Below are 57,671 nucleotides of genomic sequence, written 5' to 3' on the forward strand. Positions count from 1 at the left end.
ACTTCGTAGATATTCAGCTTCATGTCTGATGAGATGGGCTGCCCATCGGAAGCGGGATTACAATCCACACTGGGTCCATTGACCCGCGGAGCCGATGCGCTGTCGCCGTCGCCGAATTTTACCATCAATTCGCACTTGTCGGTAAGAACATTGAGTTTCGTGTAGGTGGTTACTCTGATACGATATTTATAACCGCTAATATGAGTATAGGTAATTTCACCTGCCCGGTTATGCGTTGCCAGCAGAAGAGGACTGCAGACAACCATAATCATTAATAAAATACTTAACCGCATTGACTTAAGGAGAATAACCGTTTTGATGAACAACTCCATTTTCTTTCCAAATAACAAACCTGAAACCGGCGCTCAAGTTTAAGGAGGGGACGTGTGGAAAAACTGACGTAAATATACCACATCCGTTGCTCACCGGCAAACCGGCGGGTTCGACTATCTTTGCAGTGTGAAAAAGGACATACGTAAGCTCGAAGACCAGGAAATACTTGACTGGGTAACTACCCATAAGCTACCCGCCTTCCGGGCACGGCAGATTACAGAATGGCTTTGGCAGCGCGCAGCCCGCGATTTTGATTCTATGTCGAACATTCCCAAGGAATTAAGGGAAACATTAAAAGCAGAATTCATCATTAGGCCGGTGGTACTTGCAGAACAGCAGGTTTCCTCGGACCGCACCATCAAGAGTGCATTCCGGCTTTACGACGATAATGTTGTAGAAGGGGTGCTGATTCCCACCACAGAACGAATGACAGCCTGCATTAGTTCGCAGGCCGGTTGTTCTCTCTCCTGCTTATTTTGTGCAACGGGCAGGCTCGAACGGATACGTAACCTGGATGCCGGAGAGATCTTTGATCAGGTAGTGATCATCCGTGATCAGGCCTTAAAAGAATTCGGCATTCCTCTCAGTAACATCGTATACATGGGTATGGGCGAACCACTTCTTAACTACACTGAGGTCGTGCGCAGTATTAGTAAAATCACCTCTCCGGATGGACTGGGCATGAGTCCGCAGCGTATCACAGTTTCCACAGCCGGAATTGCAAAGATGATCCGGCGGCTGGGCGATGATGGTGTGAAATTTAATCTGGCACTCTCACTGCATGCAGCCAACGACAATAAACGCAATCGTATCATGCCTGTAAATGAACAGAATTCTCTGGATGTACTGGCGGAGGCATTAAATTACTTTTACGAAAAAACGGGTACACGCGTCACCTACGAATACATCATTTTCAAAGATTTCAACGATTCTGTTTCAGATGCTGAGGAATTGGCCGCTTATTGCAGGAAGGTTCCTTCCAAAGTGAACATTATTGAATACAATCCGATTGATGGCGGCACTTTACAGCAAACTACTCCGGAGCGCCTGCGAAAATTTGTCTCTGTACTCGAAAATCGGGGGATCATTGCCAATGTGCGCCGAAGCAGGGGAAAAGACATTGATGCCGCCTGCGGTCAGCTGGCGAATAAAAATAAAGCGGTATAAAACAAAAAGTCCCCCACGCATGTGGAGGACTTTTCCCAATCATTCCAACTAACTATCAATGATGGTCATCCATCCTGCCGCCATCGTACTCACCAGGTTCCAGCGGAACAGTTTGCGGAATAAAATCTGTTGATTTCCCCGGTTTGCTGTAATCATAAGCCCAGCGATGAACCTCGGGCAGTTCGCCCTGCCAGTTTCCGTGTACATGACCTACTCCGTTGGTCCACTCCAGGGTATTAGCATCCCAGGGATTTTCTGTAGCTCGCTCACCCCTGAACATGCTGTAAAAGAAATTGTACAGGAAAATCACTTGTGCCAAAGCGCCAACCAGCGCAAAAATAGTTACGAGCACGTTAATATCCACCAGGTTATCGAACATTGGAAATTCGGAGTTGGTATAATAACGGCGGGGTACACCTGCCAGTCCAAGGAAGTGCATTGGAAAGAATACACCATAAGCACAAACAAAGGTGAGCCAGAAGTGGAGGTAACCAAGTTTCTTATTCATCATGCGCAGGAACATTTTCGGGTACCAGTGATAGACACCTGCAAACATTCCCAGAATAGCCGAAAGTCCCATCACAATATGGAAGTGCGCCACCACAAAATAAGTATCATGAACAGGTATATCCAATGCCGAATCTGCCAGAATGATACCTGTGACTCCTCCCGATACGAATGTAGAGACCAATCCGATGCAAAAGAGCATGGCCGGAGTAAACCGGATGTTCCCCTTCCAAAGCGTTGTAATGTAATTAAACGCCTTCACAGCGGAGGGGATAGCGATCAGGAGTGTTGTAAATACAAACACAGATCCAAGAAATGGATTCATTCCGGTGACATACATATGGTGGCCCCAGACAATGAATGAGAGAAAGCCGATGGCCAGCATGGAACCCACCATTGCCCGGTAGCCGAAGATAGGTTTACGTGCGTTAGTGGAAATAATTTCCGAGGCAATACCCAGGGCGGGTAACAGAACAATATACACCTCGGGGTGGCCAAGGAACCAGAAAAGGTGTTGAAAGAGGATGGGGCTTCCGCCAACATGATCCAGCGCCTGACCGCCAATGTAGATATCCGAAAGATAGAAACTGGTTCCCAGTGTACGGTCGAACATCAGCAGCAGAACACAGCCAACCAGCACCGGGAACGATAGTACGCCCAAAACAGCCGTGATAAGAAATGCCCACATGGTAAGGGGCATCCGTCCCATGGTCATTCCCTTTGTGCGAAGATTCATGATAGTAATAATGTAATTCAATCCTCCCAGCAGAGCCGAAACGACGAAGAGGGTCATAGAAAGCAACCACAGGGTCATTCCCAATCCTGACCCGGAAATTGCCTGAGGCAGGGCAGAAAGCGGCGGATAAATGGTCCATCCGCCGGAAGCAGGTCCTGACTCCACGAACAGAGAGACCAGCATAATTACGGAAGAAACAAAGAAAAACCAGTAGGAAAGCATATTCAGAAATCCGGAAGCCATATCCCTGGCACCAATCTGATATGGAATGAGAAGATTTGAAAACGTTCCGGACAATCCTCCTGTAAGAACGAAGAACACCATAATAGTTCCGTGAATGGTCACTAGGGCGAGATACATATCGGGCGTCATGATTCCATCGGGTGCCCATTTATCTCCCAGCATCCAGTTTACGAAGGCAAATTTTTCGCCGGGCCAGGCCAGCTGCAGGCGAAAAAGTGTAGACATGAGCATTGCGACCACTCCCATGATCACCGCCGTAATAAGGAACTGGCGGGAGATCACTTTGTGATCCATGCTGAATACATATTTAGTTACCCACGTCTCCTCATGGTGATCATGATGATCATGCGCGTGATCATGAAGATGGGCCTGTGCGTGTTCGCCTGACATAGTTCTTTGCTTTGGGTTCAGGATTGATTAGATAAAATCAGGGGTTCTTCTTTGCTGTATCCGGGGAAACAACCGGCAGAGAATCCGCCGGAGCCGGGGTGTTAATTACGGGAACTGGAGCATTGTCTGTTTTGAAAATAACCTTGCTCTTTTTCTCTTCGTACCATTTGCGGAATGCATCCTCCTCCTCCACCACAATGTCCAACTTCATGTTATAATGAGCTGTTCCGCAGATTTTGTTGCAAAGCAGAATATACTGAAACTCCGGATTACCGGTAATCACCCTCATGCTGTCGGTGGTAATGGTGGGAAGAAAATGTACCTGTGTCTGAAGACCGGGTACTGTATTCATTTGCTGACGAAAATGAGGGAAGTATGCTGAGTGTATAACATCCTTTGAACGGAGAGAGAAGAGCACCCGCTTTCCTTTTGGAACGTGGATCTCATTGTACACGATAAAGTCATCTTCAGATGCAGGGTCTGAAGCGTCAATACCGATAGCATTTTTGGTTGAAATCAGGCGGAAATTACTCTTCCCGAGCTTATTGTCGTCACCGGAATAGCGCGCGGTCCATTTAAACTGTTCTGATACCAGTTCAATCAGCACATAGTCCTCTCCGGCTGCCACAGGATCACGTTGGAGTTTGTTCCATGTGCGGAGGCCGAGTACAATGATGATGGCCATTACAATTCCCGGTACCAGCGTCCAGAGTAATTCCAGTTTGTGATTCTCGGGATAGAACAAAGCCACGCGACCCGGCACCGAACGGTACTTCCATGCAAAATAAAAAAGAAGGAAGTTTACCAATACGAATACAATCGTGATGATTAGAAAATTAAAGTTCATCAGCCAGTCAAGTTCCTGCCCTTCTTCGGAGGCTGCCACCGGAAGCAGGAGATCCTTGTAGCTGTAAAACTGCCAAATGCAGAATCCGAAAAAGGCAAGCATAAAGAGCAGAAACATATTGCCGTTCGTGCTGTTGTCCCGATCCGTAACAATCCATGCCGGAGGTCCGCCGCGCAGTTCTGCAGAGAGTTCGAAAATCCGGACAATGCGTGCCAGCACGAGAATCAGGATTGCGCAAGCAAAAAGAATCAGATAACCGGTCATATTATTTCTTTTTTCGAGTAGACCCGCCCAGGCAGGCCAATCTAGGTTAGTAAGATTTATGATCTTCGCTATACTTTGGCATGTCGAATATCATATTTTGCTCAAATATATTTAAATTCTCTCAGGGTCCGCAAAGAATGAGGAAAAAGCCGATAACGAGTTACAATTATGTAACTATCTGATATTCAATAAAAAGGAATGTGCCCTTAAATAAAAGGGTATCCGGTCCGACACAGAATGCCACTATTCTCCCCTTTTGAGGCGCGAGGAGAGCCGGTTAATGTTAAGGCACTGCCGCAGAACGAGGGCAGCGATGGCGGCAATAATTACGATGAGATATATCATTTGGTGAAGGTGAAGGTTCCGTTAATGATCAGGCGTGATGATGAATACTTTCGTCGAGGTAAGGATCGTGCCTGGCGAGCAGAGGAGCCTTGGTAAGAAAATGATGCAGGCGGTTAAGCGTGAATCCGAGGAAGATAAGGAACATACCCAGTTCTATACCTCCCAGATGCCAATGACTGGCAACGGTGGGCGGCATAACAACCACAAACACATCCAGCCAGTGAAAGAAAAAGATGGTGTAGCAAACGATGGTCAGGATTCCGCTATGACGTTTAGCATCACGTGACATCATCAGCAGCATCGGCAGTGCGAAGTTGACGAAGAAAAGAGTCCATTGTATTCCCAGGTAGCCGTTGGTCTGGAAGCGGCTGGTGTAGTACGTTACTTCTTCGGGGATATTAGCATACCAGATGAGCATATACTGACAGAAGAACAGATAGCTCCATAGGAAAGAAACGGCGAACACCCACTTACCCAGATCATGAATATGACTGTCGTTCACATATTCTAGGTATCCATGACGCTTGAGGTGAAGCACCAGCATGAGAATGGTGATCATAGAGGAGATCCAGATTCCGGAGAAGGTATACCAACCCCACATGGTGGAAAACCAGTGAACATCCAATGACATGGTCCAATCCCAGGAGGCCACTGAAGAAGTAAAGCCAAAGAATACGAGGAAGAATGCGCCCCAGGTTATATTTTTAAAGTGATTAGCCGTTCCTCCCTGCAGATCTTCATTGATGGAGTTGGCTACCATTTTTCTCTGGCAGAGGATCCAGATGAGGAAGAACACAACGAATCGTGCCCAGAAAAACACCGGATTAAGGTAGGCTGCTTTATCCGCGATTTTCGCATCAAAATGAGGGCTGGCAGGATCATAAACATCCGGATCCATCCAGTGGTACAAATGGTGAAGGTGAAATTGTCCGGCCAGAAGAACCACCAGCATGAAAATAGCGCCAATGGGCAGGAATTTTGAAACAGCTTCCGTTACCCGTTTAAACACGGAGGCGTAATGCGATTCCGTTGCGTATTTGAGTGCCATAAAAAAAGTGGCTCCCAGTCCGATACCCATAAAGAAAAACGAATTGACTAGCAGATTGGCCCACAAACGGGTGGAGAAATCTGCCGCATGGCCTGCATGCTCTCCTCCTGCGTGTTCTTCTCCGTGACCGCCCATGAAATGCATGACCAGTCCAACAGCAAAAAGAATGATACCCGCTAACATCACAGCGAGAGTAATTTTCTTCGTTTTTGCCGGTACGGTGTAATTCAGCTTAAGTTCCATAACTGCCAGATATTTATAAACGTATGATACTCGAATTATTTTTCTTTCTTCTTTTCCAATGTAGCTCCGCAACGCTGCTGATAAACAGAATCTGCTGACATAGTATTAAAATCAATTCCCTGAAGCGTCTGCACATAACGGATGATCTTCCAGCGCTCTTCCATATTCAGTTGAGCGGCATGAGATCCCATCATATTCTTACCGTGGTGAATAGAGTGCATCATTTTCCCTTCCGATAGATTCTTCAGCGGTCCGGAATAAGAAGGCGGCGGTGAAGGGTATTTCCCGATGTTCACCATGTGGCCGTCGCCCTGTCCGGTAGCGCCATGACAGTGCTGACAAAATTTATCATAAAGCACTTTCCCTGTGCCAATATTTTCCGGAGTTGGATCCACCGGATTCTTAAGCCATCTTCCGGCCAGTTCATACCCCTGGTTATTGTTCTTGTAGGGGTAAGGTTTGAATCCCAGGGCAATGGTGCCTTCTACCGGTTGCCTGTTCGTCATACTGTCAGCAAAGACAGGTGATGAAGAATTGGTTTCATACGACGTAGAGCGATACATGTCCGGCATGAATTCAATTCCCGGGGAATCCGGGTTCTTTTTACCACAGGCGCCCAGCAATAATGCCGGTGCAACGAGGTAGAGGATATACTTGCTTTTTCTCATATTTATAATATCAGGAAACAGTCACTTCTTCAGCTCCGTCGGCCTTCATTTTTGAAACAATCCCGGGTACTTCGGCATCATCTGCGAGCACCTGAATACAGAATTTATCATCCGTAGTGCGGGGATCCGGATTCGTAGGGGTTACACCCGGCAACAACCAGCTGCGAAGAAAATAGGTCAGTGCCATTCCGTGAGCGGCGCAGAGTACGGTACACTCAAACGTGATGGGAATGAAAGCCGGGATATTCTGGAAATAGAACCAGTTGGGCTTACCACCGATGATATTGGGCCAGTCGCCCACCATCATGTACCACATCATCAGGGTTCCGAGCAACATGCCTGTGATCCCGTACAGAAAAGCGCAGGTAGCCAAACGGGTCTTTTTCACTCCCAAAACGGCTTCAATACCGTGAATCGGGAAGGGAGAGAAAACCTCCTTTACCTGAATATTGGAAGATCGAAGGGTACGTGCCGACTTCAACACATGGTCGTCGTCGCCGTAGATCGCATTAATAATTCTTTTATCCATAGTTCGTACTTATCGCTGGTTAATGATGTGAGTGGGAATGATCGGACGAGCTTACCAGCCGTGACTGCTGGCTGGAGCCTTTCAAAATGGTTTTCAACTCTGCCTGTGCGATAACGGGGAAGAACCGTGCAAACAACAGGAAGAATGTGAAGAACATACCGATGGTTCCCACAAAGATGCCCACATCCACAAAAGTGGGGCTGTACATATTCCAGGTGGAAGGAAGGAACGTACGGCAAAGGGTGGGAACAATGATTACGAATCGCTCGAACCACATTCCAATGTTCACAACAATCGAAAGTATCATGGTAGCATACAAACTTGTACGGATCTTTTTGAACCAGAAGAGCTGCGGTGAGATCACGTTACAGGTCATCATACACCAATAGGCGATTGCGTAGGGTCCGGTAGCCCGGTTGAGGAAGCAATACTGCTCGTACTCAACCCCGCTGTACCATGACATAAATAATTCGGAGAGGTAAGCAACTCCAACGATTGAACCGGTAACAATGATTACAATGTTCATGTATTCAATGTGCTTCATGGTAATGTAATGCTCCAGCTTGAATATTTTCCTCATCATTAGCAGCAGGGTAAGTACCATTGCAAAACCGGAAAAAACGGCGCCGGAAACGAAATAGGGAGGGAAGATAGTGGTATGCCATCCCGGAAGAATGGACGTAGCAAAGTCCATGGATACAATAGAGTGAACCGAGAACACCAGCGGTGTGGAAAGACCGGCCAGTACCAGCGAAACTTCTTCAAAACGATTCCAGTCCATCACTCTTCCACTCCATCCGAAACTGAGGATCTTATAGAACTTTTTCCAACCCGGTGACTGCATGCGGTCGCGGATCATGGCAAAATCGGGAATAAGACCAATGTACCAGAACACCAGCGAAACGGAGAAGTAAGTGGATACCGCGAATACGTCCCATAGCAGCGGAGAGTTGAAATTGGGCCAGGAAGAACCGAACTGGTTCGGAAAGGGAAAGAGCCAGTAGTCAAGCCAGGGACGACCGGTATGCAGCAATACGAAAATTGCGGCACAGCAAACAGCAAAGATGGTCATCGCTTCGGCGGAACGGTTGATCGCCATCCGCCATTTCTGACGGAACAAAAGCAATACCGCGGAGATCAGCGTTCCGGCATGACCGATACCGATCCACCAAACGAAGTTGGTGATATCCCAGGCCCAGTCAACTCCGTTGTTGGATCCCCAGGTTCCAATCCCGACCCCAATGGTATAGGCCAAACAGCCTATTCCCCAGAGGAACATGACGGCGGCGATGGAAAACACCACATACCATGATCTGGGAATCGTTCCCTCAATGGGTTTGATGATCTCGTCACTGATCCTTTTATAGGTAACATTATCACCAAGGATCAGGGGCGTTCGGATGGCAGATTCTTTTTGCATAGTATTAGCTCAAAAAATTATATCAAATCTTAACTTCTCCTTCGTCGTTTCTTACTTTGGTAAGATAGAAAACGGTGGGCTGCACACCAACGTCGTCCAACACTTTATAGGTGCGCTCATCCGCATGTAGCTTGGCAACCGCCGACTCAGGGTTATTGAGGTCGCCGAATGTGATGGCATCGGTGGGACAGCTCTGCGAGCAGGCAGTCTGGATTTCTCCGTCGATCACCGGTCGGCCATTTGCTTTGGCGTTGAGTTTACCTTCCTGGATTCGCTGAACACACATAGAACATTTCTCCATTACTCCGCGTGTACGAACCACAACATCGGGGTTGAGTACCATTCTTCCCAGCTCATTTCCTCCGTTCTCACCGAAGGTCGGGTTGATTTCGCGGAAGCGCTCCAGTCCGGTATAATTGTACCAGTTAAACCGTCGTACTTTATACGGACAGTTGTTCGCACAATACCTGGTACCAACACAGCGGTTGTAAGTCATCATATTGAGGCCTTCCATACTGTGCGAAGTAGCCAGCACCGGGCACACTGTTTCGCAGGGAGCATTGTCGCAATGCTGACACATCATGGGTTGGAACACCACCTTTGGATTTTCCATATGCGGATATTCCATCTGCAGATACATATCAATTTTCCCAAGGCCCTCTTCTTTCGCTTTTGGCTTGCTCATGGGTGAACTGAAATACCGGTCGATCCGCATCCAGTGCAGGTCACGGGCATTTGAAACCTGATCCTTTCCGACCACGGGGATATTATTTTCAGCATGACAGGAGATCACACAGGATCCGCAACCTGTACAGGCATTCAGATCAATAGCCATAGACCAGAAACTGCCGGGGCGATGGTGTTCCTGCCACAGGGTCACCTCATCCGGTGACTTTTTCTCATGGCCTCCATCCTTAGTGATGACAGGAATAACCGTAGGAGCATTCCAGGATTCCTTGGGCTGTCCGGCATACGTCTGGAGATCGGTTTCATTTACGATTTTTCTTCCCATCATAGTATGCTGCTGCTGCGTACAGGCATAATGGTAGCTGCCTGTTGATTCGCTAACAGTGGCACCTGCGCCGGTGTATTGCACCGTTCCGTTCACCATCTGCACCATGGGATAGGCATTCTTTCCGTCCACGTGTTTGTGGATCACGGCGTCGTCTTTTCCATATCCGAGGGCAATACCAATTGTTCCACGCGCCTGACCAGGTTGAGGAAATACAGGAATTCCGGTCAGGTTCACACCGGCGAAGCTTACACTCACCAGATCGCCTTTCATATCCTGACGTTCAAGGGTACTGTATTTTCCCTCCATGTCGAGGGGATTCATTGTAACATAATTCGCCCAGGTAACTTTAGAAACAGGATCAGGGAATTCAAGCAACCAGGGGTTGCCGGAAGTAGATCCACCATCGCCGATGGCGGTTTTCTCATACAGCACTACTTCAAAGTCGCCGCCTTTTACTGCGGCTAAAGCGGCCGCAGCGGCACCAAGATCAGCCCCACTGGGAGCGGGCGCATCCTTTTTGTCTTCCTTCTTATCCTCCTTTTTCACCTCCTCAGAGACCGGCGCCGGCATCACAGGCGCGTTCATATTGACTGTTGTGGTATCACCTCCGGAAACTGCAGTTACTGATGTTTCGGTTTCTGCCGGCACATCCTCTTCACCTCCTGCTTTTTTAACTTCCGTATACGCAACGCCATCGTGCAGAGAATCATTCCAGAACCTCGTGAAGTCTGCTCCGTATTTAGACTGACAAGGGAAAACCACGTACATCCAGTACTTTTTCAGATAGGCGAGATACGTTCCCTCTATACCGCTCCATTTCATGAGTGATTCCTGTGCCTGCCTTGTGCGGAAGAGCGGGCTGATCGCAGGCTGTCCAAGGCTGAAGTGCAGATCTTTGGGCTTTGCATCATTCCAGGATTCAAGGTAGTGATGATCCGGTGCTACATAATTACATGACTTTGCTGTGGCATCTGCAAGACCCGACAATGAAACTCTGAAATCTGCTTTTGCAAGAGCGGCGGCAAAGCCCAATCCGTTACCGGTATTATAAACCGGGTTGCAATTGTAGAGAATGACAACTCCTACTTTTCCGGCATTCATCTCTTCCACCAGCGCACTAAGCTTTTCATCATCTCCCTGGCGGTAGTAGCTGGAGATTTCAGTATTTATAGTAGTTCCGTATGATCCGAGGTGTTTATTGATTTCATTCACCATTACCTGGGCATTCACATCGTTGAGACCACAAACCACGAGGGCTTTCCCTTTATTGGCGTTAAGCCACTCCGCTGTTTTTTTAATCGCGGCCTCATCCGCCTTAGCATTCCCTACGCTTAAGCCTCCGCCTGTAAGCGCATTGTATAACTGCACAATGGCATTCCCCATTTGGGAAGGCTTGAGAGGAAACCGGTAATCCGCATTGGATCCGGTAACCGATAGTGTGGTTTCAAAATGAACGTGTCTGGACATCTCTTTATTCTCCTTGCTCACTTTCCGGTTACGGGAATATTGCTTGGAGAATTCCACAGGTGATATCCAGTTCGCAAGGAAATCTGCGCCGAAGGAAACAATCACCTTGGCCTTCGAGAAATCATAAGAAGGAATATTCTTGCTACCATGCGTCATCTCATGCGCTTTTGCCATGGCATAAGAAGATACCGCATCGTACATCACATGCCTGGTAGTAGGAAACTTCCGCGCATAGCTGCGAATAAGAGAATGGGTAGTCGGACTCAGAATCGTAGAGGACACAATGGCAATGGTCTTACCTGCGCTTCCTGCTTTTTTCAATGCATCGGTCACCGCATTATCAAGGGCATCCCAGCTGACATCTGTCAATGCGCCTCCATTGACCTGCTTCGGGCTTTTCAGTCTGTTGGAATCATACAATGAGAGAACCGATCCCTGCACGCGGGCATTCACTCCTCCCTGAGTAATCTTACTGCGCTTGTTACCTTCCACTTTGATCGGACGGCCTTCGCGCGTTTTCACAATCACGCTGCAGTAGTCGTACCCGTCAGCGTAAGTGGAAGAGTACCAGTTGGCCACCCCCGGTGTAATTTCCTCCGGGTTCACCACATACGGGATGGTTTTCATCACGGGAGCCTCACAGGAGGCAAGGGCAGCTGCGCCGATTCCGAAACCGAGGAATTTGAGAAAGTCCCTGCGGTTGGTAGAGGTGAGATCCGCAGTTGATTCCTGACCAAAAAGATCGGCCGGCAACTGTTCTGCGAACTCATGCTCTTTTTTCTCAGTGAACTCAGGAGTGTCCTTCAGTTCATCAAGGCTCTTCCAGTATTTTATGTTATTACCCATAATCAGTGCTATATGATTCTAAAAAAAGTTTCGATCAGTAGTGACATTTTGCACATTCCAGTCCGCCCATTTTGTCCACCGTGATAGGTTGTCCCTTGTACAACTCTGTCAGGTTCTTGTGGAGACTTTCGTAATAAGGGTTGTCCGCAAGTCCGGGGATGGCAGTAGTGCGGTGACAATCCACACACCATGCCATCGTGAGGGGCTGAACCTGTTTGGCAACATCCATTTTAGTGAGGTCTCCATGACAGGTTTTACATTCCTGTTTACCTGCCACTACGTGCTGTTTGTGTGAAAAGAATACAAAGTCAGGAAGAGCGTGCACCCGATTCCATTTGATAGGGGCGGCCGGCTTGTCGTAGGACATGGTTTGTGGATTCCAACCGGTGGCGGCATAGATCTTGGCGATTTCGTCCGTACCTGTTCGTGTTCCTGTGCTCACCGCTTTGTGGCAATTCATACAAACACCGGCAGAGGGCACACCGGCCACTTTAGATTTACTCACGCCGCTATGACAGTACTCACAGTTGATCTGGTTTTGTCCGGCATGCACTGCATGAGAGAATGCAATCGGCTGGGAAGGCTTGTATCCGGTAAAGACGCCGATATCCTTCATAGCATACCATCCCCAGTGTGATCCCATAAATAAAAGCACCAGTATGATCAGAGCCACATTGCGCTTATTCTGTTCCAGCCATTCCTTTACAGTGTACTCTTTTTCCGGTTGCAGTCCTTTGCGGATATTCACCGCATTTTGAAGATTGCGCCGGACTGCGCTCAGGACGGTTGCGAGAACCAGCAGACCCAAAATCACCAGCAGAAGTGTTAGTACGGAAGGCCCGTCGTCCACAGGATCCGGGGCAACAGCCCACTGATCACCACCCGCTCCGGCTGCACCACCGCCATCTACAACAGGGTTTTTAAGAAAAGTGATCACCGCATCGATTTCCTCATTGGAGAGGATGCTTTCGAAGGCCGTCATCGCGGACTTGTTGTTTTCATTGAAAACCTTTACCGCATACGCATCCCCTGCAGACACCATTGCTGATGAATTCTTGATCCAGTTCTTCAGCCAGTCGCCCTGCGGGATACGATCCATCACTCCCTTCATTCCGGGACCGGCCAGTTTCTGATCGGTGAGCGAGTGACATGAGGCGCAATTCTGCTTGAAGATCTTCGCCCCGTCTGCTGCTGCCAGCCGCAGGGAGGAAAATAAGATCAAAAAAAGAAGGCAGTGAATCGCGTTAATTCGGTGTGTTCCGGGAAAAATCCGAGTAACCATATGATTGATTTGGAGTTAAATCTGAATGAATTCCAACGCGCGACAAATTTATGAGAAAGCTAATTCCAGTGTCTTTTTTTGGAAAAAAATTGTCACCAAATTGTCAATTTAAAATAATTCTAAATAAGATCATAGATTACTGATATTCAAACATTTTCAAACCTACAAGGAGAGAGAATATCCGGGGCAGTTCCCACAGCAAGGATTGGAATGTTACCTGCCACCAAAGACCTGGCGGCGGGTATGGTTTTTGGTTAAACCACCTGAATGCCGTAAAACGGTGTCAATCCGGTATCATAAAACAGAAAAATCATCGTTTTCATTGAAAAAACGACGATATTTTGATCAAAATGAAATAAAAACGATCATTTTTTGCGAATTTTCGTCCCGAATTGAAAATTTCACTTCTTGTCCGGTTGATATATATTTCTAATAATCAATAACATACATTTTCTGTAAAAACTTTATCTTCGTCACGTGATCCGATTTTCAGTTCTGCTCGTCATCGCCGTGTGTTTCGGTTTCAGGGAGGCTTCCTACTCCGACACCCGAACTACGGAGCAAAAGATCCGGAAACTTTCCGAGAAATATGTTGAATCGCAGAATGGCAAGATAAAGGGGTACCGCGTGCAAATCCACTTTGGAGCGGAAAAGGCCAAGGCCATGCAAATCAAATCCAGATTTCTTTCCAGGTATCCCGAAGTGCGCGCCTATGATCCATTCGATGCGCCGTACTTCAAGATCAGGGTTGGCGATTTTCGTACCAAACTGGAAGCCTACAAATTCATGAAAGAGCTGATCGGAGAATTTCCTGGATCCTTTATTGTTGCGGATGACATTGAATTGCCGCCCCTCTGATTATTTTTTTCTGTAAAACTTCAGCCAGCCGTTCGCCAGAACAGTACACAGGATGAGTAGTGCGCCGAAGTAGAACTGCATACTCATCTGTTCGCTTTTCCCAAAAATAAAATAGGCTAGAATAATGGCATACACACTTTCCAGGTTCACCGTAAGGTTGACCGTGTAAGGGCTCACTTCTTTCATTACCTCCACGGAAGCGATGAACGTAAAAGCAGTGCAGATCAGACTCAGAACGAGCAGCCATCCGAGATCCACCGGATTCATTGCAAAGGTTTCTGAATGGATGTCTCCCGTGAAAAAACCATACATCAGCAACGAAGCCAGTCCGCCGGTCATTTCAACCAGTGTCAGCACTCCGGGGTCGTTGCCTTTTCGCACCATCCTTCCATTAAGAACAGAAAAAAGGGAAGAACCCAGGGCAGCCAGCACGCCCATCAACACACCGAGTGCGTATCCGCTTTCTGCCTGAGTTATCATGGCGATGGCACCAATCACTACCGCTCCGAAAACGATCTCCCACCGATCAATCTTTCTTCTGTAAAACAGCGGTTCAATGAAGGCGGTGAACAACGCCCCGCAGGAGAAGGCCGCCATGGTAACCGACACATTAGAAACCTTTATTGCGCCGTAAAAGAAGATCCAATGCGAAGAAACCAGAATTCCTATGCCCAGCATCTGAAGCAGTGAATTAAGGGAAACACGGGTTCCGCCTTTCCGGATCAAAAGATAGACTGCCACGGCGGGTGCGGACAACATCAATCGCCAGGTGACCAGTTTATATTCATCGAAAGAGATCAGTTTTCCCAGGATGGGTGTGAATCCCCAGAGAATCACAATAAAGTGTAATAACAGATAATATCGCTGCGTCCGGGGACCTGCCATAAAGCGACAAAGTTGGTAGTTATTTCCGTAATTTGCATTCCCGATGAAAAAACCCAGCTTTGACGATATCTATATGGACCTGGCGGAGAACCTGGCGCGGCGCTCCCATTGTGTAAAGGCGCAGGTGGGTGCAGTACTGACCAAGGATACGCGCATTGTGTCACTGGGATACAATGGACCACCTGCAGGCACACATAATTGTGACGAGGAGTGGCCGGAAACCGGTTGCCCGCGCGACAGCAAGGGAAGCTGTTCCCTGGCACTGCATGCAGAACAGAATGCCATTCTGTACGCTGCGAAGAATAATGTTTCACTGGAGGGTGCCACGCTGTACATTACCCTGTCTCCGTGCATCGCCTGCGCAAGAGTGATCTTTTCAACCGGAATCAAGAAAGTATTTTACCGCGATTCCTACGCCGAGTACAAGAAAATTCCATCCGACGAAGGTGTGGATTTTCTGATCAAGTTCGGAGTGGAGGTGCACCGTTACCGCGCAAAAACCGAACCCGCCATCTGATATGAAACCGCGGCAGAATAAACTATTTCTGGTCTTACTGCCCGTACTCTTCGGAGTGCTGGTAAGCGTTGGGATTCTTATTGGAATGCAGCTGGCTAAAACAGGAGAAGGTGACAGCAGTCTGTTCCAGCATTATGTAGATCCTTCCGACAAGGTGAATCAGGTGCTTAAATACGTGGAACGCGAGTATGTAGATTCCGTTAACAAGGATGAGCTGGTGGAGCAAACCATCGAAGAGATGCTTCACAATCTTGATCCTCACAGCCATTATATCCCCGCCAGTGAATTTGAAGAGGTTGCCCAGCAGATGGAAGGTAATTTTGAAGGGATAGGAATTGAATTCAATGTAGTAAGAGATACCATCCGGGTGGTGTCGGTGATTGCGGGCGGACCTTCGCAGAAGGTAGGACTTCAGGCCGGGGATCAGATTCTGAAGGTGAACGGAGAGAATGTAGCGGGGGTCAAGATTAAGAACAAGGATATTACCGGGAAGCTGCGCGGAAAGAAAGGCACCAAAGTCAACATCACGGTGAAGCGGTTCAATCGGGCTAAACTGCTGGAATTCTCCATCACACGCGATGAAATTCCGCTGTACAGTATTGACGTTTCCTATATGGTTAAGAAAGACATTGGCTATATCAAGCTAAACCGTTTTGCAGAAACCTCCTATGAAGAGTTCATGCAGGCGGCGGAAAAGCTTCTTGGACAGGGAATGAAGAAACTCATTTTTGATCTGCGCGATAACGGCGGCGGCCTGCTGGACGTTGCCATCCGCATATGCGATGAATTTCTTGCCGACAAACAGGTAATTGTTTATACGATGGGGCGGAACCGGAAAAAAGATTTCAAATACGCCACCAACGAAGGAAAGCTTACAGAAACGGAGGTGGTGATTCTCATTGATGAAAATTCTGCCTCTGCCTCCGAGATTGTGGCAGGGGCCATCCAGGATAATGACCGCGGAATTATTGTAGGCAGAAGAAGTTTCGGGAAGGGATTGGTTCAGCGGCAAACAGAACTTTCGGACGGCTCCGCTTTACGTTTGACCACCGCACGTTATTATACACCCACCGGACGCTGTATTCAAAAACCATATGACGATGATTATGATGCCTACCGCCAGGAAGAGTCGGACCGCTTTCTCAACGGTGAACTTCTTAACGCCGACAGTATCCGTTTTCCTGACTCCCTGAAATTTAAAACCCCAAAGGGGAAGGTGGTTTACGGCGGCGGCGGAATCATGCCGGACCTGTTTGTCCCGATAGACACTTTAACCCGGACTGATTACCTGAATGAACTTTTCTTCAAAGGGCTGATCAATCAGTTTTCATTTGACCATACCGATAAATACCGCGAACAACTGGAGCGGGACGGCATTGAGAAGTTTAAAATTGAATTCAGGGTAAGTGAAGAGCTGCTGGAAGAACTGGCGGATTTTGCATCAAAAAACGATCTGAAAAAAGACGCCGGGCAATTAAAGCGGTCGGCTCCCCTGATCAGGATCTACCTGAAAGCATCTATTGCACGGAACATCTGGGGTGCCGATGGATTCTACCCTGTTTACAACACCTACGACTGGGTCTTTCTGCGGGCCTTAAAGCTGCTGGACGCAACGGAGAGGTAAAAAAAAATCTCCCGTCTGCCTGGCAAACGGGAGACCTTCATTAGCGGAGAATTACTTCGCAGTTGTGTCAGGAGCTACTGTAGTAGTGTCAATTGACTGCTCAGCATTCTTGAACAGGGAGTCAACACTCTTGGTGGCATCCAGCATCTGCTTCTCCAGTTCCTTCAGTTCCTCTTCGCTGGGTCCGCAAGAAACCAGGGAAACAGCTGAAAGAAGGGTTAGAGCAAAAATCACCTTTTTCATGATTGGGTTTGTTTTTGGTTCCGGCAAAGGTAAGTAAATTCCCTGAAACGCATCAAATTCACTAATTTTGAATGAAAGAACCCTAAAAAAACCCTGAATTATGGCCTTTGAACTACCAAAATTACCGTATGCGCCCAATGCCCTTGAGCCGCACATTGATGCAAAAACCATGGAGATTCACCATGGTAAGCACCATCAGGCATATGTTACCAACCTGAACAATGCCATTGCCGGTACGGACACAGAAAAGCTGAGTATTGAAGACATCTGCCGGAATATTTCGAAACACCCTATGGCGGTTAGAAACAACGGCGGAGGACACTATAACCACAGCTTATTCTGGACGATGATGAAGCCGGGAGGCGGGGGCAAGCCCGTTGGCGCCCTGGCGGACGCCATTGCGTCTCATTTCGAGTCATTCGACGCATTTAAGACCCAGTTTGCCAATGCGGGTGCCACCCGTTTCGGTTCCGGCTGGGCCTGGCTGATTGTGGCCGATAACAAACTAAAGGTGTGTTCTACCCCCAACCAGGACAATCCGCTAATGGATATTGCCGAGGTAAAGGGTACGCCGGTTCTCGGGCTGGACGTTTGGGAACACGCCTACTACCTGAATTACCAGAACCGCCGGCCGGATTATATCGGTGCGTTCTGGAACATTGTGAATTGGGAAGAGGCAGCCCGCCGATTTTCTGAAGCCATGAAATAATCCGTATGAAGAAAAAACACCTGTTCCTTCTGCTCTTTCTGCCGTTCCTCGCTATGGGTCAGCGGATGAAGCGGGAACAGGTGTTTACTTTCGCCACTTCCCAAAGTATGACCGAGCTTTTCGGGACCGTGATTGAGGAACTGGTGAATACGGTGAGTTACAAGGATGCTAAAATGTCCGCAGGACTGGTGCTTCAATACGACCATTGTTTGCGAAACCGTGTATCGCTGGGCTTCGGCATCAGTCATCAGGCACTCCGTCTGACATACACTGATACCACATTTTATCCCAACGGCACCTATATAGCACAGGAATACGAAGACAAAGTCACACGCAATAATTTCGGATTGCGTGCGCTCTACCACCTGACGCCCGGATTTAAGGACGTAGATTCTTATTTCGGTTTACGGTTCAGTTTTACCTCCTGGGGGCAGGAATCCAGCAATCCCAACATCACTTCTGGAAACTGGAATTTCCAGGATCTGTTTAAGAGTAACCGGATGAAATACCAGGCCTTATTCGGATTCAGGTATTATCCCTGGAAGCGTTTTGGCTTCGGAACCGAGTTTGCGGTAGGCCCTCCCTACTTCCTGATGGTGGGAATGCAATGGAAATGGGGCAAGGTTCGTCCCAACACAGTGAATGAAGACCCGCATTTTATCCCCAAGGGCGGCAAATCACCGGAACCTGACTACAACGAACCGAAATAAATGAGGAAGCCGGTTCTGCTTGGGTTACTTTGTCTGCTCTGCTTCCCGATTTTTTCTGAATCCCTAAACCGGGCTGACAGTTCAGACAGTGAAGCGCAGGCCTGCACGCTAACGGAGCCGATGGCCGACTCCGTAAAATTTTACCGCCGTCAAAAACTGAAAGCAGCTCTTCTGGCCTTTCCGCTGATTGGCATTACAGGAGCCCACCGGGTTTTCCTTGGTACAGAGCCGTATATGCCGCTCGTCTATCTGGCTACGGTGGGTGGATTCGGGATTTTACCCCTGGTAGATTTTGTGGTGATTCTTGCCACACCGCCCCGGGAACTGAACCGGTTCCGCAACAGCGAAAAGGTTTTCATGTGGGCACACTGAGCGAATGATCCTGTCAGGAACGGTATAACACCCGGATCATTTTCGCATCCAGATCATAAATATCCGGGTACAGCACCAAACGGTTCCAATCCAGCACCTCTGTTGTGAAATACCGGATATAAATATTTACCGGCTTTTTTAGTTTCACGATTCGCTGTTCTGACCTTCCGAACCAGGCATGCAATGTATCCTTCGGAATTTTCACCGAATCATCGCGCACCAGAAATTCTGCAAAAGCCAGGTATTCCTCCAGGCGCATACAGCCATGACTCAATGCGCGTACGTTGCGCTTAAATAATTTCCGCGAATTAGTATCATGCAGATAAACCCCCTGTTTATTGTTGAAGAAGAATTTCACCAGCCCCAGCGAATTCTCCTCTCCTTCCAGCTGTCGGAATTTATAAGGCAGGGTTTTCTCCCCGTATTTCTTCCAGTTGATACGCCGGTAATCCTCCACTACTCTGCCATTCCAGTCAATTACCTGAAAATTGTGTTTCCGCAGGTAAGCCGTGTCCCACTTAATACGGGGAAGTATTTCCTTCGATGCGATACTGTAAGGGACATTCCAGTAAGGGTAGATGGTAAAATACTGAATGGTGCTTTTGAGCCGGTGCGGAGAGGGATGTTTCGGATCCCCGCAGATGATACGAGACTCCACCACCACGGTGTCTTTTTCCGAAAGAATGAATTTATACCCCGGCAGATTCACCCATACGAATGCTTTCTCTTCCCGGAAAGTTTTTTTCCTCTCCCACCGCCAGCGCTCCAGATTCATTTCTATCTGGCGGATGCGGTCTTCAACACTTAGGGCAAGAATTTTAATCATTTCCTTACCTACTTTGCCATCTTCGGTAAGCAAATTGGCTTTCTGGAATTTCAGCAATGCCCGGGCGAGGAGTAAGCTGTCGTTGCCCTTCTTAGAAGAATCCAGAAAACCCTCCATGATCATTCTTTCTCTGACGGCTTTGATGTACATCGCTGTGTCTTTAGCGATATCCGGCATAGTCACCCACTTTACTCCTTTCATTTTCCTCTTGTATTCTCTGTATGCGGCTTTCAGGTCGATGTACTGGTAAAACTTCGGCTCATAACTCATGAGGGTGCGGCTGAAACGTAATTCTTCCAGGCAACGGTTAAAATCACTGACCAGGGCACTATCTATCGGCGCCTTCTTCCATACGGGGCTCAGACTATCCGGATCCAGCCGGCCATGACACAGGTGATGCGCCATTTGAAAAAAAGCATCCGTGAGCATGATTTCCACATCCGCAATCCTGATCACATCAAAGGAGGCATCGGAACGCCGGTGCGACGATTTCATCAGCGAATCTACCAGCGGCCAGTGATAGTGGGCGGGAATGAGGCCAAACTCCCTGGCATCGCGGAGCACGCGGGCAAGAGAAAAGTATTTCCGGTTGTACTGGCCGTAAGAAGAAAAGACCGGTTCAAAATTTCTGGCTCTGTAAAACTCCGACACCAGCTGTGTTGCAAAAACGGTATCTCCGCGTAAAACGAGAGGGTGGGATGTATCGGGAGCAGAAAGGCGATCCTTCATCACCTTTACGACCTCGTCATGAATCTCTGCAGGTGAACGCACAATAAGCTTCTCCGGAGCCGGCGGCACTTTACAGGAGTTCAGGAAGGCAAGAACCAGGATGAAGGCGAGGATCCTCATTCCCTGCAAAGTTATCAAACTGGAATAATTTAAAACCTTTACCCCGCAGCAATTATCATTATTTTCGCAGTCCGTATGACAGAAAAACGATGGAATGAACTGAGTGTGACGGATCAGGCCCTGGTGGAAGAATTGTCGTCTGCCCTGCATATATCCCCCCTGATTGCGCGGCTCCTGGTGCTCAGAAACATACGCAACACGGCCCAGGCTGAACTTTTCTTTCATCCCTCTCTCGATCACCTGCATGATCCGTTTTTAATGAAGGACATGGAGCAAGCGGTGCGGCGGGTGGAAAGCGCTGTAGAAAAGGAAGAAAAGATCATGGTCTACGGTGATTATGACGTAGACGGAACTACTGCCGTTGCGCTTATATATACTTTTCTTAAAACATTTTACCCTGAGGTAATCTTTTATATTCCGGACCGATACGGAGAAGGGTACGGCATTTCCTTCAGGGGTATTGATGTGGCGAAGGAGAGCGGAGTGACGCTGATCATTGCCCTCGACTGTGGGATTAAATCGGTTGATAAGATTGCCTACGCTTCGGAAATGGGTATCGACTTTATCATTTGTGATCATCACTTGCCGGGAGAATCCATTCCGGCAGCGGTCGCTGTGCTCGATCCCAAACAACCCGGGTGCAGGTACCCGTATAAAGAACTTTCCGGTTGTGGTATAGGTTTCAAGCTTGCCTGTGCCATTGCCCGGCACCGTAACATTCCGCCGGAGGATCTGGAAGAGTATCTTGACCTGGTAGTGGTGAGCATCGCGGCCGATATTGTTCCCATAACGGGAGAAAACAGGGTACTCGCCCATTTCGGGCTCAAACAAATCAACGCCGCACCCCGGGTTGGCTTCCGGGTGCTGAAAGAAATGGCGGGGCTTAAACGTCCGTTCAGCATCAACGATATTGTTTTTGTTATTGCACCACGCATTAACGCAGCCGGCAGAATAGATTCCGGCAATCGTGCCGTTGAACTTCTTCTGACCAGCGATCCGGTAAAGGCCCGGGAAGTAGCAGAGATCATCAACCGCAATAACATTACAAGAAGAGAACATGATTCAGATACCACCCAACAGGCCCTGGCCATTTTAAAATCAGATCCTGAGCATCAAAACAAAAAAACAACCGTGGTACACGGAAAAGGATGGCACAAGGGTGTTGTGGGCATTGTAGCCAGCCGGCTTACCGATACCTACTACCGCCCCACCATTGTATTGACCGAACATGAAGGATTGCTCACCGGATCTGCACGATCCGTGAAAGGATTTGATGTACACGCGGCCATTGACCGTTGCGGACATTTGCTTGAGCAGTACGGAGGTCATATGGCTGCTGCAGGACTTTCCCTGCAACCCGGAAAACTGAACGCATTTCGGGAGGCATTCGAAGAGGCTGTTGCTTCTACCATTCTTCCGCACCAGCTTGTTCCTGAACTGGACGTGGATGCTGCAATCTCCCTGCAGGAAATCAATGAAGATCTCTTCCGTTTGCTTCAGCAATTTCAGCCATTCGGGCCGGGTAACTTATCTCCCGTTTTTATGAGCTCCGGAGTGGCTGACACCGGATTTGGTAAAGTAGTGGGTACGAATCATCTCAGGCTTACGCTTCACCATCCACACGCTCCCTCTTCCCGGTTTGGAAGCATAGGATTCGGGATGGGAGAAAAGATCCGCATTGCCGCCAACCGGAAACTGTTTGATGTGCTATATTGCATCGAAGAAAACGAATACAACGGAAATGTAAGCCTGCAGCTGAATCTGAAGGATATCAGGTGAACTGCAATCAGGTACGATTTTTGATGTATTTTCAGGTCCAGTTCCAACACTATGAAAGTTCTTGTTCCACTTCTCCTTCTTGGCCACTTTCTCTTTTCCCAGTCCGATACGGCTTATTATCCAAACGGTACCATTCAATCAATCACCGTTCTGAAAGGGAAGCAAAAGCAGATAAGTCTTTTTTACCAGAATGGACAGATTCAATCGAAAGAAGTAAAAGAAGGCGAACAGCGCGACGGAGAATATCTCCTTTGGTACCAGAACGGGAAAAAACAGGAGGAATCAAATTATAAAGATGGAAAGCTGCTCGCACAGAAACGATGGTACCAGAACGGATTTCTTCAGAGTGAGAACAACTATAAATTAAGCTCAGAGATCAAGTCAGGGTATATCATTCATGGTGTTTATCTCCGAAATTATGAGAACGGCACTCCTCAGACCAAAGGTCAGTACAAAGACGGGGAAAAAGAAGGAACGTGGGAGGAGTACTACCAGGGCGGAAACAAGAAACACATCACGGTTTATAAAGATGGTTACCGTGTAAGCGCCCAATACTGGAATCAGAACGGGAACAAGACCGGAGATTACCACTACACGGTCATCCTGGAAAAGGATAAGAAAAAGGAAGTTCTGGACGGGAAACAAATGACCTGGTTTGATAACGGGGTCTTACGTGAAGAATCCAACTACAAACTCGGAAAGAAGAACGGGGTACAAAAGGAATTCTTTAACAATGGAAATCCGGCCAAACATTCAGAACTCAAAGATGACCGCGCACATGGTTTGCAAAAAAGGTGGAATCAGGACGGGCTGCTGATCAGTGAAACCACCTCCTATCAGCGCTTTGATTCCCTTAAAAAATACTACGTTACCTGGCATGAAGGAGTGTTCGTTGAGAACTTTGAGAACGGCAACAAAAAAACGCGCGGAAATTATAAGACAGGGGAAAAAGAAGGACGGTGGGATTACTGGGATGAGAAAGGACAACAAACGGGAAAGGAATATTATCAGTCCGGGCTCAAATCCGGACTTCAGGAATACTGGCATAAAAACGGGAAACCGTATTACAAATCTAATTTTGTACTGATCAAAAAAGACGGAAAAGACACCTCCGTTGCCGACGGACCGTATAAGCGTTTTTCTGAAAATGGTAATCTGGCGGAAGAGGGTATACAAAAACTCGGGAAAAAAGAAGGGATATGGAAACACTATTTTCCGGACGGGCGCCTGGCCGAAGAAACGAATTTTGCTGATGGTTTGCGCTCAGGTAAATCCGTACGGTGGAGACTCAACGGCGAATTGGAATACGAACAATCCTATACTGTGATACTCAAAGGTGAAAAGTATGAAACGGTGTTACACGGTCCCCGGCGCTCGTACAGCCAGGAAGGAAAACTTGAACGCCTGGACCACTACAATAAGGGAAAAGTTTACGACCAATCCACGGAATATTACGAAGACGGCAGCACGAAATCACAAATCTTTTATTTCAATTACAATGATAATAACAACAATGGTTATTCTCTGGTGTGCCAGTACTACAGGAACGGCAAATGTGAAAGCATCAGTATACAACGCAGCGGAAGACCGGCGGGAAGGCATTTGCAATATTTTCTGAACGGAAAACTGAAACGGCTATCGGATTACGACGTGAACGGTGCGGCAATAGGTTTAGATGTAACATGGACCGCCGACGGAGAATTCATTGAAGGGAAAGAGCGTACGGATCTCAAAAACATCATCCCACTCAAGAGCAATAACTTTACGGAGCAATTATATCTCCAATATGGGAAAGCTGTTCCACCCGACGGAACGCTGAGCGAAGGTAAACTGACCGGAAACTGGACCTGGTGGTATTCCGCCGGTGTTCCGATGGCAACCATTTCTTTTAAAGCCGGACACCTGGACGGTAAAACCATACTGCTGTTTCCCGATGGGAAAAAGTTGTTTGAAATCACCTTGAAAGACGGATTAGCCAACGGCGGTGTAACCGCATGGCATTTCAACGGAAACAAACATTACGAAGGGCATTACGAAAACGGTGAGCTTTCTGGAGAATGGATCATCTATTTTCCTAACGGCAATAAAGAACGCAAAACCTGTCATACGGCGGGCGTACCCGGACAAACCTGCAATGTGAACTGGTACGATAACGGACAAATGAAAGATGAGGGCTATTATAAAGACGGAAAGAATCATGGTAAATTCCGCGCCTGGCACAAGAACGGAAATCTTTCCTTTGAAAGTTTTCACGACAGTGGCTTGTTGCAGGGAAAATATGTTTCCTATTATGAAAATGGTCAGCTGCGATACGAGGAGATCTTTGTAGATGGGAAAAAAGAGGGTGAAGGAAAATATTACAGCGAGAATGGCAGTTTAACACATACTACCACTTATAAAGATGGCAAGCGGCATGGTCCGTGCAAGACCTATGCGAAAGAAGGATACCTGAAGAATGAAGGCGTTTACAATAATGAGCAGCAGGATGGTACATGGATCACCTATAATGCGCAGGGAAAAGTGGAAAAAATGGTTAACTACAGCAAAGGAGTACTTGCTCCCAGCGCTCCGCTTCTGCCCTGCCAGTGCCTGGATACTGTTGCAACCAAAGTAAAGTTCGCTCCTCCCCTGAACAACCTTGCACCATTGGAAGAAGTAAGACAATGGAGTTTTAAAATGCACGCTCCCATCGGAGACTTTTATGATCACCTGTATTACATAGGAATGCAGTTCAGTAATAACAAGAATGTCTCCTTTTACAGTATGAACATTGTTGCTTACCAGAAGATCTTTCTCCGGTTTCCGGATCATAATGGTTTCAAACTCATTCTGAATCCCTGCATCAACGCGATGGAATCCAGAATCCCCTTTACGATTCATGTGGACCGCACAGATCCCCTTTCCGTTGACGCCACGCTGGAAGCAAAAATCCTGGAAATAGAATTTGACGCAAATCTGCTTTGCCGCTGGGATCCTGAGATGAATAAAGCGCACACAGGAGAGGATAAGACTCCTCTTCCTTCAGTTCTGCAGTTCCACGCCGACCGGATTGTGTATAATGAACGGGATAAATTCAAGATCTTAAAACCACGTGGCTTCTGCATACCTCTTTCAGGTATTGGGAAAACAGGGGTAAGCCTCCGTTTCACCAAAGCGGTCATTGACCTTGATCCCAGCGACAATCCATCGGAAATGGAAATGCTTCTTCCTGACAGTTACTATCATTATTACGGCGGACCGGATGCTTCTCCTCCTAAAGCAAATATCAAAGGAAAATTCCTTGGTAAAGACCGTGGAGAATTTATGGGAGTCTATGCACCGGAAGGCGACATACAACTTCCAAAGGGGATTACTTCCAGGGCTTTGGATCTCAAGGCCGAGAATCTGATGGTCTCCTCTAATTATGTGATCGGCACTATTCTTCTTCCTGTGAAAGCCGGGGAAGGATTTAACTATGTGTATAAGGATAACAAAGGAGAGATTATCCTGACGACACAGGACCTGGAGAAAAAAATGAAGAACGCCGGGTTTGACAGCGTGAAAAGCGCATTTGATATGGAAACAGGAATGCTAAGGATCTATTTCTATTATAAGAAGAAATGAGAATCCTATTCACCCTCATTCTGTTCCTGTTCGTTGGCGGGCTTTGGGCCGAAGATCAGGTTGTTCATGATGCGCTGGAAGGTACAACGATCCATTACAGGCAGAAGTATGTGAGCCTTGACAAAGGGATTTCCTACGGCACCAAAGACCTGGATGTGGCATATCCAGTTCTGCTCTCACTGAAAGATTCTTCTATTCAGAAGAAACTGAACAAAAGACTTATGTTGATCACACTCGGACAGGCTGGTTCGGATTCATTAAAACTGAAATTGTATAAGGACCATGATGAAAAGATCCGGACGTATTTTACCATTTATAATAAAGTGCAGGATCAGTTAGGAGGAGACGCAAGAGAGATTACGGCTTTTGTGCCTACCCTGACTGAAGTGGATTTCGCTATGGTCTCCTATTTTCACGGCATCCTAACGGTGGTGATCAGTTTTGAATACCGTACACGTTATGAAGAATATCTTGACAACGCGGAATTCTGCTATGACGAAGTGTATTATTTTGATTTGCATACAGGAACAGAACACCGCCCCGGCAGTGTGTTCCTGCCCTCTGCTCAAACGGCACTCACCAAACTGATAGAAGATAAAGTTCGCACCGCAGCCGCAGGGCTGAGTATAGAATTAGACGAAGAAGATTCGGATTTCTACCTGGATGCGATGAAAGATGCATCCGGGCGGGAGTTATCGCTGGTAAAATTCAGTTTTACCCGCGATGGTTTTCTCTATCCCAAAGCTTTCTCCTTTGCCTATTATATTTCCGCCTTTAAAGCCTGTATGCTGAATATTTATGGCCTCAGTACATCTGTAAGGATTGAATTCGGAGAACTAAAGAGCTTCCTGAATCCGAATGGGCCATTTGGTTTCCTAGAGACATATATCTTTCCTTCAGGCAATCCCAAGAAGGTTTTTGTTAGTCCGGACCAGCCCTATCCTGATTATACCCGGCAGATCCCGAAAGTTATGTTCACAGAAAACATTCCGTATCAACTTAGTCTACCAATAAAAAAGGTTACCGTATTCCGCACCGATAAAACAAGCAACGCTGAAAAAACAGTGAAAGAACGAGAATACGAATACCTGAAAAACGGTTTGCTGAAGTCTCTTGTACATTTTGACCAGGACGATCAGATTTATTCATCACTAATCTATACTTATGATTCGCAGAGCCGCCTGATCAAAGAATCCCGATATCAGAAGAAAAAGCTGGAATCTACGAAAGACTATGGATGGCATCCAACAGGCAATCTTATTTACATGCTGGAAACGGATAATGATGAATCGCCCACCGGTACATGGTACTTTTACGGGAAAGACTTCATCCTTACCGAACGCCACGAGTTTTTCGCTGCTCCGCCGCGCGACGGCCGTTTTACGAAATGCATGCTCAACCCGAAAGGGCAGGTTATTTCGATCATTCACCAGGACGCACACCGGAAAACCGACTATGGACCCACGGATATCATGTATACCAAGGCAGGAAAGATCAGCGCATCCATCATGCGGTCACGGCCCACACTTCATTCCACTCTTTATGTATATGATGACGGCGGCAACCTCCTCAGCTATGAGTACGACAACGGGCGCTATTTGAATGAATACACATGGGATGAAAACAGCCGTCTGACGATGATCCGCGGGTACGACAGTAAACGGCAGATTATGGAGCAACGAATTACCTGGAACAAAAACGGACTGCCGGAAAAAACGGAAATACCCAAACAGGGAAGCAATTATCCGCGGTCATGGGAATTTAAATACGAGTTTTGGGAATGATTCCTGAGGATCTATTTTGAAGGTGTAAATTTCACCACCTCATTTTTTACCGGTTGCAGGCTTTGGAGAAAAGAAAACACTGCTGCCAGGTCCGTTTCGCTCATGCCTGCATACATAGTCCAGGGCATTACCGTCTGGAAATCTCCCGCGTTCACCCTGGGATGCACGTACCCACTGTCGGCATAGGACTTGAATCGCTTAACAAATTGCTCGCTCGTCCATTTTCCGATCCCCGTTTCGGGATCGGGCGTAATATTCGATGAAATAACGACAGAGCCATCCGGCAGTTTAAATTCGAATCCTCCGGCATACATCTCTCCTACAAATTTTCCCTTTTCCTGCTTCGTATGACAATCGCCGCACCCGGCTGCGGTGATCATATACTTTCCGTAATTAATTCTATCGGAAGAAGGAGGAACAGTGTTGAAAGCCGGTTTTTGGGGAATGGTATTAATGATGAAATTCATAGGGAAATCGGAGACCGGGCTTTCGGTTTCGTTCTGAATGGGTTCCAGGGTACGTATATAGGATATAACCGCCAGAATATCATTCGAATCCAGTTTTCCGTAATTATGGTGCGGCATAACGGAAAACAGTGCACGGCCGTCTTTGGAAACACCGGCGGTAACCGCCCTGAATATTTCTCCGTCTGTCCATTCTTTTAAACTGAATGGTGTAATATTCGGGGCAATATATTTTCCCGGGAAGCCAAGTGTCTGGTCAAATTTCTCTCCTCCCTTTCCTTCTGTTCCCGCAACCATCGGGCCGGAAAAAACATTCCAGTCGCGAGTAGAATGACAGTCCATACACAGCATCACATGATTTGCCAGATAATGCCCCCGGGCTGTTCTTTCATCTGATATCTCCACTTTCAGTTCAGGCGCAGGGCCCACATCCGGCAATGCATATTTCACATAAGAAACCAATCCTGCGACAATAAAAATGATCGTTACGATGGCATAGCCGGTGATCTTGAATATTCTTTTCATGAGCTATTTGTAACAGGTAATTAATCCGAAACCGGGAGCGTTCAATTTAGATAGTTTTGCTGTTTTGAATCCGGCTGATTCACTCCACTTTTTTACCTCTTCATATCCATACGTATTGCCGTTAGCCTGGTGAAAAAGATTAATGGCCATAAAGGAGGTGGTGGCCTGGGAGAGCTGACTCTTGCCGCCAGTTCCTTTGATCTGATCGAGCACCACCAGTTGTCCGCCGTTTTTCAACGCCTGACAGATTTTCGTGAACAGCGCCTGATTTTGCACGGGGGAAAATCCGTGAATAATATTGAACAGGAGCGCCCCATCCTGATCCTTGGGAAGCTCGTCTGAAATAAAGTTGCAGTTTTGGAAAGAAACGCGTGAGTTCATATTGAATTTTTCAACGCACTCCTCCGTATATTTTCTGACCGGTTCCAGGTCAAGAATAGTGGCCGTGAGACCGGCATATTTCCTGCAAAGTTCAATACTGTACAAACCATGGGAACCGCCGAGGTCAATAATACTTTTAGCCTGCGGAGAGAGTTTGATTTTGGAGGATACCTCCCTGACATTTGTGCCTGCAATTTCCATCATTGCACGGGAGAAGATCTCCCACTCATGATCTGTAAAATGATCCAGGTTGATCCGCGATGGCTTTCCATTACGAATCGTTTCCTCCAGATTAACGGTCGAATTATAGGTCCAGTCGCAGAATTCGATGAACCAGGCCATGCTGTGCGGCGATTTCCGGTCCAGTACCCTTTCGCCCCGTTTGCTGAAACAATATCCCGCTTCACTCTTTTCAGCATATCCAAGGGCAGTCAGGGCGTCAAGCACCAGCTCCGTACCCTTTTCACTTACTGCGGCGGCCTTCGCAATCTGGCTGATACTTCGGGCCTGTGCACCAAGATGATCCGTTATTTTCAGTTTGACGGCCACCCCCAGGGTTTTTCCGAGTATCGGATTGCTGCCCACATCCGCAAAAGGGTGAGGGATGATATCCTTGCTCAGCAGAATTTTTTCGATGAAATTGAACTTATAAATCATGTCATTGTTTTAAAAGAGATCAGAGTAAAATCATCCGGGGGCGGAGGAGCTGATTCATTATGCATTCCGCGCCCGTTAATTCTATTTCCTTCTTCGCAACCACTCTTCCTCCGCTTTACGGATTCTTTTAATTTCGGAAGGTTTTTTGTCTTTATACCCCAGCAAATGCAACATTCCGTGTACAATCACGCGCTGCATTTCCGTACCAAAGGGAACGTTAAATTTCCGGGCATTATCCTTTACCCGGTCCACGGAAATATAAATATCGGATAGAATTTCCTGGTCTGTGCTGTACTCAAAGGTGATGATGTCCGTGTACGTGTTATGGTTCAGGTAGGCTTTGTTCAATTCAAATAAGTACTCATCCGAACAAAAAATATAATTCACTTCTCCCGTTTTACGCCGGTGCTTCTTCACCAGGGCGAGCAGCCGTTTCTTTATACCGGGTGCACCGGGCAGTTTGAAACGTACATCTTCGCAAAAGAAATGAATAGGCATGGGGCTGTAAAAATAAAAAACCCCCGGTGATTTCCGGGGGTAGATTATCCTTCTGACTTCGATTTAGTTGGCAATGATCTTGAACTCCAGGGTTACGCTGCGTCCGTTGTCGTTAAATTCAACCTTTTCGGCCAGCTTGCGCATCAGAAAAACACCGCGGCCATGGGGTTTCTCCAGGTTCTGGGGATCGGTGGGATCCGGCAGATTGGAATGATCAAATCCCTCACCCTGATCCGAAATCGTGAACTGCAAGGCGTCCTTCCTGCTCCGGAACTGGATGTCGATTTGTTTTACAGGATTGCTTTTGTTCCCGTGGTAGATGGCATTGTTCACTGCCTCCGTAACAGCTACCAGGATGTTCCCATAGTAGTCTTCCGGTACATTAAACACATCACATACATCCTCAACCAACTTCTCTACCAGCAGAATGTTCTCAGACTTAGAATTTATGCTAAGTTTCTGATTTTCAGTAAGAACCATGATCTTTAAGAGTAGTTTTCAATCAAATTTATTGAAATATTCCGTTACTTTTTCCTTGTAGAAGGGTGCCAGTGACGGGGGTACCGTTTTAAGCAACTCAGCCTCCTTCTGTTTCAGCTTCTTATACTCCAAAAATCCGGATAGGTTACGATTTTCTTCATTTTTAGGCTGTTCCGACTGTCTTTTTTCCTCTGTTTCCTTCTGTTTCTCAGCCTTTTCGTAGTTAAGCAGTTTGTCCAGGATCTCTTGCTGGCGTTTCATTGTTTCCTGGGTGAGCATCTTATTCACCAGATCTGTCTCCGTTTCCTCCATTTTTTTCAAAGTATTCTTCATATCGCCCGGTGTATTACCGCCTTCCTTCATCATATCCTGCATCATTTTGCGCAACATTTCCTGTTGGGCGGCAAGTTTTACGATCTGCTCATTCATTCCGGATCCCGATCCGGTGCCGGTGCCGGGCTTGGGGCCGGGCGTTTTCCCGCCCTGTTCCATCATCTTTTTCAGGTTTTCAATCTGCTTATTGATAGATTCCTGCATCTGCCTCATTTGCGACATAGAAGGCTTCTTACCCTTGCCGCCGGGCTTGTTGCAACTGCCGCTTCCGGGCATCTGGTTCTGCATCTGTTGTTGCATCTGATTAAGCGCTTCACTGAGCAGCAACGCCAGGTTGTTCAGCGAGGTCATCACGTACTGTTGCCTCATCATTCCGGAAGAGGTCATCCGTTCCGCGAAGTCCTCGATGCTCTTCTCCATATTATTGTTGATATTAGAGATTTCCTTGTTCACAATGCTTTGCAGCTGAAACACCCGCTTACTCAGAGCCAGCAGGGAATCCTCAATGATCTTCGCATCATCTTTCAGCTTTTTTTGCTGGGCAGCCAGCTTTACATAATTCGGATCAGTGGTCTTAGTCTTTCCGAATTGTTTCATCAGCGATTCCTGGTCAAACGAAAGCTGGATCAGGTTGCTTAGAAGTTGCCGGAGGTTGTTCATGTCCTCTTCCTGCTGCTCCATTTCACTGCTCTGCATGGACATACTCATTGCATCGGCCATTTCCTTCATCTGCTGACCTGCCTTCTTTTGTGATTTTGAAGCGTTCTTCTTTTGATTCTGCTGCAATTGCTGCGACGAATTCTTCTGATTCTGCTGAATGTCCTGCTCCTGTTTTTCTGTATCCGGAATTTCGTTCGGTCGTTCCAGGTCTTTATTCAGTTGTTCGAGCTCATCCATGTCCTTTCGTAATTCCTCGAATTCCTTATTCAACTGCTCCTGTTTCTGCTCCAGTTCCTTACTATCTGCATTCTTGTTTTCCGATTCCTTACTCAAGTCGTCCTGTTTCTTCGAGAGTTCCTCAAGGCGTTTAATATTATCCTGCATTTTTTCTTCAAACTGGAGTTGTTTGAACATTTCCAGGGCGCGGTCCAGTTCCTTCTCCATGTCTTTATTGTCCAGTTTCATCTGTTCCAGCTGCTTCTGCATTTCGCTCTTGTCCATCTGGTCCATCAGCTTCTGTAATTCCTTCATTTTTTCTTTCAACTCCTCATTCATGAGGCTTTCAAAGAGCTTTTCCAGCTCCATCTGCTTCTGGAGAAGATTTTCGTCCATTTTGCTGAACTCTGATTTCTGTTCGTTGTTCTGCTGGTTCTGCTTCTTAATATCCTCCACCTGCTTCTGCAGATCTTCCTGCTTGCGAATCAGGTCTTCCAGTTTTTTCTTCTCCTCCCAGGTCACATTCTTTTTGTCAAGCAGTTTTTTGGTGAGCGCATCTATTTCCTTTTTGATATCCTTCGCATCCTTAATGCCTTTTTCCAGATCGTCCTTTATCTCTTCGTTTTTCTTGTCGGTATGGTCACTTAGCTCCTGCAGGGTGGGAACTTTATAAAATTGCTTCATGGTACGCGACGACTTTGGTCCGTTCACGCCGTCGTTATCGGTAATCTCAAAATAATATTCGAACTGATCCCCTGGTTGCAGATCGAAGGAGGAAAGATCCCAAAAATGGTAAAACTGATCCTGGGTCAGCCGGGCAGACACAGGAATATTCACTTGCTGCAGGGGGGTCTGCTTCTCGTCACCGGCGCCCATTTTACGGAAGCAGAATGTGAGTCGGGTGAAGCCGTGATCATCTTTCACGCCGCCGTTGAAATACATTCGCTTTGCTGAAACAGAATCCTTCTGCTCGTCTACCTCTATGAGCGGATACTGATCAGGGATCACATTTATAGAATACGTTACTGAATCGGCAGATTGCAGGAACTCGTTGCCTGCGCGTACGGAATAGCCGGTGCTCTGCGCCGGAATGAAAGTATAGCGGAAGGCATTGGCTGTTACGGGGTGAAGGACAAACAAACTGTCGTTGAAACGAAAACCGAGGGTGGAACTGTTTTTGGAATTCAGCTCCCAGGTTATACGTGTTCCGTAGGGCACCAGCAGATCCCCCGTATTTTCAAGGATCTCTTCCTTCCTTCCGAGGTACTTTGGATACTCCAGCTTCACACGGAAGTCGACCAGCTGGGGGTTGGGAAGCGTTTCCAGGGTATATTCCTTCGATCGGAATCCGTCGGCTACCAGTCGGAACGGCACATCCGACTGTACGTTACGGAACAAGTAACTGAATTTGATAATATTTTCTTTTTGCAGCTTAAATTCATTTCCTCCGATTTCAATAAAAACATTTTCCGGAATCTCATCGCCGGAAAGTTTGATCTGTAGAAGAAAATCTTCCTGCTGCACCGTTCGCAGTTTACTATTTTGAATAGTGAACTGAAACGGGGCCTGTGCTTCAAAGTAAGTTCTGTGCTCCACGATCCGGCGGGTCGGATCCAGGAGCATGGCCGGCGAAAGAATCAGCAACAGGAGTAAGATGCTGAAAGGAACTAAAGCGTATTTCAGGTATTTCCTGTTTTGCGAGAGATCAATGGCCGCGGCAAAAGGAACAGGCCGGAGCTGTCCGATTTTCTGATCCACCGAAGCATGAATAAGTTCCTGACTGCCCGGGATTCCGAGATGTGAATTCTTCAGCTGCAGTACATTCAGGAGTTTATCAGAAACTTCATAAAAGTGTTTCCCGATAATAGCCGCAGCTTCTTCGTAGGAAAGCACCTTACCTACCCGGCGCAATTGAAGCAGGGGTACTGCCACATACACATATAAGATACTTCCTACTCCCACCAGCAGCAGCCAGAATAACGCAGTACGTATTGCTACGCCAAAGTTTCCGAAATACTCCAGCAGCGCCGCGGCGAGATAGAAAACAAGTATATAAGCGGAAGCATAGATACCACCTTTGAGAAGACGATTCTTGTAATACTTCCGGATGAACTCGTCCAGCTTTCTAATCAGAATGTCGTAACTGCCCATGCCCTTTTATCAGTGATGTTTCCCTCCTAAATGTTCCATAACAAATCTACGAAATTCACAGGGGAGGGCTCCTGATGCGTAGATTGATAATGTAAGATTATTATACTTTATCTATATGATTTATAAGCTTTTAATCATAATTAACTACTACTGTACAGGTAATATTCGACGAATCTTTATATAAGTATATAACGTGAACTGCGGAATTTTGTTTCAGACAAAAAACAAGCACTATGAAAAAGCTCTTACTCCTTCCGGTTCTTTTGTTATTCATAAAGGACCCCTGTTTCGCTCAGAATTGCCAGGCTTCTTTTACCTGGAGCCAGGGCGGACCAAACCAGATCATTTTTACCAGCACCTCCACCGGTACGAACTCCGGCACGATGTACTACTGGAGTTTTGGTGATTCCCAAACAAGCTGGACACAAAATCCGGCTCATACGTACGCTAACCCCGGTATGTATATGGTGTGTTTAACCATTTTTGACTCCATGCAATGCCAGAGTTCTTTCTGCGACACTATTCAGGTGACAGGGCAACAAGGCTGCCAGGCCAATTTCACCTTTTCCGTAAATGGGAACACGGTTACTTTTACAAACACCAGCAACGGAGGTTCATGGTATTCCTGGACATTTGGCGACAATGGCACCTCCACACAAACCAGCCCCACGCATGTTTACACGAACTCGGGCACCTATATGGTTTGCCTTATTATTCAAGACAGCAGTTGTGTGGACTCCATTTGCCAGTATGTTACAATAGGTTCCAGCGGCTGGAACGACGGACCTGAAAACGTGAAGGGTGTTTCTCTCTATCCGAATCCTTCCTCCGGAAACAGCAGTCTGGAAATTCTCACCGGCGCACCGGCAGATCTCACAATTGAACTGCTTGATATTACAGGCAACAAAATTGAAACCATTGCGGGCGGGAAGTTCAGCGAGGGGCAACATACGTTCCGGATTTCCACCGGTAACATTCCCGCGGGAATTTACCTGGTAAAGATTTCTGACACTAAGGCATCACTGACGAAAAGACTCACGGTTATTCACTGAACACGCACGTGAGTTGAGTAAAAGGGGCGCCACGATGGGGAAGGCGCTCCTTTTTTTATGTCATGCGGTCTGCTAGAATCTTCATTTCTACTCTTGGGGAGATGCGCTCATACAGAATATTATATACGGCGCTTGTTACCGGCATATCCACATTCAGCTTTTTATTGATCTCATACACACACTTCACCCCATAATACCCTTCCGCAATCATATTCATTTCAAACTGTGCGCTCTTTACACTGTATCCTTTCCCGATCATGTTGCCGAAGGTGCGGTTACGTGAAAACTGAGAATAGGCCGTCACGAGCAAGTCGCCAAGGTAAGCGCTGTCTTTGATATCCCTTTCAATAGGATGCGCGGCATCCACGAAGCGTTTGATCTCCTGTATTCCGTTCGTTATAAGTACCGCAAGGAAATTATCTCCGTAGCCCAGCCCGTGGCAGATACCTGCTGCAATGGCAATCACGTTCTTCAGCACCGCGGAGTACTCTGTTCCGTAGATATCATCACTCACCGAGCATTTGATATACCGGCAGGAGAGCATAGCTGCCAGTTCCCGGGCGTGTTCCTGTCCCAGCGAAGCAACGGTCAGGTAGGAAAGTTTTTCAAGTGCTACTTCTTCTGCATGACACGGACCAGTGATCACCCCCACTCTTTCCGCCGGTATTCCGTATTCATTCATCAGAAATTCTCCCACAATGGTATTCTGATCGGGAACAATGCCTTTGATTGCAGAAAAAATTACCTTGCTCTTGAGGTCTTCTTTACCTACCGGGATCAGCACTTCCTTTAAAAAGGCTGAAGGAACCGCAAGAATCACTCGTTCTGAACCGTTAAGAACCTTTTTCAGATCAGAACTTACCTCCAGTTTGCCGGTATCAAACTCCGCTGAACTGAGATACTTGGGGTTGTGCCCGTACTTTCGGATATGCGCCGCCGTGTCATCATCCCGCACCCACCAGTGTATCTTATCTGTGTTGTTACAGAGAATCTTTACCAGCGCTGTTGCCCAGCTGCCGCCGCCGATGATGGCTATATCCTTCATGCTTTTTCGGGTCTCATCTGAGGAAATAACAGCACGTCTTGTATGCTGGGGGAATCGGTGAGGAGCATGCAGAGGCGATCGATGCCGAATCCGATTCCGCTCATGGGAGGCATGCCGTATTCCATAGCACGGAGAAAATCATGATCAATGAACATGGCTTCATCGTCGCCCCTTTTCATCAGCTCCATTTGCTCTTCGAACCGGGCACGCTGATCCAGCGGGTCATTAAGTTCGGTATATGCATTCGCTACTTCCTTTCCGTTAATCATGAGTTCAAAACGTTCTACGAGGCCGGGCTTACTTCTGTGCTTTTTGGTCAGGGGGCTCATTTCCACCGGATAATCCGTGATGAACGTAGGCTGAATGAAACTGCGTTCGCACTTCTCTGAAAAAATCTCATCAACGAGCTTACCCTTTCCCATAGATGCCTCGGTATGAATACCCAGTTTCCGGCAGGTTTCCCTTAATTGCGATTCATCCATCACTGAAACATCCACCCCGGTTTTTTCAAGGATAGCTTCGTGTATACTGATCCGGCGGAAGGGAGCTTTGAAGCTTAGTGTTGCATCCCCGCACTTCACCTCGGTGGTACCATGCATGGCCAGGGCAGTCTTTTCCAGCATCTGTTCGGTAAAATTCATCATCCAGAAATAATCCTTGTAAGCGACATAGAATTCAAGGATGGTGAATTCCGGATTGTGGGTGCGGTCCATCCCTTCGTTCCTGAAATTCCGGGAGAATTCATATACAAAATCATATCCTCCTACCACGAGTCGCTTCAGATACAGTTCATTTGCGACACGCAGGTAAAGAGGAATATCCAATGCATTATGGTGCGTAATGAAAGGCCGCGCGGCTGCTCCGCCGGGTATGGGCTGCAGAACGGGGGTATCTACTTCCAGTGCTCCATGATTGTTGAGAAAATCGCGGATGGTGCGTATCATCACCGAACGCCGCGTGAATGTTTCTTTCACGTGCGGATTGATGATCAGGTCAGCGTACCGCTGACGGTACCGGAATTCCGGATCCTCCACGGCATCGTGTGCCTTCCCGTCCGCATCGGTTTTCACAATGGGAAGTGGTTTCAGAGATTTAGAAAGCATTTTCAGGGAGGTCACATGCACGGATATCTCTCCCACCTTCGTTTTGAAAACAAAACCGGTGATTCCCACAATATCACCGATGTCGGTGCATTTCTTCCAGAGAATATCATATGGCCTTTTATCTTCTCCCGGGGCAATATCGTCTCTTCTTATATAGATCTGTATTCTGCCGCTGTGATCCTGCAAGACGGCGAAGGCCGCTTTTCCCATATCCCGAACACTCATGATCCTTCCTGCAATTGAAATGGTCTGATACGAGGAGGCATCTCGTTCAAAATTCATCAGGATATCACCGGCGGTGGCATTCACTTCAAACATCTCCGGAGGATATGGATCAATTCCCATTTCCCGGATCTCTTTCAGTTTCTCCCGGCGAACCAATTCCTGCTCAGACAAATGTTCCATAGTAATACGATTGACAGGCAAAGATAGTAAGGGAAAGGGAGCGGTGAAGCGCTATTTAAGGTGACTGCCGCAGGATTTACGGATCACCAGACTCGTTTTCAGAACTTCGCTCCGAGGCTGTACGGTTTCCGGACGCATGATTTGTTCAATAAGCAGGCCAACGGCTTTTTCCCCGATCTCTGAAAGGGGCTGTGCCACGGCCGTAACGGGGGGATAGCAAAGCTGAAAGGCTTCCACATCATCGAAACTTGCCAGGGCAATGTCCTGAGGTATTTTCAGATCCAGTTCACGGATGGTCTCCAGGCAGGAAAGCGCAAGATTGTTATTCAGCAGAAAAACCGCGTCGGCCTTTACCGACCTTGAAAGAAGATCCTTCAGTTCCTTTTTCATGCTGTTCCGGATATCGTCGAAGGGGATCTCGCGTACGAGACGGGGATCGAACCGGATGCCGTGTTTCTTCAGCGCTTCCTTGTATCCTGTAACCCGGTCACGGATAGAACTCAGGTGGGAAGGAGAAATGGTGAGCAGCGCAATGCGTGAATATCCCGTAGTGATAAGGTGTTCCGTCATGCTTAAAGCACCCTCAACATTATCCACGAGCACCTGGGTACACTCAAACCGGGGCAGGTAACGATCAATAAGTACGAAGGGGAACTGCTCCTTTTTGAACCGGGAAAAAATCTCCGGCTTCTGCTGCGTAGTGGCCACAATAATCCCGTTCACCTGCTGCCGGTCTTTGAGCAGCCGGATCAACTCCGCTTCTCTCTCCGGATCTTCGTCGGAAGAACAAACCATGAGATGATACCCGTGCAGAGCCGCCTTATCTTCCACCGCGCGAACGATCTTAGAATAGAATACGTTGGAGATATCCGCCACCACCATTCCCAAAATGTTTGACTTTCCTGTACGCAATCCCCGTGCTACCAGATTGGGATGATAATTCATCTGCACCACCATCTCCCTCACCCGCCGCTGTGTTTCAGGGCTGATTCCCTGCTGATCGCCCTTATTATTCAGCACCAGGGATACCAGTGTTTTAGACACTCCCAGGACCTCTGCTACATCCTTCAGCGAAACTTTTTTCTGATTCATTCCGGTCATAAATTTAGAAAGGTCCCGGGATTCAAATGAAATAAAACAGAAATTGTTTAGAACTCTAAAGTGCTGACTGGATGAGATTTACGGTCCTCTGTACCTAATCAGCTCAAAAAAAATGGGACGGAGATAAGCAAAAGAAGCTGTGTTTAGAAAAAAAGCACAATAATCTGTTGAAAACAGAATGTGCAGGTTGCTGATTAAATGCCTAAAAAAAAGCAAATTTGAACCCGTTCTGTAAGGAGTTCTTATGAAGCACATAAAAGAAAACACGCGTTCTGCCCCCGGACTGCATATGATCGTTTTTTGGTCCACCATTGCACTCTGGAGTATCGTATTGCTGGTCTACCTGGTAGTTTAAAGACCCAATCTCTCTGAAATAGAGGCAATTCCTTATCTTTGTGCCCCCCTAAAAAGGTAGTGGCAATGGCATTATCCATGGAACAACTGATTGCGGACTTTCCTGCACAGCTGGAAACAGCCTCAGGGATCGGGCCGTCGTTTGGACCCCTTCCGGAAAAAGCGGCGTTGCATTCAGTACTTATTTGCGGATTAGGCGGTTCCGGGATTGGCGGAAGTATTATTTCCGAGCTGGTCTGTTCCACCTCTCCCTGGCCGGTGAATATTTCCAAGGACTATGATCTGCCAGCATTTGCAGGTAAGAACACGCTTGTTATTATTTCCTCGTATTCCGGCAATACCGAAGAAACCCTGGCCTGTATGGAAGAGGCTCTGAAACGTAAATGCAGCATCATCTGCATTACTTCCGGAGGAAAAGTAATGGATGCAGCACGCACGCATTCCCTTCCGGCCTATATTCTTCCGGGCGGAATGCCCCCGCGTTCCTGCCTGGGATATTCTTTAACCCAGCTGGTGAAGATCTTTGCACATTATGGTCTTACCGGCAATACATGGAATAAAGAGATTCATGCTACCCTTACATCCCTGAAAAAAAATCAGGTCGCCATCCGGAGCAAAGCCAAAGAAATTGCCGTGAAGCTGAACGGAAAATATCCTGTTATTTATTCAACATCGCACTGGGAAGGCATCTGCATACGGTTTCGCCAGCAACTGAACGAAAATGCCAAGATTCTTTGCTCTCACCATGTACTTCCAGAGATGAATCATAACGAACTGGTGGGATGGAGAACAAAAGATGAGCACCTGGCCGTGATCACCTTCCGCGACCGCAACGAATATACGCGCAATGATCTGCGATGGAAACTACTTCTGGAAGTAGTGCAGCAATACACCCCGAACATTACTGAAATTTACGCCGAAGGAAATTCCCGTCTTGAAAAAGCCCTGTATCTGATCCACCTGGGAGACTGGATCTCCGTGGAACTCGCTGCCCTGCGCGGCGTAGATGCCATTGAAGTAAAGGTGATTGATCACCTCAAATCAGAACTGGGGAAACACTAAGCCCCCTGCATGAAACCTGCCGTTCAGTATCGCGACCTTGGGCTCATAGATTATGCCGGGGCCTGGAAATACCAGGAGGAATTGTTTGCTTCCATAACCGGAACAAAAGTAAGTAACCGCGACCGGGAAGCGGATCTCATCACCCTTCCTGAAAATTACCTCCTGCTCTGTGAACATCCTCATGTTTTTACGTTAGGAAAGAGCGGTGATATTTCCCACCTGAAAACAGATGAAGAAGAATTGAAAAGGCTAAATGCCACCTTTTTCAGAACCAACCGCGGAGGAGACATCACCTATCATGGTCCCGGGCAAATCGTGGGATATCCTCTACTCGATCTCGACCAGTTTTTTACAGATATCCACCGCTACCTGCGCGGAATCGAAGAAGTGATCATACGAGCCCTTGCCGATCACGGGATCAATGCCGCCCGGTTTCCCGGCTATACCGGAGTGTGGATAGAACCTGAATCTCCCGTTCGCGCGCGAAAGATCTGCGCTATCGGTGTGCGCACCAGCCGTTGGGTAACCATGCACGGCTGGGCCCTGAACGTGAATACCGATCTGAGCTGGTTCAACCGCATTATTCCCTGCGGTATCAGCGATAAAGCCGTTACTTCCATGAACCGGGAGCTGGGAATGCACGTAGAACAGGAAGAGGTGAAACAAAGTATACTCCGCCATTTCGGAGATGTATTTTCCTGCGAAATCAACCGGTTACATCAATGAAGATTCTGAAACGCATCGTTCAATATTTTGTGCTTCCACTGGCATTGCTGTGCCTTGGACTCTGGGTTACCGGACATGGCTATCTCTTCAAAGGAGTCTGGAATACTTACCTGAAAGGACGTACCGGCCCTTCCGCCACCGAACATGGTATTTTTGAGAACCGCAAGGTATATGCAGGTCAGGGTATTGGGTGGCCGCATGCCGCAGAATACAACTCCCGGACAATTCCTCCCGCCTTTCTCAAGGATTTTGAAAACATGGAAACCGGAAGTTATATCATCGTGCGAAACGATAGCCTTATACACGAACAGTACTGGGATGGATTCTCCGATACCTCGCATTCGAACAGTTTCAGCGTTGCCAAAACTTTTGTCAGCATACTGGTCGGGTGTGCAATACGTGACGGCAGCATTCAAAGTGTTGATCAGCGGGTGGGAGATTTTCTGGAAGAATTTAAAAACTCGCCGCTTACCATCCGTCACCTGCTTACCATGTCATCCGGAATAGGATTCGATGAAGACTATAAGAATCCCTTTTCTTACCCCGCACGCGCTTATTACGGAAGCAATTTGCGGGAGCTTACGCTTTCCTACAAACAGGATGAAACACCGGGAAAGATTTTCCGTTATCTCAGCGGAAATACCATGTTGCTCAGTTTTGTTCTGAAAAAAGCCACGGGACAAACAATCAGCGAATATTTCTCCTCTCAACTCTGGTCGCCTCTCGGTGCAAAGGAAAGCGCCTGGTGGAGTCTGGATCACGCCGACGGAGATGAAAAAGCATATTGCTGCTTTCACTCCAATGCGTCCGATTTCGCGCGCATCGGTCAGCTGTATCTCGACAGCGGACGGTTCCGGGGTGAACAAATTGTTCCGGCAGATTTTGTCTCAGAATCTGTACGCCCTGCCCCGCTGGTAGATGCCGACGGAAAGCCCAATGAGAAATACGGATTCTCCTGGTGGATACTTCCCGACCATAAAGGACATTACATCTATTACGCCCGGGGTATCCTGGGGCAGTATATTATCTGTATCCCGGATGAACGCATGGTAGTCGTCCGGCTCGGAGAAAAGAGGGAAAAGCGCGCCGGAGATGAGCATCCCGCCGATCTGCTGTGGTACATCAACTGCGCTTTGGAGCTCTATGGAAAACGAGTTCCCTGATTTTTGTAATTTCGTTGCGCAGTATGCATTACGACCCTATTAAAAGATCCCTCGGGAATATATTTAACAAGTCTCCTTTCCTGCGAAAAGTGTTCTACGTCTTGCTGGATCTGCTGCTGCTCCGCGCCTGGCACGTTCACAAGGTGCTCAGGGAATGGCGGTCCGTTCAAACGCCCGGACAGGCAGCCGAAATTCTGGATGCGGGTTCCGGCTTCGGACAATATTCGTATTATCTCTCAGGATTAAACCGGAACTGGAACATTACCGCGGTGGATGTGAAACAGGAACAGGTCGACGATTGTAACCGGTTTTTTCAACAGGCAGGAAGAAATAATGTGCGCTTTGAACTGCAGGACCTCACCCGATACGTTGTGCCCGGAAAATACGACCTGGTGCTCTCCGTAGATGTAATGGAACACATTCTTGAAGATGTTCAGGTATTCCGGAATTTCCACGCTTCCATGAAGCCGGGGGGCATGCTGATCATTTCTACTCCCAGCGACCAGGGGGGATCCGATGTACATGAAGGCGAGGATACCTCATTTATTGAAGAACATGTACGGGATGGTTACAATATCAAAGATATTGAAGATAAACTCCGCCAGTCTGGTTTTTCAAAAGTAGATGCCCGTTATTCCTACGGAACACCCGGAAAGATCGCCTGGAGGATCTCTATGAAATGGCCCATCCTGATGCTGGGCGCTAGCAAGCTGTTCTTTATTATTCTTCCCTTTTATTATCTCTTACTCTACCCGGTGGCGTTTGTGCTCAATGCAATAGACACCTCAGAAACCCATTCAACAGGAACAGGTCTCGTTGTAAGGGCCTGGAAGTAATCCTTAACTTAGCAGGGAAGATGTCATTCCCCTTTTTCGTCGCGCGGCGTTACCTGGTGAGCAAAAAGTCCACCAATGCGATCAACCTGATCGCCATTATCTCTGTTGTTTCCGTAACAACGGGAACAGCAGCGCTGGTAATCGTACTCTCCGCGCTGAACGGAATGACCGATATTGTGAAATCGTTGTACAACTCCTTTGATCCTGATATCAAGATCCTTCCTGCGCAGGGTAAAACATTCATTCCGGGGGATCCCTTCAGCAAAGTGGAAAATATTCCGGGAGTGAAATACTACTGCGAGGCTTTGCAGGAAAATGCGCTGGTCCGGCATGATGATAAACAGCATGTTTGCGTTGTAAAAGGAGTGGGGAAAAGTTTCCGTGCACTCACAGGATTGGATTCTGCAGTAATTGCCGGCCGGTATAACCTGGATCACGACACCATTGTACCCTGTTTACTGGGCGGCGGGGTGGCAGCAAGACTGGATGTGGCCATCACACAGTACGGTATTCCGCCCATGATACAGTTTTATGTTCCCCGGCGCGACAAACGTGCGGTAACCGGGGAAGAAGATGCATTTTATATCGGGCTGTGCTATCCTACCGGCGTATTTTCACTTAACGATGATTTCGATTTCAAGTACATGCTCATCCCGTTGGAGGATGCGCGTAAAATCCTCGGGTACGGAAAAGAGGTGAGCTCCGTGGAGATTGGACTGGACGCCGGAGCGGATGCCGATGCGGTGAAAGAAAAAATACAAACGCTGTTAGGCGGGAACTTCACGGTAAAAACACGTTTTGAGCAAAACGAAGTTCTATTCAAGACTCTGCGTTCTGAAAAGTGGTGGACCCTGCTGATCATGGCATTCATCATGGTGGTGGGAACATTTAATGTGATTGGTTGTGTAACCATGCTGATCATCGAGAAAAAGAAGGATCTCTACATACTTTCCGCCATGGGATGCTCACTGGGAAAAATCCGGCGCATATTTTTGCTTGAGGGAATGCTGATTGTATTCTCCGGTGCAGCAATCGGACTGGGTATCGGGCTGCTGGCCTGCTGGCTGCAGCAAACCTTTCATCTGATACCATTCAGTGAAGGATTCATCATTGATTACTACCCAGTGGACATCCGGTCGGGCGATCTGCTGGTGATCCTTTCGGTAGTTGGAATAACGGGAGTGGTTGCAGGCTGGCTGCCGGTACTGCGCCTGAAGACGGCTCAGTTCACCTGAATACGAACTAAAATTCTACTTTTCTGTTTTGAAACCTACCAGTATTGCCACGCATCCGGTAGGAATGATCTGGTTATCTCCGGTATACGGGGGAATTATCACTTCCACCTTAAGCTGCTGGGTGTTATTCACTCTGAAATCAAAGAAGTCAGCATCATCATGCTCGGCTGAGTTGTATAGTACGTTTCCGGTCATGTCCTTGACTTTGAACTGCACCGTTCCGAGAATAGGCTGTCCGGTAACCACTATACGGTAATCCTGTCCGGAAAAAAAGTTCATGATAATCTCCGCATTATCACCCGGGCGCATTGTAGTGTTATTCGACTGGCCGTTGCTGATAAACGGACTAAGTTTCGGTAGAGCGGATTTCTTGACAAATCCCTTACACTGCGATTGCACCGGGGGTGTCAACAGCATCAGGGCTGTAAAAAGAACGAAAAATGTCAATGACCGTTTCATGGTATAGTAGGTTGGTTAATCAGATGGATACAACTTTGGTTCTCATCTCTTCCGCCATTTTCGTAATTTTTTCTAACTGCTCCGGGCTAAGGGTATAGGTTGCGCCCCCTCCAATGGTTGTTACCTTTGTGCTCTGATCGGTGCTTACGCTGGTTGCGCCTCCACCGGCCGTCATGCCGTCGTAAACATTCTTCAACGCATTCAGGTCAGCCAGAATTTTTGCCACTTCCGCATCATCCTGGTAAATGCTTAGCAGCATCACCAGGTTATCCAGTGAACCTTTCAGATCCGCAATGCGCTTTACAATTTCCGCATTGTTCTTGGTTGACTTTGCAAGTTGTGTGCCAAGATAAAGTCCTTCGATCCACCCACCGGCCATAATCAGTGCTGACACACCGGGCCGTTGATTCTCTTTCAGGTATTCGTCGGTAGCGAAATACGAGTCAGTGATAATGCTTAGCAGTGAATCGTGATTTCCCTGGTTGCTTTCCATGCTGCTGATGGTTTCATCCGAGAAGGCTCCGGTGATACCAAGTGCGTCGGCCAGACGGCGGGCGCTTTTCAGATAGAATATACTTTCCTGCGTACGATCGAAAATGGTGGTCATACTCAAATCCGTACCGTAAACGCCCAGGTTCAGCGCCTGCTTACCGGAAGTGTTGTATTTACTGATGTTCTCCGGATCGTTGAGCATCTTGGGATCATACTGTGCACCGGCTTTCTTCACCAGGGTTGCCAGCTCAATAGGAGAAGGTATCGAGTAAAAGACATTCTTTGCCGACTGCCCTTCCGGGGTGGCAGGTATAGAATCTGCGGTTACGTTGTCCTGATTCGCTTCGTCGGAACCACATGAAACTAAGGAGATTGCGCCCGCCAGAAAGAGGGCGCTAAAGGCTAATGGTCTGAAAAACAGGGCCATGGGTTAAGTGATAAGGGTTATACTTACTTTAGAGCTCAAGGGTTTCAAAAATAGGATAAAATCCACCAATAAAGGCACTGATTTTTAAACCTTTCACTAAGAAAGTGCCTTGCTTTTGTTAATAAACAGGATACGGAAAACACAACATTTCGGCAGATTTGCCGTAATCTTATTTTGCAGTACACTCCCCCGTGACAAGCACCCTCATTAAGGACAAGAAAATGCAGATGTTGGAAATGAGTAAACTCATTCTTCAGAAGGTGAGTTTTGACAAACAGTTATTTGCCAAAGAATTAAAGAAAGCCGTTTTATGGCTTCAGCCCGATCAGAAACTCATGCTGAAGGTGTGGTGCCTCACCACTTTCGGTGAAGTCTACCGCGACACCATCATGGATGTGTTCCGGAATCTGACGAAGACCTGAGTTTTTTCCTTACCGTACTATTAAAACAGATAACGGCGCGTGTCAACCGGATCATCCCGCCGCAAACGTTACCGTGTTCTGTAACTTTTTTAATCCGGCTCTACTCAACGGACTCTCACTAAAACGACGCACGAAAACTTCTTCTGTCAGCTCCTCCCACTCGCGCGGAGTGAGCGGAGGTGTACCCAAAAAGGCAGGTTCGCTGTGGGGCCGGGAAAAACGATTCCACGGACATACTTCCTGGCAGCTATCGCATCCAAAAACCCATCCCTCCATCTTCTCTGAAAACTCGGGCGGTATACGATCCTTCAACTCTATGGTCAGGTACGAAATGCATTTCGAAGCGTCTATTTCATATGCGTTCGTTAACGCTCCTGTAGGACAGGCCTCCAGACAGGCTCTGCAGCTACCGCAGTGATCTGCGACCGGCGCATCGGCTTGCAGCTCTATATCCAGGATCAGCTCTGCAATAAAAAAATAACTGCCTGCGTTTTTCGTGATCAGATTGGTATTCCTTCCCACCCATCCCAACCCACTCCTGCGCGCCCAGGCCTTGTCCATCACCGGCGCTGAATCTGTAAATGCCCTGCCATCTATCTTTCCTATTCTCTCCTCCAGCTTTGTGTGCAACACGCGTAATTTTTCTTTTATCACCCCATGGTAATCCTTCCCGTACGCATACCTTGATATCTTCACCTCCTGAAATGGCTTCTCTTCCGCCGGATAATAATTCAACAGCAGTGATACCACTGACTTTGCCCCTTCTACCAGCTTCTCCGGATTCAGCCGCTTGTCGAAATATCGTTCCATATACGACATCTTTCCGTGACGGCCTTCTTTCAGCCAACGCTCCAGCCGCGGTGCTTCCTCTGAAAGAAATCCTGCCTTAGATATCCCACAGTGTGAAAATCCCAACTCCAGTGCCGTCTTTTTGATGAATGCGGAGCGCTCCGTAAGGTTCATTCCTCCTGCCCGAATAATGTGCCGCGGTCGCGCCCTGGTGTTTTGCCCAGGTGTCTGTACGCCGCATCAGTTGCCTCTCTCCCGCGCGGGGTGCGTACAAGATATCCTTCCTGAATCAGAAAAGGCTCATACACTTCCTCCAGCGTGCCTGCCTCTTCTCCCACTGCTGTGGCAATGGTGCTTATCCCCACAGGTCCTCCTTTGAATTTTTCAATCAGCGTGCTCAGAATGCGTACATCCATTTCATCCAGTCCGTTCTTGTCAACATTCAACGCTTTGAGAGCGTATTGTGCAATTTCGATATCAATTTTTCCGCTGCCCTTTATCTGTGCAAAATCTCTCACCCTGCGCAGCAAGGCGTTGGCAATGCGGGGAGTGCCGCGGCTTCTCCGCGCAATTTCTTCGGCCGCGCGGGATTCCATTTCCACTTTCAAAATATCGGAACTGCGTGTGAGTATACGTTCGAGCAGTTTTGACTCGTAATAATTCAGGCGGGAATTAATCCCGAAACGGGCGCGTAAGGGCGAGGTCAGCAATCCGGAGCGCGTGGTGGCTCCCACCAGTGTAAATGGATTCAGTGATATCTGCACACTACGTGCGTTTGGTCCGGTATCAATCATGATGTCAATCCGGTAATCCTCCATTGCTGAATACAAGTATTCCTCCACCACCGGACTCAATCGGTGGATCTCATCTATAAACAATACATCATTGGGCTCCAGTCCTGTTAGTAATCCGGCCAGATCGCCGGGCTTATCAAGCACCGGACCGGAAGTGATTTTGATATTCACTCCCAGCTCGTTGGCAATGATATTCGCCAGAGTGGTCTTCCCCAGTCCGGGCGGCCCGTGAAGCAAAACATGATCCAGGGCTTCTCCTCTCTGCCGGGCGGCCTGTACAAAAACCAGCAGGTTTTCCACCACAGCTGACTGCCCGGTGAAATCACTGAATTCGCGCGGGCGAAGTGCCCGCTCAATTTCCTTTTCTTCAGGAGAGAGATTCTCAGGGTCCGGATCAATGTTGGGATTCACCTCAGTTCAACTTCACAAATTTGGCATTCCCTAACGGCATTCCGTCCATATCCCGCACATTTATAAAATATACTCCTCCGTTCAGATCCTCCAGTTGGATTAATCCGGTATGATTCATCTCAAAAACTCTGATCAGCTCTCCCGCTGCATTCATCAGGCTTACTGTATAATTCCCGTACAGATCTCTCAGGCGGATCTCTATTTGATCTTTTGCAGGTACAGGAAAAAGGGTAAGAGAACCGGCACCGTACTCTTCCGTTCCAAGCGGATAGGTTAGTTTGGCGATAAAACCTTCATCAAAAACATTTGAGTTGAGTGTGTTGGATCCAAAGCTGCAAGAGGAACGGAAATAACCGGTAACATACACATTGTTGCTCGCATCAATGCCAATTCCCAATCCCTGATCCTCGTCCTCGGCGCCGGCAGTAGCCAGCCATGCGGCCGTGCCGTTGGCAGGATCGCATTTGGCAACAAAAATATCTGTGATACCGGTTGTAGCAACCACATTGGCATCAAAGGTGGTGGTGCCGTCGAATGATCCTGCAAGAAGAAGATTTCCGATGGCATCCCGCACGATACCCAGGCCATGATCATTTCCCCAGCCGCCGTGACTTTTGCCGAAAACAACATTCCCCGTATTATCGTACTTCATAAGGAACACATCATGACCTCCGGCACTTGTAAAAGAGGAGGTGCCGAACGTAGCGCTGCCGTCGTAGAAACCGGTTACGTAACAGTTTCCTGCTCCATCGGCGGTTACACCCAATCCGTTGTCATTGTTGCTGCCGCCGCCCTTTTTCACCCACTGCCAGGTTCCGGTGGCCTGATCAATCATTCCCACAAAAACATCATCGCCCCCGGTTGAAGACATGGCCGCGAGGGGCGGAAATGTACAACTGTTGCGAAAAAAGCCGGTAACGTACAGATTGGAACCTCCGATACACAGTGCCATGCCCTGATCGTTACCGGAACTTCCACCCTTGGCGCCCCAAAGACAAGCGCCATTGGAGGCATCCAGTTTTGCTACAAAGATATCGCCCCATCCGGAGCTGGTGAGATTGTTGGGTCCAAAGGTCACGGACGACTGGAAGAAGCCGGTAATAAAAACGTTATTAGCACCATCGGAAACAATGCCGTAAGCGTAATCATTCTGTGATCCACCCAGTTTAACGGCCCACTGCTCCACTCCGCTGCTGTTGTATTTGACAACAAAAATATCGTTCCAGGCTGCAGCTGCAATATTGAAAGAGCCGAAAGTCATGGAAGCCGCGTTGTAGGAACCGGCGATGTAGGCATTTCCGGCATTATCCACACAAATGGCATAGGCCGCATCGGCGAATTGTCCGCTACCTTTTTTTGCCCAGAGGCAGTTCCCGGAGGGATCATATTTGGCAATAAATACGTCATTATCACCTCCGGAAATAAGTTGAAAACTACCGAACGTAGCGGTGTCCTGAAAAAAGCCTGTGATGTAACTGTTTCCGGCCGCATCCACAGCAACAGATGTTCCCTCATCGTAGCCGTTACCGCCCAGACGGTTTGACCAAACCCATGACTGGGCTGAAATTGTTGTTACAGAAACAAGAGCGAACAGGCAGGTAAGAATGTGGTGCATAACAGGGCTTTTTAGGATAGGTAAAAATAAGGAAATCCTCTAAGGTTTAGTTAAAATGCGCCTCAGAAATAATGCCCGGTATACCTCCCCCCAGAGTACCATGAATTTCAGGTCATAAATGGGTGAATTATATGCCATGGAACTTACTTTACGTCCGACCAATGCAAAACGGTACCCCACATCAGCCCCGATGGCAAAATACCTCAGAACCCGGTAGTGAACGGAAACGGAAGGCTCATAAAGAAAAACCGGCTGTTCCAATTCACGAAATTCATTGCCGCCTGCCGAATACTCATAAAACATTTGTCCGAAACCCAGCTGCACGGGTATGCTGAGTTCCCAGTTCTTTCGGCTGTAATAAACATATTCGGCAAAGTAGCTGAAATAAACCATGCGGAGAACGGAGGGCACTGTATCCGGAAGGTTGTACTCGTTAAGAACCGGTTTTAAATAAATGAATGGGGTCTGATCTCTCCCCGCTTTAAACTCCGGTTTTTTCAACCAGCAGAACCCGGCTCCCATGCGGAATGTCTTATTCCATTCAGCACCCACCCGTGCATGAAGTACAGGGGCGCTGAATCCGTAGATAAAGGTGTTGCGTGTGCCGATGCCGCCGATGAGCCTGGGACGTACATCAAAGCGGATGGTATCCGCAGATGAGGCAGAAAGCAACAAAGCGGAAAGAAGACTCAGAACCGTGAACTGCACTCTACAATTCATGCTCAAAATTAGGGCATTTTACTCAGTATTCCGTTTCCAGGGCTGGTGAAACTGCACGTACGCCGTCTTTGTAATGATACATGATGCAATAGGAATAACGATTCCCCATGTACAGTTGTGTATCTGTCCAGGAATCTGTCTGTGATGGCACGGATAAATAAAAACTTAAAGGGTCACTGCCCTTCGCCCGGTAAATGCTCACAGAACGTACATCTTCCGGTGTACGAAAAAACAGATGAATACAATGCAGGCTGAGATCGGCTTTTATGGAATCCAGTCGCACCTGCCGGTTAACGTACTGTATACTTCTTGTTTCTGAATACGACTGATTTCCGGATGCATCCTTGCTCCTGAAACGTAACTGATAGGTTCCGGGCTGCGGTAAACTGTCATTTACACATTTCCCAAGGAGAGAATCCGGAATGAAGCGATTGAATCTGCTCCCGCTGTTCTCCCATTCCAGAAAAGTGCTGTCTGAGTTACCGGCAGAGAAAACCGCACCGCACCGGAAATACTTCCCTTCTGTTTCGAAACAAATGAATGAGGGTACGGGAGGAGGAAGTGTATCCGTCCTGAAAACCAACAGGGTATCGGACGGGGCGGAACTGTTGTGATGCTCGTCAACGGCGCGAATGAAATAAAATATTTCCGTTGTCAGGGTAAAAAGCGAGACCGTATCCGTGAATAACGTATCCGAAACGGGTGCACTGCTCCTCTCAGTGAATTCCTCCTGCAGGGCATTGGCGCGAAACACGCGGTAATAGGATGCGCCGGAGGAGCTCCACTGCAGTGTAACCAGCCCTTTCCTGTTACAGAATCCGTTCAGGTTTCCGGGTGCACGTGGCGGAATCGTATCGGGAACAAAATAATAAAACGGGAAGGATGCGTATTCCCCGCAGCAAATTCGTACATAACGAAAGGGGTCTTTGGCGGTAAAACGAATCTCGTTCGGTGTGCATTGCGTTGCGCTTTTTTTATCCTGCTGGGAGGTCACACTGTCGCCCGTGAATACCTGCCAGTTCCCTTCCCGGCACCCTCCCCGGTATTTAAGGACAAAAACATCGCCCGTATCTTTTCTTATTTCTTCAATCAACAGGTCTCCGCCGTGCTGAGCAGGTTTCCACACGATTGTTTTGCTCTCCATAAAATTTCCGCGGCGCCCGAACGGATCTATGCCGCACACCCTGTAACGGTAATTTCCTTCTACAGATGTGGAATCTGAAAAATAAACGGTGCGTGAAGTATCCGCCGCACTGCGCAAGGGCGTGATCAGCGGTAAACCGGCCGTTTCCCAATCGCCGGAATCTCTTTTCCGCTCTAACTTGTATCCTGTGTACTTTGCACCTGAAGGTTCTTCCCACTTCAGCAAAATATAATCCGCCCCGGGAATCGTGATAAGACTATCCGGCTCCGGAAGTTCCGGCAATTCCTCCTGCAGTTCTGTATTCACCCCGGCCAGCTGCAGCTTCACGCGGAGGCATCTGAACGGTAAATGCCAAATGCCGCCGCATCCTGCCGTACGTGCACAACCGAAATCACGGTCGAGCACCGAAGCAGCGAGCTGAAGCATTGTTCCCGTGCAGCGCAGTGGATCTGACCATACGGCCAGCGTGAAGCGAAAAGCCGGATTTGCTTCTACCTGCTTTCGCCAGGCTGAATCCTTCAGCGGCAAGGATCTGACCTGGAAACTCAACTGCTCTCCGCCCTGACCATACACTACCAGTGCTGCTCCTTCACGCAGCATCTGGTGCAATAAAATGCTGTCGAGTACCGCCCAGCGGACCAACAAGGTATCATTGCTCTGTAACCACTTCCCGGCTACTTTCTGTGCATTGGTGCTCAGAGAAAATAAAAGAAATATCCCCGCGAGGTATTTCATGGTCCGGTAAATGTGCAGTTATTTCCCGCCTCCAGATCAAAGGAACAGGAACCGTTCACGATACCCAGGATCGAATAGCTGCAGGCCACGTGACCGTGAAAATATCCGGGGTTGGGTCCCCTCGCGCTAAGCAGCATGGCCAGTGAACCATTCAGTAATGTAATATCAAAATCACCCCGGCACCAGTCGGCATGGCACCAGTCCGGCTGCAGATGACCTTTGATTCCGATCACGCCCTGAAGGTGCAGATACATTTGTCCCTGTGCCATCCACCCATTCATTCCCGGTTCTGCAATCGAACCGCAATGCAGATTGGGATTCAACCGTGTGAGCATCAGGTCTAATCCACATCCATACTGGAATCCTCCGTATAAAGTGAAAAAATCCCAACCTGTTTCCTTATACAGGGAGGAACCTATGCGTATGCCTCCCACAAATCCCTGTCCTTGCCCGAGCGCCTGCAGATCGCGCTGCTGCATAATTCCGGCATTACTCACCAGAGTACTCACCTGTGACGGTACCGGCAATGGCGGATCCAGTAAATTGCCGACCATAAAATAGGTATTGGCCGTGGCCCAGCCTGCCAGGGTAACCTGCGAAGGTGCGGCAGGGCGGCCGGCCATAAAGTACCAATGCACGGGGTCGATGTGCAGGCCCGCTGTTCCCTGTCCGCTTACCTGATCACCTGCCTTAATACTAACGCTGAACTGGGCATCAATGATCCTGTTCACCGGGTCGAAGAGCAGTTGTGCCTGTCCTTTCACCGTTGCGGGCTTTCCTGCTCTTTCCGCAACAGTAGCAAGCATGAATACATTTCCCTTCAATTTCACGGAACTGATTCCGCCTCCGGAATGAAAGTTCACTTCAAGCATCACATCACCATTGGCGGCTCGTTCCGAAGGAGTGTAATGAAACGTACACCCTGCCTTTAAGCCGAACGGATACTGCGCGTCGGGCAGATAGCGTTGCGTAACCGGACCGGGTGGTAGTCCGAGCGCAGCAATGTACTGCTCCGGTGTGGTTTTCTCAGGGCGCATATTCCTGCATAATCCGCCACTAAGACTTCGGATGGAAAATCCACTGACGCCAAGAGGAATCGTCACCGGAATATGAACGTCGGCATACCAGTAGCGGAAACCGCTGTTTCCGAAAACACAGCTTGCTGAAGCGGTATCGCGAAGAACATCCCGCACCATAAATTTCAGGGCTCCGCGAAAACCGGTTCCAAACTCCGGATCATTTTCGAACGAGGCCGCAATTCCTTGCAGATAAAACGCTCCCGTTTGCACATTCACCGAAATGCCGCCGATACGTAATTTATCGAATTTCCATTTTACTTTCTGTACGCTGTAGGGGTGATCACCCGGATAGGTCACCGTTTCTGTTTCATGTTTCATTTGTACCATCACACGCACCGAGGCGGAAAGCGGCTGCACGGGATCATCGGACAAATTCAGGGAAAGATCGGCTTTAATGGATGGTTTCTGGGGGTCAACTATTAACGACAGTGAGTGGATACTCAAAGGATAATGGTGAAGGGTGTTACTCCCGGACGAAGTAAAAGCAAACACGCCGCGAACCAGGTAAGGTGGTTCTGAGATCATGGTGAGCTCGTTTACGTCCAGTTTCCCTGTTCGGAAGGATGGATCTCCGAAAGAAATTCTTCCGTTAAGAACCAGTTTGGGTTTAAGCTTGCCCTGATGCTTGACCACTTCTATAAAGGAAGTGGGAAAAACATCTACACGGGAATGCATCGCCTGAAAGGAAAGATCGTTGCCGGCTGACAGTAAGAAACGGCAATCCGATTCTTTGAGCGACTCATTGTACGTCAGCGAGGCGGAATAATTCAGCTGCGCTGCCGAATCCATCAGCGGAATGCGGATCTTACCGTTGAACGCTCCTCCCTGCAGCCGGTTACACAGCCATTTGGCCGAGAGGGCATCCACAGAAAATCCCCATCCGTCCATATCGGCTCCTCCGTTAATCACCACGCCGTTTACCTGTATCTGACCTGAAAATCCGGCTTCATCAATCAAACATTTTACCGCCCGAACTGTGGAGCGTGTACCGGAAGATGAAATAGCCCGGGGGAGGGTAATGTTCAACTCCTCCAGGTAAAAACCTGTCCACAAAGGCAGTGTGCAGGAATACCCCGCAGGAAACTGCATTCCGGCCGCATTCTTTATTGAACTCATGTCCACCACCGCACGGGAAACGGAAAACGACCAGTCTTTTAGTCCACGGATACAAAAGGGTGTGATGCTTACTTCCGCCAAAAGATCATTCAGATCCTGTGTGTAGCATTGGAACACGGCCTTCACCTCTTTTTCCCATGTCCTGGCGGAATCCGGCAATAATTTTTCTCTGGAAAAAATAAATTCTCCCTTTAACTGAACGCCCTCGTAACCGTTGCAGTTCCAGTCTACATAATTATTTCCGTCGGCGGGGAATCGGAGTTTAAGTCCGGGGAAGAGATCGATGGTGTGGTCACTCACCAGCATTAAACGCGCCTGTGGTCCGCCGATCACTCCCCTGGGATTGAACATCACTCGGCGGGCGGCAAAACAGATTTTCCGGCCGGCGCCGGGAAACTGCAAAGCCATATAGGCATTGAAATATGCGCCTTCCGGAAGAAAAACAGCGGAGTCAATGGCGATGAGATAGGAAAAATTTCCAATCTGCCGTCGAATACCAACCGGCAGGTCTGCCAGGGAATCCGGACCATGGTCGCCCACGATCCGGTTCTCTGTTTCCACTTTCTGCAAAACCGACAATACCAGCAACTGTCCGGGATCCGGAAGCGTATCCTGCGCACGCGCTGCTCCCAAGAGAAGCAGGAAGGCGCAAAAAAATAATACCGCCCGCCGGGGAACACGGTTCAGATCTGTCCTGTCCATTTGCATAGCGGGACAAATGTAATTGCGTAAAAAAGCCGGAGGTGTTTCCCCCGGCTCTATTTTAGAACCAATCTGGTTTTATTTTAAAACCTCACTTCTTTCCACGTCCCATCACCGCCACCCATCCCGCTTTCACTGTATTCTTGCTGTCGGCCACCCACAAAACAAAATAATACACTCCATCGCTCACATCCATCGCATTCCAGTTGTTGAGGTAATCCGCGGTCTCGTAAATAAGATTTCCCCAGCGGTTATAGATCACAATACGGCTGCCAGGAAACTGATCCAGGTTATCGAAAACAAGGTATTCGTTGTGCGAATCGCCGTTGGGTGTTATCACGTTGGGAACTGAGATAGAATCCACAATCTCCAGGCAAATATTGGCCGTGTCGCGACAACCAAGATTACTCACTACTACGAGTTCTATGCAATGGGTTCCCGAACCCTGCAAATACTGAGTGGGAGGATTTTGAGAAGTAAAAGAAGAATCTCCGAAGTTCCAGAACCAGGCAATAATATTTCCACTTCCTCCTGTGGAACCGTCGGTTACGCTGAAAGGAGTAGAACTTGAACCTGCCATTGGATTAACTGTAAATGCTGCGGTGGGACCGGCCAGGCTGTTCACCGTTCCTGTTGCAGTGGTGGTACATCCGTTCGCATCGGTAATGGTTACAGTGTAAGTGCCACCGTTCAGATTTCCCAGTGCTGCTCCGTTACCGTTAACAGGTGCCCAGGAATACGTGTATGGTCCTGTTCCTCCTGTTACATTCACATTCACGCTTCCGGTACTCATACCGCAGGTGTCGGCCGCAGTGGTAGTGGGCGCGCTCATGGGTGCCGGCTGTGTAACGGTAACAGTGGCTGTTGTACTGCAACCGTTAACGTCCGTAATAGTTACCGTGTAGATTCCCGCGGCCAGGCCGGTGGCAGTTTGCAAGGTCTGAGAAGAAGGTGACCATAGGTATGAATACGGAGGAGTTCCTCCTGCCGGATTCACACCCGCGCTTCCGTTCGTTCCGCCGGCACACGTTACATTTACCAGTGCCGATGCTGTTGCAAGTAACTGCCCCGGCTGTGTGATGGTTACAGTGGCCGTAGCTGTGCAGCCATTGGCATCCGTGATGGTGACCGTATAAGTTCCTGCCGTCAGCCCGGTTGCGGTGGAATTAGTACCGCCTGAAGGTGACCAGTTATATGTAAAGGGTGCCGTTCCTCCGGAAGGTGTGGCGGTAGCTGTACCGGTAGACTGACCGAAGCATGCCACATTCGTAGAAGTGGCTCCCGCCGTCACCGGATTGGGTGAACTAATTACAATCGTGTCCATTCCTGCAAGGCAGGCTGCATCACTCACTGTTACGATGTACGTGCCCGGACACAACCCTGTTGCAGTTTGTGTGGTTTGCACCGGCACAGTATTCCAGGTGTATGAATACGGCGGCGTTCCACCGTTCGGTGTTACGGTAGATGTTCCACTGCAAGGATTACATGCTGAACTTCCGTTGGTAGCTGTTACAGGTAATACTCCGCTCTGTGGTACACAGGTGGTGCAGGCAGTGGTTTGCCAGTAAAGTCCGATCATCATCAGGTTGAAACAATCAGAACCGTTTCCGTCGGCGCCAAACGTTGAATTGGTCTGAGAACTTGTAACCGTAGTGCTCTGGTCTACAAAATTCCACCAGTCGTCCGCAATGTTGAAATACGGGCTGCCGTTCACACTCACCATTCCGCCGATGCTTTGAAAATCGGCTATGATCAGAAATCCACGGGCGAGGCTGGGTGTGGCGCAAACAGATAAGCCGGTCATAGTACTGGGATTCTGCGTTCCTATTCCCACATTACAACCATCCCAAATCACAATGTCGCCCAGATAAGTCATTGAAGGGTCGGAATAAATAATGATCAATGTAGCACCGTCGGCATCGTTACCAGGGGTTGTGGTGCTGGTAGGCAAACCGCTCACCATATAATTCCCATTACCCTGAATAATGGAAGTCACATCCGCACGGTAAGAGTAGGTGCCGCTGTAACCCCAGCATTTATCCTGACAGTTTCCGATCATGGTCATGGGAAAATTCTGCGTAGTATTTGCCGGATTGGTGATCGTTGCGGTTACCGCCATTCCGTTTCCGGAAGCATCCATGTATAAAAATGCTTTTTCAATCACAGCGCAAACAGGAAGTCCTGCAATGGAATAGGTTGCAGGCTGAAGA

At 48.1% G+C, this 57,671-nt stretch carries 46 protein-coding genes (1 of these 46 running past the window's edge); 17 read left to right on the forward strand and 29 right to left on the reverse strand.

The features are described 5' to 3' along the window. Positions 1 to 266, reverse strand: a 266-nt coding sequence (locus IT233_00005; protein MCC7301000.1) for a hypothetical protein, incomplete at its 3' end; no start/stop codon positions are given. A gap of 193 nt (positions 267 to 459) precedes the next feature. Here IT233_00005 and rlmN point away from each other — a divergent pair. After that, positions 460 to 1,500: a 23S rRNA (adenine(2503)-C(2))-methyltransferase RlmN gene (rlmN, locus tag IT233_00010; protein ID MCC7301001.1), complete on the forward strand. Its 1,041-nt coding sequence runs from the start codon at positions 460 to 462 to the stop codon at positions 1,498 to 1,500. Between the two features lie 55 nt (positions 1,501 to 1,555). Here the strand turns inward: rlmN and IT233_00015 are convergent, their stop codons facing one another. The 8 genes from IT233_00015 to IT233_00050 all read right to left on the reverse strand — a co-directional run bounded on the left by IT233_00015 (position 1,556) and on the right by IT233_00050 (position 13,290). Beyond that, complete coding sequence (locus IT233_00015; protein MCC7301002.1) at positions 1,556 to 3,376, reverse strand: cbb3-type cytochrome c oxidase subunit I; 1,821 nt, start codon at positions 3,374 to 3,376, stop codon at positions 1,556 to 1,558. Positions 3,377 to 3,413: 37 nt separating this feature from the next. Beyond that, positions 3,414 to 4,487, reverse strand: coding sequence for a cytochrome c oxidase subunit II (locus IT233_00020; protein ID MCC7301003.1), 1,074 nt, complete (start codon positions 4,485 to 4,487; stop codon positions 3,414 to 3,416). 373 nt (positions 4,488 to 4,860) lie between these two features. Beyond that, on the reverse strand, positions 4,861 to 6,063 hold the full coding sequence (locus IT233_00025) for a quinol:cytochrome C oxidoreductase (protein ID MCC7301004.1): 1,203 nt from the start codon (positions 6,061 to 6,063) through the stop codon (positions 4,861 to 4,863). Between the two features lie 95 nt (positions 6,064 to 6,158). Then, positions 6,159 to 6,791, reverse strand: a complete 633-nt coding sequence (locus tag IT233_00030) for a cytochrome c (protein ID MCC7301005.1) — start codon at positions 6,789 to 6,791, stop codon at positions 6,159 to 6,161. A gap of 10 nt (positions 6,792 to 6,801) precedes the next feature. Next, complete coding sequence (locus IT233_00035) at positions 6,802 to 7,320, reverse strand: DUF3341 domain-containing protein (protein ID MCC7301006.1); 519 nt, start codon at positions 7,318 to 7,320, stop codon at positions 6,802 to 6,804. A 19-nt stretch (positions 7,321 to 7,339) separates the two neighbouring features. Next, positions 7,340 to 8,740 (reverse strand): polysulfide reductase NrfD, encoded by a 1,401-nt coding sequence (gene nrfD, locus IT233_00040; GenBank protein MCC7301007.1) that lies wholly within the window; start codon positions 8,738 to 8,740, stop codon positions 7,340 to 7,342. Positions 8,741 to 8,762: 22 nt separating this feature from the next. After that, a complete protein-coding gene (locus IT233_00045; protein ID MCC7301008.1) occupies positions 8,763 to 12,068 on the reverse strand; it encodes a TAT-variant-translocated molybdopterin oxidoreductase in 3,306 nt (1,101 codons plus the stop codon). A 34-nt stretch (positions 12,069 to 12,102) separates the two neighbouring features. Then, on the reverse strand, positions 12,103 to 13,290 hold the full coding sequence (locus tag IT233_00050; protein ID MCC7301009.1) for a c-type cytochrome: 1,188 nt from the start codon (positions 13,288 to 13,290) through the stop codon (positions 12,103 to 12,105). Positions 13,291 to 13,827: 537 nt separating this feature from the next. Here IT233_00050 and IT233_00055 point away from each other — a divergent pair. Further along, positions 13,828 to 14,208, forward strand: a complete 381-nt coding sequence (locus IT233_00055) for an SPOR domain-containing protein (GenBank protein MCC7301010.1) — start codon at positions 13,828 to 13,830, stop codon at positions 14,206 to 14,208. On the opposite strand, the gene IT233_00060 is transcribed toward IT233_00055, so the two are convergent. Continuing rightward, on the reverse strand, positions 14,209 to 15,093 hold the full coding sequence (locus IT233_00060; protein ID MCC7301011.1) for a DMT family transporter: 885 nt from the start codon (positions 15,091 to 15,093) through the stop codon (positions 14,209 to 14,211). Between the two features lie 43 nt (positions 15,094 to 15,136). Here IT233_00060 and IT233_00065 point away from each other — a divergent pair, with 43 nt between their 5' ends. Next, positions 15,137 to 15,610 carry a dCMP deaminase family protein gene (locus tag IT233_00065; protein ID MCC7301012.1) on the forward strand — a complete coding sequence of 158 codons (474 nt, stop codon included), beginning with the start codon at positions 15,137 to 15,139 and terminating at the stop codon, positions 15,608 to 15,610. Position 15,611: 1 nt separating this feature from the next. Beyond that, the gene (locus IT233_00070) at positions 15,612 to 17,234 is read left to right on the forward strand and encodes a S41 family peptidase (GenBank protein ID MCC7301013.1); all 1,623 of its coding nucleotides are present in this window, start codon (positions 15,612 to 15,614) and stop codon (positions 17,232 to 17,234) included. 51 nt (positions 17,235 to 17,285) lie between these two features. Here IT233_00070 and IT233_00075 read toward each other — a convergent pair whose 3' ends face one another. Next, positions 17,286 to 17,477 carry a hypothetical protein gene (locus IT233_00075; protein ID MCC7301014.1) on the reverse strand — a complete coding sequence of 64 codons (192 nt, stop codon included), beginning with the start codon at positions 17,475 to 17,477 and terminating at the stop codon, positions 17,286 to 17,288. Between the two features lie 100 nt (positions 17,478 to 17,577). On the opposite strand from IT233_00075, the gene IT233_00080 reads away from it, so the two are divergent. The 3 genes from IT233_00080 to IT233_00090 are packed head-to-tail and all read left to right on the forward strand — an operon-like array spanning position 17,578 to position 19,268. Beyond that, positions 17,578 to 18,186, forward strand: coding sequence for a superoxide dismutase (locus IT233_00080; GenBank protein MCC7301015.1), 609 nt, complete (start codon positions 17,578 to 17,580; stop codon positions 18,184 to 18,186). A gap of 5 nt (positions 18,187 to 18,191) precedes the next feature. Beyond that, entirely contained in the window at positions 18,192 to 18,896 is a 705-nt protein-coding gene (locus IT233_00085) for a hypothetical protein (protein ID MCC7301016.1), read from the forward strand. Further along, complete coding sequence (locus IT233_00090; protein ID MCC7301017.1) at positions 18,897 to 19,268, forward strand: TM2 domain-containing protein; 372 nt, start codon at positions 18,897 to 18,899, stop codon at positions 19,266 to 19,268. Positions 19,269 to 19,281: 13 nt separating this feature from the next. Here the strand turns inward: IT233_00090 and IT233_00095 are convergent, their stop codons facing one another. After that, a complete protein-coding gene (locus IT233_00095) occupies positions 19,282 to 20,943 on the reverse strand; it encodes a L,D-transpeptidase family protein (protein ID MCC7301018.1) in 1,662 nt (553 codons plus the stop codon). 75 nt (positions 20,944 to 21,018) lie between these two features. Between IT233_00095 and recJ the strand changes: the two genes are divergently transcribed. Genes recJ through IT233_00110 form a run of 3 tightly spaced genes read left to right on the forward strand, consistent with a single transcriptional unit; the run spans position 21,019 to position 28,109 of the window. Further along, on the forward strand, positions 21,019 to 22,722 hold the full coding sequence (gene recJ, locus IT233_00100; GenBank protein MCC7301019.1) for a single-stranded-DNA-specific exonuclease RecJ: 1,704 nt from the start codon (positions 21,019 to 21,021) through the stop codon (positions 22,720 to 22,722). Between the two features lie 51 nt (positions 22,723 to 22,773). Then, entirely contained in the window at positions 22,774 to 26,325 is a 3,552-nt protein-coding gene (locus IT233_00105) for a hypothetical protein (GenBank protein MCC7301020.1), read from the forward strand. Continuing rightward, positions 26,322 to 28,109, forward strand: a complete 1,788-nt coding sequence (locus IT233_00110) for a hypothetical protein (GenBank protein ID MCC7301021.1) — start codon at positions 26,322 to 26,324, stop codon at positions 28,107 to 28,109. The genes IT233_00105 and IT233_00110 overlap by 4 nt, the downstream gene beginning before the upstream one ends. An 11-nt stretch (positions 28,110 to 28,120) precedes the next feature. Here IT233_00110 and IT233_00115 read toward each other — a convergent pair whose 3' ends face one another. The 5 genes from IT233_00115 to IT233_00135 all read right to left on the reverse strand — a co-directional run bounded on the left by IT233_00115 (position 28,121) and on the right by IT233_00135 (position 34,474). Beyond that, positions 28,121 to 29,098, reverse strand: a complete 978-nt coding sequence (locus tag IT233_00115; GenBank protein ID MCC7301022.1) for a c-type cytochrome — start codon at positions 29,096 to 29,098, stop codon at positions 28,121 to 28,123. Between the two features lie 3 nt (positions 29,099 to 29,101). After that, entirely contained in the window at positions 29,102 to 30,136 is a 1,035-nt protein-coding gene (locus tag IT233_00120; protein MCC7301023.1) for a hypothetical protein, read from the reverse strand. Between the two features lie 81 nt (positions 30,137 to 30,217). Further along, a complete protein-coding gene (gene ybeY / locus IT233_00125) occupies positions 30,218 to 30,634 on the reverse strand; it encodes an rRNA maturation RNase YbeY (protein ID MCC7301024.1) in 417 nt (138 codons plus the stop codon). A 63-nt stretch (positions 30,635 to 30,697) separates the two neighbouring features. Beyond that, positions 30,698 to 31,114: an ATP-binding protein gene (locus IT233_00130; protein ID MCC7301025.1), complete on the reverse strand. Its 417-nt coding sequence runs from the start codon at positions 31,112 to 31,114 to the stop codon at positions 30,698 to 30,700. Positions 31,115 to 31,132: 18 nt separating this feature from the next. Further along, on the reverse strand, positions 31,133 to 34,474 hold the full coding sequence (locus tag IT233_00135; GenBank protein ID MCC7301026.1) for a hypothetical protein: 3,342 nt from the start codon (positions 34,472 to 34,474) through the stop codon (positions 31,133 to 31,135). Between the two features lie 233 nt (positions 34,475 to 34,707). On the opposite strand from IT233_00135, the gene IT233_00140 reads away from it, so the two are divergent. Further along, complete coding sequence (locus tag IT233_00140; protein ID MCC7301027.1) at positions 34,708 to 35,526, forward strand: PKD domain-containing protein; 819 nt, start codon at positions 34,708 to 34,710, stop codon at positions 35,524 to 35,526. A gap of 55 nt (positions 35,527 to 35,581) precedes the next feature. On the opposite strand, the gene IT233_00145 is transcribed toward IT233_00140, so the two are convergent. From IT233_00145 to IT233_00155, 3 genes are read right to left on the reverse strand one after another with little or no spacing between them, the layout of a single operon-like run. Further along, complete coding sequence (locus IT233_00145) at positions 35,582 to 36,571, reverse strand: NAD(P)H-dependent glycerol-3-phosphate dehydrogenase (protein ID MCC7301028.1); 990 nt, start codon at positions 36,569 to 36,571, stop codon at positions 35,582 to 35,584. Further along, entirely contained in the window at positions 36,568 to 38,085 is a 1,518-nt protein-coding gene (lysS, locus tag IT233_00150; GenBank protein MCC7301029.1) for a lysine--tRNA ligase, read from the reverse strand. Before lysS ends, IT233_00145 begins: the two co-directional genes overlap by 4 nt. A gap of 45 nt (positions 38,086 to 38,130) precedes the next feature. Beyond that, a complete protein-coding gene (locus tag IT233_00155; GenBank protein ID MCC7301030.1) occupies positions 38,131 to 39,171 on the reverse strand; it encodes a LacI family DNA-binding transcriptional regulator in 1,041 nt (346 codons plus the stop codon). A gap of 429 nt (positions 39,172 to 39,600) precedes the next feature. Between IT233_00155 and IT233_00160 the strand changes: the two genes are divergently transcribed. From IT233_00160 to IT233_00180, 5 genes are read left to right on the forward strand one after another with little or no spacing between them, the layout of a single operon-like run. Then, a complete protein-coding gene (locus IT233_00160) occupies positions 39,601 to 40,596 on the forward strand; it encodes a bifunctional phosphoglucose/phosphomannose isomerase (protein ID MCC7301031.1) in 996 nt (331 codons plus the stop codon). 9 nt (positions 40,597 to 40,605) lie between these two features. After that, on the forward strand, positions 40,606 to 41,322 hold the full coding sequence (gene lipB / locus IT233_00165; protein ID MCC7301032.1) for a lipoyl(octanoyl) transferase LipB: 717 nt from the start codon (positions 40,606 to 40,608) through the stop codon (positions 41,320 to 41,322). Further along, on the forward strand, positions 41,319 to 42,485 hold the full coding sequence (locus tag IT233_00170; protein ID MCC7301033.1) for a serine hydrolase: 1,167 nt from the start codon (positions 41,319 to 41,321) through the stop codon (positions 42,483 to 42,485). The genes lipB and IT233_00170 overlap by 4 nt, the downstream gene beginning before the upstream one ends. 23 nt (positions 42,486 to 42,508) lie before the next feature. After that, positions 42,509 to 43,321 (forward strand): class I SAM-dependent methyltransferase, encoded by an 813-nt coding sequence (locus IT233_00175; GenBank protein MCC7301034.1) that lies wholly within the window; start codon positions 42,509 to 42,511, stop codon positions 43,319 to 43,321. Between the two features lie 20 nt (positions 43,322 to 43,341). Next, positions 43,342 to 44,556: an FtsX-like permease family protein gene (locus tag IT233_00180; GenBank protein ID MCC7301035.1), complete on the forward strand. Its 1,215-nt coding sequence runs from the start codon at positions 43,342 to 43,344 to the stop codon at positions 44,554 to 44,556. Positions 44,557 to 44,571: 15 nt separating this feature from the next. On the opposite strand, the gene IT233_00185 is transcribed toward IT233_00180, so the two are convergent. Continuing rightward, the gene (locus tag IT233_00185) at positions 44,572 to 45,015 is read right to left on the reverse strand and encodes a hypothetical protein (protein ID MCC7301036.1); all 444 of its coding nucleotides are present in this window, start codon (positions 45,013 to 45,015) and stop codon (positions 44,572 to 44,574) included. Between the two features lie 19 nt (positions 45,016 to 45,034). Further along, entirely contained in the window at positions 45,035 to 45,934 is a 900-nt protein-coding gene (locus IT233_00190) for a hypothetical protein (GenBank protein ID MCC7301037.1), read from the reverse strand. Between the two features lie 227 nt (positions 45,935 to 46,161). Here IT233_00190 and IT233_00195 point away from each other — a divergent pair, with 227 nt between their 5' ends. Next, positions 46,162 to 46,356, forward strand: coding sequence for a hypothetical protein (locus tag IT233_00195; GenBank protein MCC7301038.1), 195 nt, complete (start codon positions 46,162 to 46,164; stop codon positions 46,354 to 46,356). A 51-nt stretch (positions 46,357 to 46,407) separates the two neighbouring features. On the opposite strand, the gene queG is transcribed toward IT233_00195, so the two are convergent. From queG to IT233_00230, 7 genes are all read right to left on the reverse strand, one after another. Next, positions 46,408 to 47,319: a tRNA epoxyqueuosine(34) reductase QueG gene (gene queG, locus IT233_00200; protein ID MCC7301039.1), complete on the reverse strand. Its 912-nt coding sequence runs from the start codon at positions 47,317 to 47,319 to the stop codon at positions 46,408 to 46,410. After that, positions 47,316 to 48,350 carry a Holliday junction branch migration DNA helicase RuvB gene (ruvB, locus tag IT233_00205; protein MCC7301040.1) on the reverse strand — a complete coding sequence of 345 codons (1,035 nt, stop codon included), beginning with the start codon at positions 48,348 to 48,350 and terminating at the stop codon, positions 47,316 to 47,318. The genes queG and ruvB overlap by 4 nt, the downstream gene beginning before the upstream one ends. 1 nt (position 48,351) lies before the next feature. Then, positions 48,352 to 49,965, reverse strand: a complete 1,614-nt coding sequence (locus IT233_00210; protein MCC7301041.1) for an SBBP repeat-containing protein — start codon at positions 49,963 to 49,965, stop codon at positions 48,352 to 48,354. Positions 49,966 to 50,004: 39 nt separating this feature from the next. After that, a complete protein-coding gene (locus tag IT233_00215) occupies positions 50,005 to 50,685 on the reverse strand; it encodes a hypothetical protein (GenBank protein MCC7301042.1) in 681 nt (226 codons plus the stop codon). Positions 50,686 to 50,707: 22 nt separating this feature from the next. Further along, positions 50,708 to 52,564: a hypothetical protein gene (locus IT233_00220; GenBank protein MCC7301043.1), complete on the reverse strand. Its 1,857-nt coding sequence runs from the start codon at positions 52,562 to 52,564 to the stop codon at positions 50,708 to 50,710. Next, complete coding sequence (locus IT233_00225; GenBank protein MCC7301044.1) at positions 52,561 to 55,461, reverse strand: hypothetical protein; 2,901 nt, start codon at positions 55,459 to 55,461, stop codon at positions 52,561 to 52,563. The genes IT233_00220 and IT233_00225 overlap by 4 nt, the downstream gene beginning before the upstream one ends. A 91-nt stretch (positions 55,462 to 55,552) precedes the next feature. Beyond that, on the reverse strand, positions 55,553 to 57,671 hold the 3' portion of the coding sequence (locus IT233_00230; protein MCC7301045.1) for a gliding motility-associated C-terminal domain-containing protein. 233 nt of this gene lie beyond the right edge of the window; only the last 2,119 of its 2,352 coding nucleotides appear in the window; its start codon lies off the right edge, out of view — the gene reads right to left on this strand; it ends in the stop codon at positions 55,553 to 55,555.

The organism is Bacteroidia bacterium (assembly GCA_020852255.1).
GTDB lineage: Bacteria > Bacteroidota > Bacteroidia > JADZBD01 > JADZBD01 > JADZBD01.

Bases quoted from the DNA above. Each gene is read 5' to 3' on its own strand.
- IT233_00015 (MCC7301002.1), bottom strand. From the start codon at position 3,376: ATGTCAGGCGAACACGCACAGGCCCATCTTCATGATCACGCGCATGAT.
- IT233_00075 (MCC7301014.1), bottom strand. From the start codon at position 17,477: ATGAAAAAGGTGATTTTTGCTCTAACCCTTCTTTCAGCTGTTTCCCTG.
- IT233_00080 (MCC7301015.1), top strand. From the start codon at position 17,578: ATGGCCTTTGAACTACCAAAATTACCGTATGCGCCCAATGCCCTTGAG.
- IT233_00145 (MCC7301028.1), bottom strand. From the start codon at position 36,571: ATGAAGGATATAGCCATCATCGGCGGCGGCAGCTGGGCAACAGCGCTG.
- IT233_00135 (MCC7301026.1), bottom strand. From the start codon at position 34,474: ATGGGCAGTTACGACATTCTGATTAGAAAGCTGGACGAGTTCATCCGG.
- IT233_00190 (MCC7301037.1), bottom strand. From the start codon at position 45,934: ATGGCCCTGTTTTTCAGACCATTAGCCTTTAGCGCCCTCTTTCTGGCG.
- recJ (MCC7301019.1), top strand. From the start codon at position 21,019: ATGACAGAAAAACGATGGAATGAACTGAGTGTGACGGATCAGGCCCTG.
- IT233_00110 (MCC7301021.1), top strand. From the start codon at position 26,322: ATGAGAATCCTATTCACCCTCATTCTGTTCCTGTTCGTTGGCGGGCTT.
- IT233_00185 (MCC7301036.1), bottom strand. From the start codon at position 45,015: ATGAAACGGTCATTGACATTTTTCGTTCTTTTTACAGCCCTGATGCTG.
- IT233_00030 (MCC7301005.1), bottom strand. From the start codon at position 6,791: ATGAGAAAAAGCAAGTATATCCTCTACCTCGTTGCACCGGCATTATTG.
- IT233_00225 (MCC7301044.1), bottom strand. From the start codon at position 55,461: ATGGACAGGACAGATCTGAACCGTGTTCCCCGGCGGGCGGTATTATTT.
- IT233_00220 (MCC7301043.1), bottom strand. From the start codon at position 52,564: ATGAAATACCTCGCGGGGATATTTCTTTTATTTTCTCTGAGCACCAAT.
- nrfD (MCC7301007.1), bottom strand. From the start codon at position 8,740: ATGCAAAAAGAATCTGCCATCCGAACGCCCCTGATCCTTGGTGATAAT.
- ybeY (MCC7301024.1), bottom strand. From the start codon at position 30,634: ATGCCTATTCATTTCTTTTGCGAAGATGTACGTTTCAAACTGCCCGGT.
- IT233_00085 (MCC7301016.1), top strand. From the start codon at position 18,192: ATGAAGAAAAAACACCTGTTCCTTCTGCTCTTTCTGCCGTTCCTCGCT.
- lipB (MCC7301032.1), top strand. From the start codon at position 40,606: ATGAAACCTGCCGTTCAGTATCGCGACCTTGGGCTCATAGATTATGCC.
- IT233_00170 (MCC7301033.1), top strand. From the start codon at position 41,319: ATGAAGATTCTGAAACGCATCGTTCAATATTTTGTGCTTCCACTGGCA.
- IT233_00140 (MCC7301027.1), top strand. From the start codon at position 34,708: ATGAAAAAGCTCTTACTCCTTCCGGTTCTTTTGTTATTCATAAAGGAC.
- IT233_00060 (MCC7301011.1), bottom strand. From the start codon at position 15,093: ATGGCAGGTCCCCGGACGCAGCGATATTATCTGTTATTACACTTTATT.
- IT233_00065 (MCC7301012.1), top strand. From the start codon at position 15,137: ATGAAAAAACCCAGCTTTGACGATATCTATATGGACCTGGCGGAGAAC.
- IT233_00210 (MCC7301041.1), bottom strand. From the start codon at position 49,965: ATGCACCACATTCTTACCTGCCTGTTCGCTCTTGTTTCTGTAACAACA.
- IT233_00105 (MCC7301020.1), top strand. From the start codon at position 22,774: ATGAAAGTTCTTGTTCCACTTCTCCTTCTTGGCCACTTTCTCTTTTCC.
- IT233_00095 (MCC7301018.1), bottom strand. From the start codon at position 20,943: ATGAGGATCCTCGCCTTCATCCTGGTTCTTGCCTTCCTGAACTCCTGT.
- IT233_00180 (MCC7301035.1), top strand. From the start codon at position 43,342: ATGTCATTCCCCTTTTTCGTCGCGCGGCGTTACCTGGTGAGCAAAAAG.
- IT233_00120 (MCC7301023.1), bottom strand. From the start codon at position 30,136: ATGATTTATAAGTTCAATTTCATCGAAAAAATTCTGCTGAGCAAGGAT.
- IT233_00130 (MCC7301025.1), bottom strand. From the start codon at position 31,114: ATGGTTCTTACTGAAAATCAGAAACTTAGCATAAATTCTAAGTCTGAG.
- IT233_00155 (MCC7301030.1), bottom strand. From the start codon at position 39,171: ATGAATCAGAAAAAAGTTTCGCTGAAGGATGTAGCAGAGGTCCTGGGA.
- IT233_00115 (MCC7301022.1), bottom strand. From the start codon at position 29,098: ATGAAAAGAATATTCAAGATCACCGGCTATGCCATCGTAACGATCATT.
- IT233_00025 (MCC7301004.1), bottom strand. From the start codon at position 6,063: ATGTTAGCGGGTATCATTCTTTTTGCTGTTGGACTGGTCATGCATTTC.
- IT233_00175 (MCC7301034.1), top strand. From the start codon at position 42,509: ATGCATTACGACCCTATTAAAAGATCCCTCGGGAATATATTTAACAAG.
- IT233_00035 (MCC7301006.1), bottom strand. From the start codon at position 7,320: ATGGATAAAAGAATTATTAATGCGATCTACGGCGACGACGACCATGTG.
- IT233_00215 (MCC7301042.1), bottom strand. From the start codon at position 50,685: ATGAATTGTAGAGTGCAGTTCACGGTTCTGAGTCTTCTTTCCGCTTTG.
- IT233_00160 (MCC7301031.1), top strand. From the start codon at position 39,601: ATGGCATTATCCATGGAACAACTGATTGCGGACTTTCCTGCACAGCTG.
- IT233_00020 (MCC7301003.1), bottom strand. From the start codon at position 4,487: ATGACCGGTTATCTGATTCTTTTTGCTTGCGCAATCCTGATTCTCGTG.
- IT233_00045 (MCC7301008.1), bottom strand. From the start codon at position 12,068: ATGGGTAATAACATAAAATACTGGAAGAGCCTTGATGAACTGAAGGAC.
- IT233_00070 (MCC7301013.1), top strand. From the start codon at position 15,612: ATGAAACCGCGGCAGAATAAACTATTTCTGGTCTTACTGCCCGTACTC.
- IT233_00195 (MCC7301038.1), top strand. From the start codon at position 46,162: ATGTTGGAAATGAGTAAACTCATTCTTCAGAAGGTGAGTTTTGACAAA.
- queG (MCC7301039.1), bottom strand. From the start codon at position 47,319: ATGAACCTTACGGAGCGCTCCGCATTCATCAAAAAGACGGCACTGGAG.
- IT233_00090 (MCC7301017.1), top strand. From the start codon at position 18,897: ATGAGGAAGCCGGTTCTGCTTGGGTTACTTTGTCTGCTCTGCTTCCCG.